Annotated in this window: 38 protein-coding genes, 1 tRNA gene and 1 pseudogene (1 of these 40 cut by a window edge); 18 read left to right on the top strand and 22 right to left on the bottom strand. The window is 71.8% G+C overall.

Going from position 1 to position 41,820, the window contains the following annotated elements; genetic code table 11:
• Positions 1 to 243 (top strand): annotated as a pseudogene (locus BCF44_RS55760) (hypothetical protein); the annotation flags it as partial.
• A gap of 179 nt (positions 244 to 422) precedes the next feature.
• On the opposite strand, the gene BCF44_RS29805 reads toward BCF44_RS55760, so the two are convergent.
• Entirely contained in the window at positions 423 to 1,184 is a 762-nt protein-coding gene (locus tag BCF44_RS29805) for an alpha/beta hydrolase family protein (RefSeq protein ID WP_246015709.1), read from the bottom strand.
• Positions 1,185 to 1,254: 70 nt separating this feature from the next.
• Between BCF44_RS29805 and BCF44_RS29800 the strand changes: the two genes are divergently transcribed.
• Entirely contained in the window at positions 1,255 to 2,208 is a 954-nt protein-coding gene (locus tag BCF44_RS29800) for an NAD-dependent epimerase/dehydratase family protein (protein WP_246015707.1), read from the top strand.
• On the opposite strand, the gene BCF44_RS55755 is transcribed toward BCF44_RS29800, so the two are convergent.
• The gene (locus BCF44_RS55755; protein ID WP_170217819.1) at positions 2,186 to 2,329 is read right to left on the bottom strand and encodes a hypothetical protein; all 144 of its coding nucleotides are present in this window, start codon (positions 2,327 to 2,329) and stop codon (positions 2,186 to 2,188) included. The two genes, BCF44_RS29800 and BCF44_RS55755, sit on opposite strands and share 23 nt — an antisense overlap.
• Positions 2,330 to 2,636: 307 nt before the next feature.
• Between BCF44_RS55755 and BCF44_RS29790 the strand changes: the two genes are divergently transcribed.
• Both BCF44_RS29790 and BCF44_RS29785 read left to right on the top strand, forming a co-directional pair.
• Positions 2,637 to 3,131, top strand: a complete 495-nt coding sequence (locus BCF44_RS29790; protein ID WP_116177695.1) for a SigE family RNA polymerase sigma factor — start codon at positions 2,637 to 2,639, stop codon at positions 3,129 to 3,131.
• A complete protein-coding gene (locus BCF44_RS29785) occupies positions 3,128 to 3,826 on the top strand; it encodes a hypothetical protein (RefSeq protein WP_116177694.1) in 699 nt (232 codons plus the stop codon). Before BCF44_RS29790 ends, BCF44_RS29785 begins: the two co-directional genes overlap by 4 nt.
• Before the next feature lie 3 nt (positions 3,827 to 3,829).
• Here BCF44_RS29785 and lexA read toward each other — a convergent pair whose 3' ends face one another.
• Positions 3,830 to 4,495, bottom strand: coding sequence for a transcriptional repressor LexA (gene lexA / locus BCF44_RS29780; RefSeq protein WP_116177693.1), 666 nt, complete (start codon positions 4,493 to 4,495; stop codon positions 3,830 to 3,832).
• 151 nt (positions 4,496 to 4,646) lie between these two features.
• Here lexA and BCF44_RS29775 point away from each other — a divergent pair, with 151 nt between their 5' ends.
• Positions 4,647 to 5,606, top strand: a complete 960-nt coding sequence (locus tag BCF44_RS29775; protein WP_246015705.1) for an o-succinylbenzoate synthase — start codon at positions 4,647 to 4,649, stop codon at positions 5,604 to 5,606.
• A gap of 106 nt (positions 5,607 to 5,712) precedes the next feature.
• On the opposite strand, the gene BCF44_RS55750 is transcribed toward BCF44_RS29775, so the two are convergent.
• Positions 5,713 to 6,768, bottom strand: coding sequence for an MFS transporter (locus BCF44_RS55750; RefSeq protein ID WP_170217818.1), 1,056 nt, complete (start codon positions 6,766 to 6,768; stop codon positions 5,713 to 5,715).
• A gap of 33 nt (positions 6,769 to 6,801) precedes the next feature.
• Between BCF44_RS55750 and BCF44_RS55745 the strand changes: the two genes are divergently transcribed.
• On the top strand, positions 6,802 to 7,446 hold the full coding sequence (locus tag BCF44_RS55745; protein WP_170217817.1) for an HAD family hydrolase: 645 nt from the start codon (positions 6,802 to 6,804) through the stop codon (positions 7,444 to 7,446).
• A 22-nt stretch (positions 7,447 to 7,468) separates the two neighbouring features.
• On the opposite strand, the gene BCF44_RS29760 is transcribed toward BCF44_RS55745, so the two are convergent.
• On the bottom strand, positions 7,469 to 9,556 hold the full coding sequence (locus BCF44_RS29760) for a PQQ-dependent sugar dehydrogenase (RefSeq protein WP_379800417.1): 2,088 nt from the start codon (positions 9,554 to 9,556) through the stop codon (positions 7,469 to 7,471).
• 232 nt (positions 9,557 to 9,788) lie between these two features.
• Here BCF44_RS29760 and BCF44_RS29755 point away from each other — a divergent pair, with 232 nt between their 5' ends.
• Positions 9,789 to 10,301: a hypothetical protein gene (locus BCF44_RS29755; protein ID WP_147328687.1), complete on the top strand. Its 513-nt coding sequence runs from the start codon at positions 9,789 to 9,791 to the stop codon at positions 10,299 to 10,301.
• Complete coding sequence (locus BCF44_RS29750) at positions 10,298 to 10,834, top strand: hypothetical protein (protein WP_147328686.1); 537 nt, start codon at positions 10,298 to 10,300, stop codon at positions 10,832 to 10,834. Before BCF44_RS29755 ends, BCF44_RS29750 begins: the two co-directional genes overlap by 4 nt.
• Before the next feature lie 2 nt (positions 10,835 to 10,836).
• Here BCF44_RS29750 and BCF44_RS29745 read toward each other — a convergent pair whose 3' ends face one another.
• Positions 10,837 to 12,084 (bottom strand): chymotrypsin family serine protease, encoded by a 1,248-nt coding sequence (locus BCF44_RS29745; protein WP_147328685.1) that lies wholly within the window; start codon positions 12,082 to 12,084, stop codon positions 10,837 to 10,839.
• 227 nt (positions 12,085 to 12,311) lie between these two features.
• Here BCF44_RS29745 and BCF44_RS29740 point away from each other — a divergent pair, with 227 nt between their 5' ends.
• On the top strand, positions 12,312 to 13,913 hold the full coding sequence (locus BCF44_RS29740; RefSeq protein WP_116177686.1) for a GMC family oxidoreductase: 1,602 nt from the start codon (positions 12,312 to 12,314) through the stop codon (positions 13,911 to 13,913).
• On the opposite strand, the gene BCF44_RS29735 is transcribed toward BCF44_RS29740, so the two are convergent.
• From BCF44_RS29735 to BCF44_RS29720, 4 genes are all read right to left on the bottom strand, one after another.
• Positions 13,897 to 14,313, bottom strand: a complete 417-nt coding sequence (locus BCF44_RS29735) for a DUF6069 family protein (protein ID WP_116177685.1) — start codon at positions 14,311 to 14,313, stop codon at positions 13,897 to 13,899. The genes BCF44_RS29740 and BCF44_RS29735 overlap by 17 nt on opposite strands.
• Positions 14,314 to 14,412: 99 nt before the next feature.
• Positions 14,413 to 14,895, bottom strand: coding sequence for a GNAT family N-acetyltransferase (locus BCF44_RS29730; protein ID WP_116177684.1), 483 nt, complete (start codon positions 14,893 to 14,895; stop codon positions 14,413 to 14,415).
• 9 nt (positions 14,896 to 14,904) lie between these two features.
• Positions 14,905 to 15,486 carry a hypothetical protein gene (locus BCF44_RS29725; protein ID WP_116177683.1) on the bottom strand — a complete coding sequence of 194 codons (582 nt, stop codon included), beginning with the start codon at positions 15,484 to 15,486 and terminating at the stop codon, positions 14,905 to 14,907.
• Positions 15,483 to 15,989 (bottom strand): sigma-70 family RNA polymerase sigma factor, encoded by a 507-nt coding sequence (locus tag BCF44_RS29720; protein ID WP_116177682.1) that lies wholly within the window; start codon positions 15,987 to 15,989, stop codon positions 15,483 to 15,485. The genes BCF44_RS29725 and BCF44_RS29720 overlap by 4 nt, the downstream gene beginning before the upstream one ends.
• Positions 15,990 to 16,081: 92 nt before the next feature.
• Between BCF44_RS29720 and BCF44_RS29715 the strand changes: the two genes are divergently transcribed.
• Entirely contained in the window at positions 16,082 to 17,188 is a 1,107-nt protein-coding gene (locus tag BCF44_RS29715; protein WP_116177681.1) for a copper resistance D family protein, read from the top strand.
• On the opposite strand, the gene BCF44_RS29710 is transcribed toward BCF44_RS29715, so the two are convergent.
• Positions 17,160 to 17,954, bottom strand: coding sequence for a class I SAM-dependent methyltransferase (locus tag BCF44_RS29710; protein ID WP_116177680.1), 795 nt, complete (start codon positions 17,952 to 17,954; stop codon positions 17,160 to 17,162). The two genes, BCF44_RS29715 and BCF44_RS29710, sit on opposite strands and share 29 nt — an antisense overlap.
• A 112-nt stretch (positions 17,955 to 18,066) precedes the next feature.
• Here BCF44_RS29710 and BCF44_RS29705 point away from each other — a divergent pair, with 112 nt between their 5' ends.
• Entirely contained in the window at positions 18,067 to 20,568 is a 2,502-nt protein-coding gene (locus BCF44_RS29705; protein WP_116177679.1) for an ATP-binding protein, read from the top strand.
• Complete coding sequence (locus tag BCF44_RS29700; protein ID WP_116177678.1) at positions 20,565 to 22,781, top strand: ATP-binding protein; 2,217 nt, start codon at positions 20,565 to 20,567, stop codon at positions 22,779 to 22,781. The genes BCF44_RS29705 and BCF44_RS29700 overlap by 4 nt, the downstream gene beginning before the upstream one ends.
• Here the strand turns inward: BCF44_RS29700 and BCF44_RS29695 are convergent.
• The 7 genes from BCF44_RS29695 to BCF44_RS29665 form a co-directional block, all read right to left on the bottom strand.
• Entirely contained in the window at positions 22,772 to 24,139 is a 1,368-nt protein-coding gene (locus BCF44_RS29695; protein WP_116177677.1) for an LLM class flavin-dependent oxidoreductase, read from the bottom strand. The two genes, BCF44_RS29700 and BCF44_RS29695, sit on opposite strands and share 10 nt — an antisense overlap.
• On the bottom strand, positions 24,132 to 25,268 hold the full coding sequence (locus tag BCF44_RS29690) for an acyl-CoA dehydrogenase family protein (protein ID WP_116177676.1): 1,137 nt from the start codon (positions 25,266 to 25,268) through the stop codon (positions 24,132 to 24,134). Before BCF44_RS29690 ends, BCF44_RS29695 begins: the two co-directional genes overlap by 8 nt.
• On the bottom strand, positions 25,265 to 26,125 hold the full coding sequence (locus BCF44_RS29685) for an ABC transporter permease (RefSeq protein ID WP_116177675.1): 861 nt from the start codon (positions 26,123 to 26,125) through the stop codon (positions 25,265 to 25,267). The genes BCF44_RS29690 and BCF44_RS29685 overlap by 4 nt, the downstream gene beginning before the upstream one ends.
• The gene (locus BCF44_RS29680; RefSeq protein ID WP_116177674.1) at positions 26,119 to 27,096 is read right to left on the bottom strand and encodes an ABC transporter permease; all 978 of its coding nucleotides are present in this window, start codon (positions 27,094 to 27,096) and stop codon (positions 26,119 to 26,121) included. Before BCF44_RS29680 ends, BCF44_RS29685 begins: the two co-directional genes overlap by 7 nt.
• Positions 27,093 to 28,535 carry an ATP-binding cassette domain-containing protein gene (locus tag BCF44_RS29675; RefSeq protein WP_116177673.1) on the bottom strand — a complete coding sequence of 481 codons (1,443 nt, stop codon included), beginning with the start codon at positions 28,533 to 28,535 and terminating at the stop codon, positions 27,093 to 27,095. Before BCF44_RS29675 ends, BCF44_RS29680 begins: the two co-directional genes overlap by 4 nt.
• Positions 28,532 to 29,515: a BMP family ABC transporter substrate-binding protein gene (locus BCF44_RS29670; protein ID WP_116177672.1), complete on the bottom strand. Its 984-nt coding sequence runs from the start codon at positions 29,513 to 29,515 to the stop codon at positions 28,532 to 28,534. Before BCF44_RS29670 ends, BCF44_RS29675 begins: the two co-directional genes overlap by 4 nt.
• 498 nt (positions 29,516 to 30,013) lie before the next feature.
• Positions 30,014 to 30,086: transfer RNA gene (locus BCF44_RS29665), tRNA-Lys, on the bottom strand.
• 187 nt (positions 30,087 to 30,273) lie between these two features.
• Between BCF44_RS29665 and BCF44_RS29660 the strand changes: the two genes are divergently transcribed.
• The 3 genes from BCF44_RS29660 (at position 30,274) to BCF44_RS29650 (ending at position 34,212) form a co-directional block, all read left to right on the top strand.
• Positions 30,274 to 31,149: a spermidine synthase gene (locus BCF44_RS29660; RefSeq protein WP_379800401.1), complete on the top strand. Its 876-nt coding sequence runs from the start codon at positions 30,274 to 30,276 to the stop codon at positions 31,147 to 31,149.
• Positions 31,150 to 31,271: 122 nt separating this feature from the next.
• Positions 31,272 to 33,386, top strand: a complete 2,115-nt coding sequence (locus tag BCF44_RS29655) for a putative bifunctional diguanylate cyclase/phosphodiesterase (protein WP_116177671.1) — start codon at positions 31,272 to 31,274, stop codon at positions 33,384 to 33,386.
• A 19-nt stretch (positions 33,387 to 33,405) separates the two neighbouring features.
• Entirely contained in the window at positions 33,406 to 34,212 is an 807-nt protein-coding gene (locus BCF44_RS29650; protein ID WP_116177670.1) for an SAM-dependent methyltransferase, read from the top strand.
• Between the two features lie 318 nt (positions 34,213 to 34,530).
• Here the strand turns inward: BCF44_RS29650 and BCF44_RS29645 are convergent, their stop codons facing one another.
• Positions 34,531 to 35,172, bottom strand: a complete 642-nt coding sequence (locus BCF44_RS29645) for a Fe-S oxidoreductase (RefSeq protein WP_116177669.1) — start codon at positions 35,170 to 35,172, stop codon at positions 34,531 to 34,533.
• Positions 35,173 to 35,584: 412 nt separating this feature from the next.
• Here BCF44_RS29645 and BCF44_RS29640 point away from each other — a divergent pair, with 412 nt between their 5' ends.
• The gene (locus BCF44_RS29640; RefSeq protein WP_116177668.1) at positions 35,585 to 36,544 is read left to right on the top strand and encodes a tetratricopeptide repeat protein; all 960 of its coding nucleotides are present in this window, start codon (positions 35,585 to 35,587) and stop codon (positions 36,542 to 36,544) included.
• Here BCF44_RS29640 and BCF44_RS29635 read toward each other — a convergent pair.
• Both BCF44_RS29635 and BCF44_RS29630 read right to left on the bottom strand, forming a co-directional pair.
• Positions 36,541 to 37,302: a LamB/YcsF family protein gene (locus BCF44_RS29635; protein ID WP_116177754.1), complete on the bottom strand. Its 762-nt coding sequence runs from the start codon at positions 37,300 to 37,302 to the stop codon at positions 36,541 to 36,543. The genes BCF44_RS29640 and BCF44_RS29635 overlap by 4 nt on opposite strands.
• Before the next feature lie 10 nt (positions 37,303 to 37,312).
• On the bottom strand, positions 37,313 to 38,116 hold the full coding sequence (locus BCF44_RS29630) for a helix-turn-helix transcriptional regulator (RefSeq protein ID WP_116177667.1): 804 nt from the start codon (positions 38,114 to 38,116) through the stop codon (positions 37,313 to 37,315).
• Positions 38,117 to 38,171: 55 nt separating this feature from the next.
• Between BCF44_RS29630 and BCF44_RS29625 the strand changes: the two genes are divergently transcribed.
• Together BCF44_RS29625 and BCF44_RS29620 are read left to right on the top strand one after the other, a co-directional pair.
• Positions 38,172 to 39,860 (top strand): AMP-binding protein, encoded by a 1,689-nt coding sequence (locus BCF44_RS29625; protein ID WP_211353280.1) that lies wholly within the window; start codon positions 38,172 to 38,174, stop codon positions 39,858 to 39,860.
• 313 nt (positions 39,861 to 40,173) lie between these two features.
• Positions 40,174 to 40,635 (top strand): PadR family transcriptional regulator, encoded by a 462-nt coding sequence (locus BCF44_RS29620; RefSeq protein ID WP_116177665.1) that lies wholly within the window; start codon positions 40,174 to 40,176, stop codon positions 40,633 to 40,635.
• Positions 40,636 to 40,679: 44 nt separating this feature from the next.
• Here BCF44_RS29620 and BCF44_RS29615 read toward each other — a convergent pair whose 3' ends face one another.
• Positions 40,680 to 41,820, bottom strand: partial view of an ABC-F family ATP-binding cassette domain-containing protein gene (locus BCF44_RS29615; RefSeq protein ID WP_116177664.1) — the 3' portion only. It continues 500 nt past the right edge of the window; 1,141 of the gene's 1,641 nt are visible here — the last part of the coding sequence; its start codon lies off the right edge, out of view — the gene reads right to left on this strand; it ends in the stop codon at positions 40,680 to 40,682.

Raw genomic sequence — 41,820 nt, 5'->3', positions numbered from 1 at the left:
CAGACCCTCGCGACCGCCTCGACTGTGGCCCACGGCCTGCCGCAGGCCCAGTCCGACTCGCTGCTGTCGGTGGCCCGCGAGGCGTTCACGCACTCCCTGCACTACTCCGCGATCGCCGGTGGTGTGGTCGCGGTCGGCGCGGCGATCTTCACCATCGCCCTGCTGCGCCGGATCAAGCCCACCCCGCCCGCCCCCAAGGAGAACAACGAGGAGACGAAGGTCCTCGAAGGCGCCGTCGCCTGACCGAGGCAGCACCACCTCGGGGCCGGCTTGTTCGTACCAGGACGAGCCGGCCCCACAGAAACTTCCGTCGCCGGCACCACGCGTCATCGGTTTGCGTGGCAGCAACGACGCGGCGGCGACGGGACAGGATCGGCCCCCACCCGGGACGGCGGGTGGGGGCCGATCCCTTTGTGTGCCGGTCAGAACGCGTAGCGCCGGGCCCAGGCGGCCAGCACCTCGGCGACGAACTCGGCGTCGGTCCTGCGCGTCAGCAGGTGGTCCGCGCCGTCGACGGCGATGAACGACTTGGGGTGCCGGGCGGTGTCGAAGATCCGGCGGGCGTTCTCGACGCCGACCAGCTCGTCCACCGGCGAGTGCATCACCAGCAGCGCGGCCCCGAGCGTGGCGATGCACTCGGCCTGCGGCTGGGCGGCGACGTCGGCGAGGAACCCGGCCCGCACCCGGAACTTGCGGCCGGCCAGCACCACGTCGGCCTCGCCGTCCCGCTCGATGTCGTGCGCGCTGTCACCGAGCAGGTGCACCACGTGCTCCGGATCGGCCGGCGCGCCGATGGTGGCCACCGCCCGCACCTCGGAAATCCGGCGCCTGGCGGCCAGAACCGCCGCCCCGCCAAGGGAATGCCCGATCAGCAGGGTCGGCGCGGCGTGCGTCGTCCGCAGGTGGTCCGCGGCCAGCACCAGGTCCTCGATGTTGGAGGAGAAGTCGGTGTTGCCGAAGTCGCCGCCGGAGCCGCCCAGGCCGGTGAAGTCGAAGCGCAGCACGGCGATGCCGAACCCGGTGAGCGCCTTGCAGATCCGGGACGCCGCCAGCACGTCCTTGCCGCACGTGAAGCAGTGCGCGAACAGCGCGTATGCGCCGGGCGGACCCTCGGGCGGAAGCTCCAGTCGGGCGGCCAGCGGCTCGCCGAGCGACCCGGTGAACTCCGTCTTCTCACTGTGCACGAACCAGTTCCTAGCACACCGCTGATGGCACCAACTCGTGCTGTCCGTTTGGGTGCTGTCGGTGCGACGCGTGCCGGTAGCACAATTCGACGGCATGGAGGTGCTGGTCACAGGGGCGTTCGGCAACATCGGCTCCAGCGCGGTGGCGCAGCTGCGGGCGCAGGGCCATCACGTGCGCTGCTTCGACGTGCCGAGCAAGGGCAATCTCCGCCGGGCGCATGGCGCCACCAGCGTGGTGTGGGCGGACATCCGCGACGCCGACGCCGTTCAGCGGGCCGTGCGCGGCACGGACGTGGTGGTGCATCTGGCGGCCATTCTGCCGCCGTACGTGGCCGAGGACCCGCAGACCGCGCGGGATGTCAACGTCGGCGGCACCGAGAACGTGTTGTCCGCCGTGGACAAGCACGGCTCCCGGATCCTCCTCGCGTCCACTTTGGACGTGTACGGCCACACCCAGCACCTCGACCCGCCGCGCCGCGTGGACGATCCCGTGCGGGCGACCGACGAGTACTCCGGGCACAAGATCCGCTGCGAGGAGTTGGTGCGGCGGTCCGCGCGGCCCTGGGCGATCTACCGGTTCGGCGACGTGCCGCCGAACGAGCCCCGGCGGCCGCACCCGATCATGTTCGCCATCCCGCTGGACAATCGGATCGAGCTCGTGCACCGGGATGACGCCGGGCTGGCGATCGCCAACGGCGTCAAGGCCGACATCTGGGGCCGCACCTGGCTGATCGGCGGCGGCCCGAGCTGCCAGGTCCGCTACCGGGACATGCTGTTCCGGGTGATGGCCTCGGTGGGGCTGGGCGAGCTGCCCGAGTCGGCGTTCAGCACCGAGCCGTACTGCACCGACTGGCTGGACACCGAGGAGAGCCAGCGGGTGCTGCGCTTCCAGCGGCACACCTTCGACGAGATCATGGCCTACGTCGCCGAGGTCTCGCGGCCCGCGCTGCCGGCCCGCCTGGTGCTGCCGCTGCTGCGGCCGCTGGCCCGTCGCCAGATCCTCAAGCTGTCCCCCCACCTCTGAGCGCGTCCACCGGCTCCGTCCGGGCCGCCCACAGCGCCGGGTAGAGCCCGGCCACCGGCGCGCCCGCCGCCAGCGACAGGTCCAGCACCGGCGTCCAGCCGTTCAGCACGGAGATCACCACCACCGCGATGATGCCGCCGCCGGCGCCGATCCGCGCCCACCACCAGCGACACCAGGCCCAGCACCACGAAGAGCCCGTTCACGTCGTGCTCGACGCCGCCGCGCAGGGTCGCCGGATCGGGCGGGGCCAGCACCTGGAGTTGGCTGTGGTCGTTGGGGCAGCCGCGGTCGTGCCGCCGCAGCCGGCCACTGCGCCGAGGGCGACCAGCAGCGCGGCAGCCCTTACCGTGGGGGTCATGTCGGTCTCGACGAGTAGCTCGCGCGAAGGTTGAGGCAACCCTCGCCGGTCCCGGGGCGTCGGACAGGTCATGGCCAGGGGTGACGCCGAGTTCGTGGAGTTCGTGCAGGCCAGCACCGCACGGCTCCAACGCGCGGCGTACCTGCTGACCGGCGACCGCCACCAGGCCGAGGACGACGTGCAGACCGTGCTGGTGCGGATGTACACCGCCTGGTCGCGGATCCGGCGGCAGGACCCCTTCGCCTATGCCCGCAAGGTGCTGGCCAACCTGGTCATCGACCGCTGGCGGCGGCCGTTCCGGGAGGATGCCGCGGAAGAAGTGCCCGAACTGCCGGCGCTCGGCGACCTGGCCGACGGCATCGCCGCCCAGGACTGGCTGATGCGGGCGCTGGCGCAACTCAGCGCTCGGGAACGGACCGTCGTCGTGCTGCGGCACTTCTGGGACCTGTCCGAGGCCGACGTCGCCGCCGAGCTGAAGGTGTCGCTGGGCACCGTGAAGAGCACGGCGTCGCGGGCGCTGGCCAAGATGCGGCTGGCCGAGGGCGTTGTGGAGCGGATGTCATGAACGAGGTGGACCGCCTTCGGGAGGCGATGGCCCAGCCGCCGGGCGAACAGTTCGCCGAGGTCGACGTGCAGCAGATCATGAGGCGGGGCGGGCGGTTGCGACTGCGTCGCCGGCTGCTCACCGCCGCCGGCGCGGTGGCCGTGCTCGCCGCCGTCGCCGGCAGCGTGATCGGTGTCCAGCTGTACCGGGACGGCCAGGCCAGCTCGCCTGTCTCCGTGGCCGCTCCGCCCGTCGCGACCAACGACGCGGTGCCGGCCACGCCCGTGCTCGACACCCAGGTCGTCGATCCGACCGGCAACGCCGTGCTGTACTTCTCCCACGGCCGCAACGCCGCCGGCGTCGCCACGTACCGGCTCGTCCTGGCGCACAAAGACGCCGCCGGCAAGCTCACGCCCGTCCTGGCCACCGACGCCGACCTCACCGGCGGCGGGTTCCACAACATCACCACCGGCCATCCGGGCAGCTTCCTGCCGCTGTTCGGCTACTTCGTCGGGCCGGTGGCGCAGATCAAGGCCATGTACCGCGACCAGCCGGCGCAGGTGATGTGGAAGCAGGTGCCCGAGCTGAACGTGGCGGTCTTCTGGCTGCCGCCCAAGAACGGCCTCGAGGACGTAGACGCCAACAGCTCGGTGCAGCTGGACGCCTTCGACGCGCAGGGCAACGGCCTCTACGAGGACAACGGTCCCACTCGCTGACCGTCACACGCTGCGCAGCACCGTGGCGACGACGCCCAGCACTTCCGCGCGGTCGCCGTCGATCACGTCGTACGCCGGGTTCCGCGGCTCCAGGTACACGTGCCCCTTGCTCTTGCGGTACACCTTCACCGTGGCCTCGCCGTCGATCATCGCGGCCACGATCTGCCCTGTGTGCGCCTCGGGCTGCTTGCGGATGATGACGATGTCGCCGTCGCAGATCGCGGCGTCCACCATCGAGTCGCCGCGCACCCGCAGGCCGAACACCGTGCCGCGGCCGGTCAGTTCCCGTGGCAGCGTGAGGATGTCGTCGACGTGTTCCTCGGCCGTGATGGGAATGCCGGCCGCGATGTCGCCGACCACCGGCACGCTCACCGCGCCGTCGCCGTGCTCGCGGCTCTTCGCGCTGCCGCGCAGGAAGTCCCGCACGTCGATCGGCCGGGACACCGAGGCGCTGCGCCGCAGGTATCCCTTCTCCTCCAGCGCCGCCAGGTGCTTCGAGACCGAGGACGGGGACTTCAGGCCGACCCGGTCGCCGATCTCCCGGGTGCTCGGCGCGTAGCCGTACTCGACCACCCATTCCCGGATCGTGGCCAGGATCGCGAGCTGGCGCTCCGGCAGGGCCTCGGTGTCCATGTCCTGGAACGGGTCGAAGTCGGTGTAGGCGGTCATGACGTGATCATAGGGCCAGCTCGATTTCGAACAGCGGTGTGCCACCGCCTTGTCGTTCGTCCATATGCCGCCGCCGAATCCGCTCGCACGTTCGATTCCCGCCTCGATCGTCCGAACAGGACTGTCCGCGGCTGGGCTAGGGTTGGATCCCGTGCCGGTCTTCGACGACGTGCGGTTCTACGCGATTCCCCTGACGACCCGGTTCCGCGGCATCACCGTGCGGGAGGGCGCGCTGGTGCATGGCCCGAACGGCTGGGGCGAGTTCTGCCCGTTCGACGACTACGACGACGCCGTGTCGGCCCCGTGGCTGGCGACCGCCGTCGAGCAGTGCACTGACGGCTGGCCGGCTCCGGTTCGGGATCGGATTCCCATCAACTGCACCGTGCCCGTCGTGGACCCCGGCCGGGCGCACGAGATCGTCGCGAAGTCCGGCTGCGGCACCGCCAAGGTGAAGGTCGCCGACCATCCCGACTCCCTCGCCGAGGACATCGCCCGCCTGGAGGCCGTCCGCGACGCCCTGGGCCCCGCGGGCGCGATCCGCATCGACGCCAACGCCGTGTGGGATGTCGACACCGCCGTCACCCACATCCGTCAGCTGAACCGCGCCGCCGCCGGTCTGGAGTACGTCGAGCAGCCGTGCCGGACCATCGACGAACTCGCCGCCGTCCGCCGCCGCGTGGACGTCCGCATCGCCGCCGACGAGTCCATTCGCCGCGCCGACGACCCCCTCAAGGTCGCCGTGGCCGGCGCCGCCGACATCGCCGTCATCAAGTGCACCCCCCTCGGCGGCGTCCGCCGCGCCATGCGCGTCGCCGAAGCCGCCGGCCTCCCGGTCGTGGTGTCGTCCGCCCTGGAGACCAGCGTCGGCCTCGCTGCCCAGCTCGCCCTCGCCGGGGCCCTGCCCGAGCTCGACTTCGCCTGTGGCCTGGGCACCCTGTCCCTGCTCACCGGCGACGTCGTCCGCGACTCCTTCCGTGTGGTGGACGGCTTCCTGCCCGTGCCCACCAAGCCGCCAACCCCGGACCCCGAGCTGCTCGACCGTCACGCCATGACCGGCGACCGGCTCAGGTGGTGGCAGGACCGTCTGGCCCGCGTCTCCCGCCTCAGCTGATCACCCCGGGCTGCGGTTGCCGGGTTGCCGCCAGCACCGCCGCCGGCAGCCCCACCAGCGAAGCGCCAATCCCCAGCGCCGCAACGCCGCCCCATCCCCACGCCGCTCACAACTGCGCCCCGAACGCCGATCCCGCAGCGATCCCCAGGAACCGCGTGAAGAAGTACACGGTGTTCAAGCGGTTGTGATACCCCGGCTCCAACCCGAACAGCATGGCCTGGTTCACGACCTGATTCCCCCACACGCCGACGTCCAGCAGCACGGTCCCGACCACGAACCAGCCGACCCATCCCTCCCCGAAACCCAGTGCCACCCAGGCCAGAACCACCAATCCCACCAACGCGAACTGCCCGACCCGCGCCCCGAACCGATCCGCGACCCGTCCGGCCAACGGCGACGTCAGAGCACTGGCGGCGGCAACCAACCCGAACAACCCGACCACCGCCGGCCCCAACCCGAAATCGCGCAGCAGCACGAACGACAACGTGTTCCAGAACGCGCCGAAGGCAACGCCGACGATCACCCCGGCCAAACACACGCCAAGCACCATTCGCCCACCCAGCAGGCCGGGCAACGACCGAAGCACCGCCGAATGCCGAACCGCCGCCACCGCCGGCACGGAAGGCAAAGCGCGAACGAGCACCAGACCGACGACAACCATCATCGCCACCGAGCACCAGTACACCGCCCGCCACCCGAGCACCTGCCCGATCGCACCGGCATAGGCACGCGAAGCGAGCAGCCCCACCAGCAGCCCGCCCTGGAGAATCCCGACCACGCGCCCGCTGCGCTCGCCCCCGGCCAATGCCACCCCGAGGGGCAGCACCACCTGCGGAATGGGCGTCAGCAGCCCGATCAAGAACCCGGCAGCGGCCAGCCAGCCGACGGATGGCGCGAGTGCGGCGGCCACCAGCGCCGACGTCGTGGCGGCCATCATGGTCAGGATCAGCGGCCGGCGGTCGCGGATGTCGCCGAGCGGCACCAGCAGCAGGATGCCGGCGGCGTAGCCGAGCTGGGTCGCGGTGGGCACGATGCCGGCTTCCCCGTCACCGATCCGCAGGTCGGCGGCGACCTGCCCGAGCACGGGCTGGATCAGGTAGATGTTCGACGACGTGACGGCGCAGGTGGCGGCCAACACAGCGGTCAGGCGACGAGTGAGCACGTGACGCGAATATACTGCCCGCGGGGAGGGAACGTGAGCATCGAGCACATCGTGTGGGACTGGAACGGCACGCTGTTCGGCGACGGCGGCGCCCTGATCGAGTCCACCATCGAGGCATTCCGCACCGCGGGCCTGCCAGCCGTGACGAGGGAGCTCTACCAGGAGCGGCACCAGCAGCCGATCCCGGCCTTCTACGACCGGCTCGCCGGCCGACAGCTGTCCGACGACGAGCAAGCCGGCCTCGCCGAACACTTCCGCGCCGCCTACCTGGCAAGACGCGACACCATTCCACTTACGCATGATGCCGAGGACTGCTTGCGGAAATGGCATGGCAGCGGGCGGACGCAGTCGCTGCTGTCCATGTATCCGCACGACGAGCTGAAGCCGTTGGTGGCCAAGGCCGGCATAGCGGACTACTTCACCCAGGTCGACGGCCTGCGCGACGGCGAGCCCGGCCGCAAGGCTCCGCATCTGCGAAACCAGCTCGGGAAACTCGGCCTCGAACCGTCCACCGTGCTCCTGATCGGCGACAGCGTCGACGACGCGAACGCGGCGCGGGAGTGCGGGACGCAGTTCCGGCTCTACCACGCCGGTCGTGACGCCCTGCACGCCCGCGACCACTTCGTCGGCATGCACATCGTGGACAGCCTCAGCGAGGCCGTGGCCCAGGTCATCTGACGGCCGGGGCCACGGCGCCGACTCAGGATCCCAGTGACACGTGGAAGATCTGGTCGTTGCTGTTGTGCGGCGTGCTGTCCTTGTCGCCGTTGTTGGACGTGGTGAGCCAGATCCCGCCGTCCGGCGCCGGTTCGACGGTGCGCAGCCGGCCGTAGGTGCCGTCGAAGAACACCTGCACGTTGGTCAGGCTGCTGCCGCTGATCACCTCGCGGTAGAGCCGGGTGCCGCGCTCGCAGGCCACGTACAGCACGTCACGCACGATCGTGATCCCGCTGCACGAGCCCTGCGCCACCGGATAGGTGTGCTTGGGCGCGATGAACCCCGCCGTGCCGCAGGTGCCGGACGTGCCCTCGCAGGACGGCCAGCCGTAGTTGCCGCCCCTGACGATGAGGTTCGTCTCGTCCATCACGTTGTTGCCGAACTCCTGCTCCCACAGGCGTCCCTGCGAGTCGAACGCCAGCCCCTGCACGTTGCGGTGCCCGTAGCTCCACACCGCGTTGTGGAAGGGATTGTCCGCGGGAATGGTGCCGTCGGGGTTGATCCGCAGCACCTTTCCGTTGAGGCTGCTGGTGTTCTGCGCGTTGGCGCCGTTCTGGGCGTCACCGGTGCCGGCGTAGAGGAACTTGCCGTCGGGGCTGAACCGCAGCCGGCCGCCGTTGTGGAACTTGTTGCGGGCGATGCCGGTCAGCAGGATCTGCTCGGTGCCGGTCTGGAGGCTGTCGGCGGCCGGGTCGTACTTGATGCGCACGATCCGGTTGTCGCTCGGCGAGGTGTGCATGATGTAGAGCCAGTGGTCGGACGAGAAGCTGACCGGGTTGATCTCCAGTCCGGTCAGGCCGCCCTCGCCGTCGGTGCTCTGCACGTTCGGCACGGTGCCGATCACCTTCTTGGCGCCGGTCCTGGGGTCGAGGTGCACGATGTCGTGCACGTCGCGCTCGTTGAACAGGATCGTGCCGTCCGGCAGCGTGACCAGGCCCCACACCACGTCGTCGCTCGCGCCGACCTGGGTGACGGTGCAGACCGGCTGTGTGCAGGAACCGCCGCTGGTGGTCACGTCCAGCACGGGCGAGGGGTCGCTGACGTTCTTGTTCGCGTCGGAGGCCGTGACCTGGAGGTGGTAGGTGGTGTTGGGGGACAACGCGTTCAGCTGCGCGCTGGGCGTCGCGCCGCTGGACGAGCCGATCACCACGGGGGAGCCGTTCACCACGTTGGAGACGGTGTAGCCGGTGACGCCGACGTTGTCGGTGGACGCCGTCCAGGCCAGCGCGATGCTGGTGCTGGTGACGGCGGTGGTGTGCACGTCGGTCGGCGCGGTCGGCGGGGTGTGGTCGTCGGACGGCGGCGTGGTGACCGCCAGCGTGGGGCTGGGCTGCGACACGTTGCCGGCGGCGTCGCGGGCGTTGACGTAGAAGCCGTAGTTGGTGCTGGGGCTCAGGTTGCCGCACGTCCCGCTCAATCCGGTGACCTGCGCGCACAGCTGCCCGTCGTGGTAGACGTCGTAGCCGACGACGCCGGTGTTGTCCGTGGCTGCGGGCCACTGGATGGTCACGCTGGAGGGGGTGTCGCTGACCAGCGTCGGGGCGCCGGGCGCGGTCGGGGGAGTCGTGTCACCGCCGCTGCCGTAGACCTGGAACTCGTCGAGGGAGTAGCCCTTGCTGGCGTCGGTCCGGCAGCGTTTGGTGCCGTAGACCCGGACGTATCGGCCGGTGCCGGACAGCCCGGTGAGGTTCTCCACGCCGCCCTTGCCGGCGGCGGTGGTGTAGATCGCCGTCCAGTTGGTCGTGTCGGGGGATACCTCCACCCGGTATGCGGCGGCGCACGAGGCGTCCCATGTCAGCTGCACCCGGTCGACGGCGTAGGTGGCGCCGAGGTCGACGTAGATCCAGGACGGATCGATGTTCGCCGCGCTGGCCCACCGGGTCGTCGTGTTGCCGTCGACGGCGTTCGCCGGCTGGCAGCAGCCGCCGGACGAGGAGGCGACGACCGGCTTTCCCTGGGACAGCAACGTGTCCACCGCCGGTCTGGCCGCCGTGGCGGTCGCCGCTCCGGTGATGACGGCAAGCGCCGCCACCACGCCGGCGGCCAGTCTGGCTAGGCTCCTTCTGGCCACAGCCCGCACCTTCCACTAGCAGGGGTTCCAACGGCGCGGCGGCGGTTGTGTAAACGTTTACATCCGCGCATGAGCGTACGAGCGCGCGTGGGGGCCGTCAACTGTCGGCAATGCAGCCGCGATCGCTGACCCGAACAGAGCATGGGTGTCGGCCGAACGGCCGGCAGACTGCACCGAAAGTCGGCAGCGATGATCGGAGGGTCAGCAGCCATCACCCCACGGAGACATGCCCATGGACGGATCCTTCGCCCCCGGGCCCGTGCGCGGCTGGTGGTGGCGGAGCAGCCGCGTGCAGCGGCTGGCCGTCGCCGGCGTCGCCGCCGTGCTCGGCCTGGCCCTGCTGATCGGGGCCTTCGCCGGCATGCCGACCGGCGGCCAGCAGAGCGTCGCGGCGACGCCGCTGGTCCCCATTCCGCCCCTGACGACCATCGCCGCGACGACCACGACCACCGTCACGTCGACGACGACGGCGACGACCACCACGACGACGTCCACAGTGGACACGACGACCACCGCTTCGTCGAGCCCGACCACGACGGCCGTCACCACGACGCACCCGCTGCCGCCGATCACCATCGGTCCGCCGATCACCACGATCCCGCCGACGACGACCGACGACATCCAGTACGGCGTGCGGATGGGGATGCCGTGTTCGCCGGAGGGCGCGGTCGGCGTCACGACGCTGGGGATCCCCGTCGTGTGCATGCCCGGGTCCAACGGCAGGCTGAAGTGGAGGCGGCCGTGACCAACGAGGACGTCGACCGCTTCTTCACGCTGTTCGCCAAGCGTCAGAGGGAGAACGAGGAGCCCGTCGACGGGCCGCTGCTGGCGAGCGGGAATCCGCCGCGCGGACTCCAGCCGAGCGGCCTGGTGCGCACTACCGGCTGGCTCCAGTTCGGCTCCCGGCCGGTGAGTTCCGCCTTTCTCGCGGCGCTGGCGGGATTCCCCGTCGCCGCGCTGATCGTCGCGGCGCTGGTGACGACCATGCCCGTGGTCGGCATCCTGATCGCGCTGCTGCCGACCCTGTGCTATGGCGGCTGGCGGCTGCTGACGATCCGCCTGCTGCCCGCGTCGGCCGCGCGGGACATCGGCACCGCCAAGGTCGACGACATCGCCGAGGGCAGTTGGATCCGCGTGCACGGCTCGATCGGGCCCGTCGCGCAGGTGGCCTCGACCAGCACGGACGAGTCCGCACTGGTCGAGGTGACGTTCGTGGGCGGCGTCAGCCGGAGTTGGCCCTCCGGCCACAGCCTGCACCTCGCCGAGGTGCTGGACTGACGTCAGCCGGTGAACCGCCGGATGGTGCCGTTGGTGAGCAGGGCGACCGCCACGTAGCTCTCGGCGTAGCCGGCCCAGACGTTGTTGTTGACGCCGGCGCCGATGTGCATGCCGACCACGTGGGCGAGGTTGGTGCGCCCCTCGTGGTAGTACAGCGGCGCGCCGGAATCGCCGCCCTGGGTCATGGCCTCGTTGGTGTTCTTGCCGTACTTGATCAGTGCCGGGATGCAGCCGAAGCCGGGCACGCAGCCGGTGGCGGTGGTCGAGATGATGCTCGCGCCGCACCGCTCGCCGGTGAAGCCGCCCGCCACGCACGCGCCGTTCAGGCCGGGATGGCCGATAGTCGGCGCGCTGGCCCCGTTGACCTGGATGCTGTTGTACCGGGACGTGTAGATCAGGCCCACATAGTTCTGCTGGGCGCAGCACCACTCGATCTTCGCGATGTCATAGCGGTCCGTCGGCGCGATGGACGTGACCGTGCCGAAGTAGTACTGGCCGGAGGCAACGTTGTAGCCCTGCCTGGTGCAGTGCGCCGCGGTCACGCTGTACGACGAGTGGCCGCCGGCGTTGTTCACCATGGAGAAGCCGCTGGTGCAGTTGCCGATCGTCGCCGTGGTGATGCGGGCGCCACCGTAGTGCGGGGTCTTGTCGGCGAACTGGTCGGCCGACTGGAGCTTGAGCGGCGTCGGCGAGGACTCGATCACCGCCTGCGGCGCGGCGTGCCCCAGCGCTGACTTCAGCTCGGTCGGGGCGTCGGTCGTGACCAGCACCGCGTCACGGTCGGGGTCGTAGTCGAAGGTGAAGGCGTTGGCATGGCCCGCCCCCTGCGCGAACTGGATGATCCGCGTCTCGGTGTCGTCGACGTCAGCCTTGGATTTGGCGCTGTGCTTGACGGTCACCGGCTGTCCGTCGAAGTCCGGCGGCGTGGTCGTGGGTGTCGCCGCCGTGTTCGACAGTGCGACGACGTAGGAGTTGGTCTTGGCACTGAGGTACGTGCCGATCGCGCCGTGGGCATCGCCCCAGGTCTCGACGTTGGCGCCGGGCATGTCGGCGGCGAAGGAGGAGGCGGTCGCGCCGTGTTCCCGCGCGTAGGCCTGCACCTTGGCCTGTTGGTCGAGGCGGGCCGCGGTGTCGGCGATGGTCGTGCCGGCCGGCGCAGCGTCTACCGAGGTGGCCGTGAGCCCGGCTGCGGTGCTGGCCACCACCGCCGCGCACAAGAGGAAGCGTGGTTTGAGTATTCGAATCGACATGGGATTCCTTCGGGGTCTCGGCTTGCGAAGCCGAACTCGACGGTTGCTCGGTCGTTCCGTTCGGGTCAACGGCGCTCGACCGATCACGCCGGTTGTTCGTGCCCGTATCAACCGGTCCGGATCCCGATCCGGTCAGGGGTTGCCATTTCCGGGCGCCGGCCTTCGAGTGATGCTCGTCTTGCCCGATCGGCCGGGCCCCTCGCCGGGCGGCCGCGGTCCCCGGCACCATGGCAGGCATGGAATCGTTCGACTACATCGTCATCGGCGCCGGCAGCGCCGGCTGCGTGCTCGCCAACCGCCTCACCGCCGACGGTGTCAGCCGGGTCCTGGTCCTCGAGGCCGGCGGGTCGGACGACGTCCCCGAGGTGCGCATCCCGGCGGCCCGCGGCAAGCTGCGCGGCGGCGAACTGGACTGGGCCTACACATCGGTGCCGCTGGACCGCACCGGCCGGACCGTGCAGGTGCCGCGGGGCCGGGTGCTCGGCGGTTCCTCGTCGATCAACGCCATGGTCTACATCCGCGGCAGCCGGTTCGACTACGACCGCTGGCGTGCCAAGTACGGCGCCGCCGGCTGGGGATTCGACGATGTGCTGCCGTACTTCGTGAAGTCGGAGAGCAACGGCCGGCTGGCCGGGCCGTGGCACGGCGGCGACGGTCCGCTCCGCGTGGAGGACCCGCGCCACCTGCACCAACTGAGCCTGGACTGGGTGGACTCCGCCGTCGAATGGGGTCTGCCGGCCACCGACGACTTCAATGGCCCGTCGCAGCTCGGCGCCGGTCAGTTCCAGCTCAACTGCCGTGACGGCCGGCGGTGGTCGGTTGCCGATGCCTACCTGCACCCCGTGGCGGATCGCGCGAACCTCTGCGTGCGTACGAACACCACCGTCACGCGGATCCTGATCGAGCGGGGCGCGGCGACCGGCGTGCGGTACCTGCGTGACGGCGTCGAGCACACGGTTCGGGCCGACGGCGAGGTGCTGCTGTGCGCCGGCGCGATCGGGTCGCCGCAGCTGCTGATGCTGTCCGGCATCGGGCCGGCCGACCACCTTGCCCGGCACGGCATCGAGGCGGTCGTCGACTCGCCGAACGTCGGTTCGGGGTTGCAGGACCATCCGACCGTGCCGCTGATGTGGACCACCAAGGGCGTCACCGACATGCGGCACCTGATCGCCACCGACGAGGCCCGCGCGCAGTGGCGGCGGGGGCGCCGTGGGCCGCTTTCCTCCAACCTCGGCGAGACGGGGATGTTCTTCGCCACCAACGGAAGCGCCGAGCCGACCATCGAGGCGACGATGATCGCCACCTCGTCCTGGGACGACAGCCGGGGCCGGTCCGACCGCCCCGCCACCGGCGCGCTGGTCACGCTGCTCGCCCCCGCGTCCCGCGGCAGTGTCCGGCTGCGGTCCGCCGATCCGGCCGACCAGCCGGACATCGACTTCCGGTTCTACGCCCGACAGTCCGATGTGGACGAACTGATCGCCGGTCTGGTGACCGTGCTCGACATCGCCGACCGCAAGCCGCTCACCGCCCACCTCGCCGCGCCGCTGCTGCTCAACACCGTCAACCCCACCCGGGAGCGGCTGCTCGAACACGTGCGGCGGCACACCCAGACCCTGTACCACCCCGTCGGCACCTGCGCGATGGGCTCCGACCACGGCACGGTGGTCGATCCCCGGCTGCGGGTGCGGGGGATCGACCACCTGCGGGTCGTCGACGCGTCCGTGATGCCGGAGATCGTGCGGGGCAACACGAACGCGCCGGTGGTGATGATCGCCGAGCGGGCGGCCGACCTGATCCGGCCGGACCTTGTGGTCACTTCCGGCGCATGAGCGGGATCAGCACCGCGGCGACCGCGCCGTGCACGAGCACCAGGCCGATCTTGGTGCCGGCGGTCGCGTCCTCCAGGAAGATCGGCGGCAGCGACAGCGCCAACACCGCGACCGCCAGACCCGTCCAGATCGCACGGGCCTTCGCGGTGAAGCGTTCCAGCACGGCCAGCGCCGCCCAGCCGAGCACGCCGAAGGCCGTGCCGAAGATGAGCACGATCGGCAGGCTGATGACCACCGCGCCCATCGAGTCGCTGAGCAGGAAGTCCACGCCGACGGCGCTGCCGACCAGTGAGACGACGCCGGCGGCCGCGGCGGCGGCCAGCACCGAGCCGGCGCGGCGCAGGCGGCGCCGGGTGGCGGAGGTCGGGCGGACGGCGGCGGCCGAGGTGGTGATGGTCATGACGAGCTCCGTTTCGACTGGTCGGCCCCTCGGTGTGAGGGTCCGTTGCCAATGCGTCGGACGGCGCTCGGCGATTTCGACGTCGAGTACCAAGATTTTTCAGGACGGGATCGGGCGGGCCCGCCACACCACCGCCAGCGCCGGGTCGCCGCCGGGCTCGACGCCTTGCACGACGAAGCCCTCGCGTTCGTAGAACGCCCCCGCCCGCTCGTTGGCCGCGAAGTGCTCGATGTACAGGCTCGTCGCGTCCGCCGGCAGCCGCTCCGTGAGGGCCGCCAGCAGCCTCGGACCGAGCCCGCGGCCCCGGTGTGCCGGATCGACGTAGAGCTTGTAGACGACGTGATCCGCCCCTCGTCGGCCTCGCTGCCCCACGCCCACCACCGTCCCGGCAGCCTCGGCGACGATCACCAGGCCGTCGGCCACCGCCGCGGCGATCTGGCTTTCGTTCCACCAGTCGCGGACCTGCGCGTCCGCCGCGGCCTCACCGATCAGCGGGGCGTAGTGCGGCCGGATGTGCGTCGCGCCGAACCCGCAGATCGCCGCGACGTCGTCCGCCTGGGCATCCCTCACAACGGTGTCCACCCGGCCAGGCTAGATCCTCGCCACCGGCAGGCCCATGTTCGCGCAGGTCTGGGCGTCGCCGGGGAACACGCCGATGGTGCCGGCCATGGCGTCGACGGCGTCGGCGTCCAGCACGCAGGCGACCAGCGGCGGCGCGGCGTGCTTGCCACTGCCGGCGGGAAACCAGTCGTAGTAGTTGGCCTCCCAAGCCTGGCGGCAGATGTCCATGATGGCGCCCCTGACGTCGCCGCGCCCACCTTCGATGTGCCCGTTGACGCCCACCATGACGTGTTGGTTGGTCTTGTCGAGGGAAGTGGTGATGTTGGGCGTGCGGTAGCAGTAGGCCGCCGTGATGTCCGACGGGGCGGCGGTGCTGATCGGCGTCGTCGGCGCCGGTTGGCCGTGCGCGGCCGGAGGAAGCTGCACCGGGTTCCGGGCCGTCACGAAGATCACGCCGCCGGCGACGACGGCGACCGCGATCGCCGCGGTGGCAAGGGGAATCACCTGGCGACGGCGGCGAAGCGCCCGGCTGCCCTGCCGTTCGGCGGCCTCGACGTCGACCGCCATCGGCGGTTCCTCGTCGCCAAGTGCCTGCTGTAGCAACGACTTCATCGCTGATCACCCTCGATCTGTGCGAAGTCCGTGGCGGACTCGGGAAGGTGCGACCGCAGGGTGCTCAGGCCGCGCAGGGTCTGGGACTTCACGGTGCCCTCGCTGATCCGCAGCGCCGATGCCGTCTGCGCCACCGTGAAATCGCAGTAGAAGCGCAGCGCGAGGACCGCCCGCTGCCTTGGCGGGACCTTGCGCAGCGCCTCCCGTACGTCCACGCGGTCGTCCGGGGCGGCCCGTGCAGGCGTGTCCGGCGGCTCCGCGAACACCTCGGTCCGCCGATAGGCGCGCCGGGACTCGTCGATGGCCACCCGGGCGATCACCTTGCGGGCGTAGGCGTCGAGGCCCGCCGGCTCGATGCGGTGCCAGTGCTTGTACAGGCGCAGCAGGCTCAGTTGGACGATGTCGTCGGCCAGTGTCCAGTCGCCGCAGATCAGGAACGCGACACGCCGCCACTCGCGGGCCCGGTCCCGCACCGCCGGCGTGAACGTCTCACGGTCAGCCACTGGCTCCCCTTCGGTCACGTCCCTCAATACGGGTGTGACCTCGCCCCAGGTTGCTTGCGCCGTGACTTAGCTGAGCCTAACCTAACTGCCTTGTGACCCTGCTTTCGACGGCCGTGCCGGCCATGCCGCCCTGGTGGCGCGTGTCCACCGAGATCGCCTACTTCGCCGCGCTGGCCGCGGTGATCGGCGGCGCGGTGGCGTACCTGACGGTCGTTCGCCCCGTGCTTCGCGCCGAGGTGGACGACCCCGACCGGCAGGCGGTACACGGCCGAACCGTGCGGTTGCTGGCCTGGTGCGGGCCGGTGTTGCTCGTCGCCGGCTACCTCCAGCTGGCGGCTCGGGTCGCTCGCGGCGTCAAGGGCGTCACGTTCGGGCAATCCCTTGCGCCGAGCCGGATCTGGTCCTTCCTCACGCTGCCGATCGCCGTCCAGAACGTCTGCTACGCCCTGGCCGGCGTCGCCCTGCTCACCTTGTTCGTTCGGGACCGGCCGACCCTGGTCACCGCCGTCGCGCTCCCGTTGACCGTGCTCGGCACCGTCGTGCTGGCGCTGCCGACCGGCCAGGGCCAGACCCTCGACACCCAGCTCAACGGCTGGTTCACCCAGGTCCACATCCTCGGCGCCAGCGTCTGGCTCGGCGGCCTGTTCGCACTCGCCGTGATCGGCCGCGGCCGAGGTTTCGGCCAGCGGGCCGGGCTGGTGTGGGCCCGCATGTGGCAGCGGTTCAGCTCCGTCGCCCTGGTCTCGGTCGGCGCGGTCGTCGCCTCCGGCGTGTGGCTGGCCTGGCGGCACGTCGGCACCGTCGGCCAGCTGTTCACCACCACCTACGGTCGGTTCCTGCTGGTGAAGCTGATCATCGTCGCCGCGATGGTCTGCGCCGGCGCCTACAACCAGCTCGCCCTCACCCCGCGCATCGCCCGCGCCCACGCCGCCGGCGACCTCGGCCGCGGCTTTGCCCTGACCCTGCGGCACTTCCCGACCGTCGTCGCCGTCGAGACCGGCCTGGGCCTGGCCGTGCTCACCATCGTGCCGTTCCTGTCCGGCTCCGCCCGCACGCAGGCCGGCGGACCGCCGGCGCCCGCTGTCGACGGCGGCATCCTCGCCCTCGGCGCGCTGCTCGTCGTGACGCTGACGGCCTCGCTGTATGCCAGCTACCGCGTCTCCACCCTGCTCACCCGGCGCGCCGCTCAGGCGTGTTGACGACGAGCACGAGCGAGCCGTCGTAGGTCGGCTGGGTGCGCAGGTGCCCGTATCGGCGGTCCCAGCTGCCGTCGTCCAGCGCCGTACGCAGCGCCTCGGTGTACGCGGCGGCCCGGTCGGGGGCGACGAATGACCAGGCCGAGCAGCTCTTGCGGGCCGCCGGATCGAGCAGCATCTCCGGACGGCCGTAGTACGCCTCGTTGAACCCGTCGGTGCAGTCGAGGGGGATCGGCACCACGCGCACGGTCGTGTGGCCGCCGAGGTGCTCGGCGATCGCGTCCGGCGTGGGGTAGCGGCGGGCCTCCGTGGCGATCACCTCGGGCGCGTACTCGGCCAGCCAGAACCGGTCGAGCAGGGCCGGGTCACACGTGAGGATGACGACCGGGCCGGTGGCAACCCGGCGCATTTCCCGCAGGCCGGCGGCCAGATCGGGCCACTGGTGGACGCTGAACGTGGTCATCGCCGCGTCGAAGGAGGCGTCGGCGAACGGCAGTTCCTCGGCCACCGCGTCCACCGCGGGCGGCAGGTGGCTCGGGCGTTGCGCGCGCATCGACGCCGACGGTTCGACCGCCGTCACGCTGCGATCGGCCGGCTCGTAGGAACCAGCGCCCGCTCCGATGTTCACCACGCTCTGCGCCGTTGCGAGCGCTTCCACGATCGCCGCCGCGATCCGTGCGTCGGGCCGGCGGTAGTCCGCGTAGTGGCCGCCGATCCGCCCGTAGTCGGCGTCCCCCGCGCTGCCGTCGGCCGTCCTGCTCCGTGTCATCTTTCCCCCTTGGTGGCTTCCTTTCGCAAGTTACTCCTCCGAGGTTCGCTCACCGGCTCGGCTAGGCTGGATCGGCCGGCGGGGACCAATTCGCAGCTGGAAGGGGCTGGAGATGCCGACGGGTCCACAGCCGCCGCCGGGCCGTCGCTTCGGGACAGTGGTCGCGGCGAAGCGCAAGGAGCGGCGCTGGACGCTACAGGATCTCGCGGCAGCGGCCGGGGTGTCGCGGTGGACGGTCAGCCGTCTCGAGGCGGGGACGGCGATTCCCTCGGAGGACGTCGCGGCGGCACTCGACGACGCGCTGGAGGCGCAGGGCGGTCTTGTCGCACTGGGGGCCGACGCCCGCGCGGCCCGGCCCTCGGCGGGCGGGCCGGATCAGGCCGCTGCAAACGATTTCGGGGCGGCGGTGACCCGAAAGCGAGCCGAGCGCGGGTGGACCAAACAACGTCTCGCCGACGAGGCGCATGTCGCGCGGAGCACGATCAGCCGGCTGGAAGCGGGACTGAAGGTTCCGTCGGAGGACATCGCCGCGGCACTCGACCGTGCGCTGGGCACGAACGGCGGGCTCGTCTCCCTCGGCAAGCAGGCGCGTGCGGAACCCCATTCGCTGCCGTCCCCGCTGCTGTTCGTCGGGCGCACGGCCGATCTGGCCCGGCTCGACGACCTCGTCGACGGCCTCACCGCGGCCGCGCCGCCGACGGTCGCGCTGATCGCCGGACCGCCCGGAGTGGGCAAGACCGCCCTGGCGCTGCGGTGGGCGAACGACGTCAAGGGCCGGTTCGACACCGTGCTGTGGTCCGACCTGCGCGGGTATTCCGGCGACGACGGCCTGCGCGACGCGGCGGACATCCTCGAGGATCTGTTGCGGGGCTTGGACATTCCGGCCGGCCGGATGCCGACATCGGCGGAAGCCCGGCTCGCGCTGCTCCGCCAGCGGCTGCGCGGCCGCCAGCACCGGGTCCTCATCGTGCTCGACAACGCCCGCAACCTGGCCCAGCTCAAGCCGGTCCTGCCGGGCACGCCCGGCACCATCGTGGTGATCACCAGTCGGCGTCGCATCTACGGGCTGGCCCTCGACGCGCTGCCGATCCACATTCCCCTGGCCCGGATGGACGACGCGGACGGCGCGCGGCTGCTCGCCGCGCTGATCGGCGAGGACCGGGTCCGGGCCGAGCCCGACGCGGTCGAGCGGATGGTGAACCTCTGCGCCGCGCTGCCGCTGGCGTTGCGGATCGCCGGCACTCGGGTCGCCGCCGATCCCGGCACGAGCATCGCCGAGCACGCCGCCGCCCTCGCCGACCGGGGCCGGCTGCACCTGCTCGAAGGCGATGACCGGGCGATCGGCGTCCGCGCGGCGTTCAGCTGGTCGTACAAGGCTTTGCCGCCGGCCGACGCCCGCATGTTCCGGCTGCTCGGCCTGCATCCCGGGCCGAGGTTCAGCGGCGGGTCCGCGGCGGCATCGGCCGGACTGGCGCCGGGCGACGCGGCGGCGCTGCTCGACCACCTCGTCGGGGCGCATCTGGTCCGCGAGATCGACGGCCAGCACTACAGCCTGCACGACCTGCTGCGCGTGTACGCCGCGCAGGAGATCGCGGCGCCGGAATGGGAACAGGAGCGCGCGGCCGCGACCTCCCGGCTCGTGCAGTGGTATCTGCACGGCCTCAACGCCGCCGGGTGGGCCATCACGCCGACCCGCGACCACCACGTCCACCTGGATCCGCCGCCCGCCGACGTCCGCCCGCCGCGCTTCGACTCCGCCACCGGCGCGCTGGCCTGGTGCGAGTCCGAGTGCGAGAACATCGCTCCGATCGTGCAGCTCGCCTACGACCACGGCATGCTGTTCGAGGCGTGGCGGATGACGATGGACGCGTTCGAGTACTTCTTCCACGCGCGGCCGTGGCAGACCTGGCAGGTGAGCACCGAGATCGCGCTGAGGGCGGCGCAGGACGTCGGCGATCCGTCCCGGATCGCCGAGGCGGCGCAGAAACTCGCCGACCTCCACCGCCGCCAGGAGCGCTACGACCCGGCCGACGAACTGGACCGGCTGGCCGTCCGCGTGCTCGAACCCCTCCGTCCGCATCCCCGGCTGGGCTGGTCGCTGGTGGGGTTGGGCGGCAGCGCCCACGCGCTGGCCCGCTACGACGAGGCGGTCGACCTCATCGAGCAGGCCCTGGCCGCCCACCTGGAGAGCGACACCCGGATCGGCGAGCTGCACGCCCGGGTCCAGCTCTGCCGCGCCTACCGTTCCATCGGTGACCACAAGCGGGCGCTCGACGAGGGCATCCGTGCCCTGGAGGCCTTCCGGGCGGACGACGATCTGCACGGCATGGCGTTCGCCCTGGTGCCGCTGGCGCGGGCCCACCGCGCGGCCGGCGACGACGAGCAGGCGATGGCCTGCTGGGAGCAGGCCGCCGTCACCTACCGTGCGGCGGGGGACCGCTGGGGCGAGGCCGACGCCGTCGGCGAGATGGGGCTGCTGCTGGCCGACCGGGACGATGTCGCGGCGGCCCGCGAGCTGCTCGCCGACGCGAGGCGGATGATGGAGCCGCTCGACGACGCCAAGGCCGCGCAGCTCGGCGCGGCGCTGGATCGCCTGGCCAGAGGCAACCCGTGACCGATCCGCGGTGGGACGACAGCACGCCGAGGTGGTATCCGACGGCGGCCGAGCAGTTTGGCGAGCGCCTGGCGGTGCTCCGCAACCACGCCGGCCTGAGCCTGCGGGCGCTCGCCGGCCGGACCGGCATCCCGAAGAGCGTGCTCGGGCGGCTCGAACGTGGCACCACCGGTCCGGGCGTCGACGCCGCCCGGACGTTGGACGACGCGCTGCGGGCCGGCGGCTCGCTGCTCGTCCTCGGACTGGCCGCCCGCGCGGAGCCGTACCCGCACCTGCCGCCGGCGCCGTTCTTCCTGGGCCGCCGGCGCGAGCTGACCCGGCTCACCGCGCTGGCCCGCGGCGAGAGCCCGAACGTGATCTTCATCGCCGGCCCGCCGGGCGTCGGCAAGACGGCGCTCGCGCTGCGGTGGGCCAACGGCGTGCAGGACCTCTTCGACGTGGTGCTGTGGTCGCACCTGCGCGGCCACACGGCCGGCGAGCCCGCGACGATCGCCGACGTCCTCGAGGACCTGCTGCGCGGGCTGGGCAACGAGAGCGACGGCATTCCCTGCGGCGAGCCGGAGCGGGCGTCCGCGCTGCGCGACCAGCTCGGCCGGCGGGCCCAGCGGGTGCTGGTCGTCCTCGACAACGCCGCCGATTCCCACCAGGTCCTGCCGATCCTGCCGGCACTGCCGGGGTGCACGGTGCTGGTGACCAGCCGGATCCAGCTCTCGGCGCTGGTCATCGAGGCCGGCGCCGGCGCGGTGCCGCTGGACATGATGGACTCCGCCGACGCGGCGCACCTGGTCGGCGTCCTGATCGGCGAGGACCGGGCGGACGCCGAGCGGGACGCGGTCGCCCAGCTGGTCGACCTCTGCGGCGCGCTGCCGCTGGCCGTGGTCGTCGCCGCCGAGCGGATCGCGGCGGCCCCGGACCGCACGGTGGCCTCGCACGTCGTCGAAATGGCCGACCTCGGCCGCCGGCTGCGACTTCTCGATCTCGACGACGAGGACGACAGCATCGGCGTGCGCGCGGCGTTCACGTGGTCCTACCAGGCGCTGCCGGCGCCGGCGGCCCGCATGTTCCGGCTGCTGAGCCTGCACCCGGGCACGACGATCAGCGTGTCGTCGGCGGCCACGCTCGCCGGGATCCCGGCGACGGAAGCGGCCTCGCTGCTGGACGTTCTCGCCGTCGCGCACCTGCTTCAGCGGACGCCCGGCGAGTACTACGGATTCCACGACCTGCTCCGTGGCTACGCGATCGACGTGGCCGCCGGCGAACCGGCCGAGGACCGTGCGGCGGCGGTGCGGCGGTTGGTCGACTGGTACCTGCACGCCGCGAATGCCGCGTCCCGGGCGCTGACGCCGGCCCGCGACCACCACATCGAGCTCCCCGGCGGGCCCGGCCCGGCTTTCGGCGGCTTCGACGAGGCCTATGCCTGGTGTTCGCGTGAGGTGTCGAACTTCGTGCCGGTGGCCCGGCTCGCGTTCGATCACGCACTGCACTTCGAGGCCTGGCGGATCATGGTCGAGTTGCACGACTTCTTCGCCCTGGCCCACCCCTGGCACGTCTGGATCGACGGCTACGAGATCGCCGTCCGGGCCGCGCAGGCCGTCGCAGACGAGTCCCGGCTGGCCGAGGCGCGGGTGAAACTGGCCGACGGCTTCCGGCGGCGCGGCGACGTCGCACGGGCCCTGGAGCTCGAAACGCTGGTGGTGGACACCGTCGACGGTCGCAGCCGGGGCTGGGCCCTGCTGGGGCTGGCAACCGATGAGCCACGGGACAGGTGGGCACGCCTGATCCGCGACGCCGTCGACACCTTCGCGGCGGCCGGGTCCTGGTTCGGCGAGGCGACCGCCCGCGTCGCCCTGGGCTTGGCCTGCACCGGCGACGAGGCGTTGGAACACGGTCGGTGGGCCCTGGACACCTTTCTGGCCCACGACGACCGTCACGGCGCGGCCCATGCTCGGTGGGCGCTGGCCCGTTCCTGTCGCCTGGCGGGTGACCTCGAAGCGGCGCTCGCGTATTGCGAACAGTCCATTGCGGACCATCCCGACGCCGATGCGCGGGGAAGGGCCGAGGCGCTCCACGAGCAAGGCCTCGTGCAGCTCGGGCTCGGCCGACACGATGAGGCGATTCGCAGTCTAGGCAGGGCGATCGGGCTCGTCGAGGGTTACGACGAGCGGACGGCGGACCGACTGCGAGCCGGACTCGCCGCGCTGGCTCAGGGCTGAGACGGCACTGCCGCCGCCCGCGCGGGGTGGTCCGGCGGAAGGCGGGAACCCCCGCCCGGGAAGAACTTCTCCCGGAGCGTGCCTTCCCGGTACTCGCGCTGCATGAGGCCGCGCTCGCGCAGGAGCGGGGCCACGTGCTCGACGAATTCGGCGAAGCTGGTGGGGGAGACGACGTATTCCAGGTTGATGCCGTCCACACCGGCCTCCTGCCACTGCTCGACCCGGTCCGCGACCTGCTCGGGCGTGCCGACGAAGCGGCGGTTGCCGTAGCGGCGGATCAGCTGCCCGAGCGTCCATTCCTCGTGCTGGCCGTGATCGAGCAGCTTCCGGATCACCTCGGGCACGTCCCGGCGGCGCAGTTCGGACACCGGCGTTTCCGGGCCGTCGAGCCCGAAATCCCGGTCCAGGAACACGCTCATGCGGGCCAGATTGCCCTCGACCGTCTGCCGCTCCAGCAACTCGGCGTCACGGCGGCGGGCCTCCTCCTCGGTGCTGCCCAACAGGAAGCTCTGCGGCACGAAGATCTTGACGTGGTCCGGGCCCCGGCCGGCCCGCACCGCGGCGCGGCGGACGTCGGCGACGACGGGGGCGGCCTCGGCCGGCGAGGTCGAGCCGATGAACAGCGCCTCCGCGTGCTTGCCGGCGAAGGCGCGGCCCGTCGTCGACATGCCGGCCTGGAACAGCAGCGGCGTGCGCTGCGGCGAGGGCTCGGACAGGTGCGGCCCGTCGAGCGAATAGAATTCTCCTCGGTGCCTGACGGCATGCACCTTGGCGGGGTCGGCGAACTGCCGCCGGTCCCGGTCGCGCAGCACGGCGTCGTCCTCCCAGCTGCACTCCCACAGCTTGTACACGGCGGCGGTGAAGTCCTCCGCGCGGGCGTAGCGCTCGGCGTGGTCGGGGAGACCGCCGAAGCCGAGGTTGCGCCCCGCGCCCGGCAGGAACGACGTCACGATGTTCCACGCCACGCGGCCGCCGGTGAGATGGTCCAGAGTGGACATCTTGCGGGCGAACGGATACGGGTGCTCCTGCAGGATGTTCTGCGTGAAGGTGAAGCCGAGGTGCTCGGTGTGGTACGCCAGCAGCGGGATCAGCACCGACGGGTCGCCGGTGGGGAACTGCATCCCCTCGAACACGGCGGCGTCGCGCGAGCCCCGGTAGGTTTCGTACGGCGCGAGGACATCCGCGAAGAACAGCGTGTCGAACCGGCCGCGCTCCAGCAGCCGGGCCAGGTCGATCCACATCTGCGGGTCGTTGTACGCCAGCTGCCGGCTGTCCGGCTCGGCCCACAGCCCCTGGGCGTGGTGCGAGACCGCGAACATGTGGAACGCGTTGAACAGCATCCGCGGCCGGTCAGCCATCGTGGCCGTCCAGCAGGGCCGCGCCGAGGGTGTCCTTGCATACCTCCAGGGAGTATGCCATCAGGCCGCCGGCCTGCGCGTCCCGGAAGATCCGCTCGATCGGCGAGCTGCGCAGGTAGCCGGCCGACGCGCCGCCGACCCGCACCGCGAGCTGCGCGGCGTCCACGGCGAGCCCGTTGGCCAGCTGCTTGGCCCGGATGGTCGCGGGGACGAACTCCGCCGAGTTCTCGTCGGCGAGCCAACACATGTGCCGCGCGTACATGGTCGCGGCCTCGAGCCGGGCGTGGACGTCCGCGACGTCGAACCGCAGCCACTGCATGCGGGCCAGCGGCTCGCCGGTGGTCGGGATGATCCGCCGCCGCGCGTGGTCGACGAGCGCGGCCAGCGCGGCGTCGGCGATGCCGAGCGACAGGAACGCCAGCCCGGCCCCGATGTGGTTGGGCCGCTTCGGCCGCAACGCCGGGCAGCGCCGGTCCTCGCGCAGCAGGGTGCCGGTGAACTCGATGAGCTGGCTGCGGCTGGCCCGCAGGCCCATGGTGTCCCAGATCGGGATGAACCTCATCGTCGCCGGGTCGGCGGCCAGCCCGAAGAACGTCGGCTTGTCCTCCACGAGGGCGTTGACCAGGAAGTGGTCGGCGATCTCGCAGCCGGAGGCGAAGCGCTTGGCGCCGGTCAGCCGGAAGCCGCCGTCGACGGGTTCGGCGTGCTGCATCGGCATCATGAACAGGTTGCCGCTGGTCGGTTCGGACAGCGCGTTGGCGAACCGGCGGCCGGCGATGAGCTCGTCGGCGTAGAAGCGGGCCGCGTCCGGCGCGGAGATCTCGGCCAGCCCGACGCCGGCGCCGATGTGCATGACCCAGATGCAGGCCGTGGACGGGCAGGCCGCGCTGAGCAGCCGCACGATCTCGCCGTAACTGCGATAGCTCAACGCCTCGCCGCCCAGCTCCTTCGGCAGCAGCGCCGCGTCGAGCCCGCTGCCGTGCAGCGCCTGGAGGTTCGCCAGCGGCAGCTCGGCGCTCTGGTCCAGTGCCCCGGCCGTCTTGGCGAACTCCGCGGCCAGCTCGGTCGCCGTGTCCACCCAGCGCTGCTCGTGGTGCGGCGGCGCGAACGGGTGCCCCCCTGTGCTCATGGCGTCTCCTTCGGACGGACTCGGCGCTGTCCTTCTAGGCATAGCAGGATGAGCGTGACCAGGTAAGGCAGGGCCTGGTACGCCTCGACGGGCAGGCCCAGGTCGTAGGTCTGCGCCAGCAGCGCCAGCGCGTCGAACACCGCGAAGAACAGTGCCCCGCCGACGACCCCGAGTGCGGTGCGCCGGGCGACGATCACCACTGCCAGGGCGATGAACCCGCGGCCGCCGGTCATCAGCGGCACGAAGGTGCCGATCGACGCCAACGCGAGCACCGCACCCGCCAGCCCGGCGAAAGCGCCGGCGACGAGCGCGGCCACGACGCGCTGGCGTCGCACCGGAATGCCGCGTGTGGTGGCGATGTCGGCGTCGTCGCCGCACGCGCGGAGCCGCAGACCGAATCGCGTGCCGCGCAGCATCCACCACGTCGTCGCGGTGAGACCGACGGCCAGCACCGAACCCGCACCCACGCTGCCGCCGAGGACGGGCAGCGTGGGGGCACCCAGCGCCGGCTGCCCCGGCGGGTTGAGCACCTGCGACAGGTACGTGGTCAATCCGGTCCCCAACACGGTCAGCACGATCCCGACCAGCACGGTGTCGACGCCGGCCAGCAGTCCGGCGGCGTGGAGGGCGCCGAAGCAGAGGCCGGCCGTCGTCCCGGCGGCGAGGCCGGCCCACGGACCGGCGGCGGCGGAGCCGAGCACACCGGCCAACGCGCCGGCCAGCATCGTGCCCTCGATGCCCAGGTTGAACCCGGCGCCGGACCGTTCGAGCACGACCTCGCCGAGCCCGGCCAATACCAGCGGCGTCGCCGCGTTCAGCGTGCCGACCAGCGCGAACACGAGGAATTCGGTCACCATGACCGCCCACTGCGACGGGACGCCGTCACTGCCAGCGCGACCGCCCCGAGCAGGACCGCCTGCGTGACCGTGCCGATCGCGGCCGGGATGCCGGTCGCGAACTGGATCCCGTTCGCCCCGGTCGTCAGGGCGGCGAACACCACCGCGGCGACCAGGATCGGCCCCGGCCTCGACCGGCCGAGCACGGCGACGATCAGCCCCGAGAACCCGATGCCGCCGCTGATGCCGAGGTCCAGGCGACCGTCGACGCCGGCCAGCTGCACCCAGCCGGCCAGGCCCGCCGCCGCGCCCGACACGAGCATGGTCGCCAGCATCGCCCGACCGGCCCCGACGCCGAGCCGTTCCGCGAGCCATCGACGGCTGGCGAAGACGTCCAGCAGCAGAGCCGACCGGCTGCGGTGCCACCACACCGCAGCGGCGGCGAGCACCAGGGCGAGGATGATCTGGAAGGGCATCGGCAACAACGCCGCGTCGGGAAGACTCGCGCTCTGCGGGGTCGCCGCACCCACCTTGTCGCGCAACGAGGTTCGCAGGAGGTACGCCAGCAGCTGGGCGGCCAGGTAGTTGCACAGGAGCGTCGTCAGGATCTCCGAGACGCCCCAGCGGACCAACGCCAAACCGGGCAGCAGCGCCCAGATCGCGCCGCCCGCGGCGCCGGCCAGCGCCCCCAACGGCAGCGCCAGCGGCGACGAGCCGGCGGGGGACAGCAGCACGACCGTCGCCGCGATCGCGCCGGCGATCATCTGCCCCTCGCCGCCGACGGAGACGACACTGGCGCGCAGGGCCACCGACACGCCGAGCGCCACCAACACCAGCGGCGTGGCGTAGACCAGCGTCTGCGTGAGGTTGTAGGTCGTACCGAACGCGCCGTGAAACCAGCCCGCGGTGGCGCCGACCAGATCGCCGCCGGTGAGCACCACAACCAGTGCGACCACAGCGAAACCGGCGACGAGGTAAGCCCAGAACCTCACTCGTCTCCGCCCGCGGTCAGGCGCCGCACGAGCGCGTCGTCGAAGTCGGCGGCCGGGAACTCCCCGACGACGCGGCCGCCGGACAGCACGACGACCCGGTCGGCCACCTCGCGGACCTCGCCGGGATCCGCCGACACCAGCAGCACACCTGTGCCGCCGGCGGCGGCACGCGCGATCTCGCTCAGGATTTCCTTGGCGGAACGGACATCCAACCCCTGGGTGGGGCCGTGCAGCACCGCCGCGGCCGGACCGTTGTCGAGTTCCCGCCCCACCAACAGCTTCTGCTGGTTGCCGCCGGACAGCGTCAGCACGGGAAGACCGGGGTCGGGCGGTCGGACGTCGTGACGGGCCAACAGGTCCGTCGCGAATCGCGTCACCGCGCCGCGATCCACCACGCCGCGCCGCGCGAAACGGGGTTCGCGCAACCTCGACACAACCGCCGACCACCGGACGGCGCGGCCCGGCAACAGCCCGTCCAGCCTGGTCTCCGGCACGTACGCCACCGACCCCGTCTCGGTCCGGGTCCCGCCCGCCGGGCGGACGCGGCCGGCGGCCACCTCGGCGAGCGCCCGCTGGCCGTTGCCCGCCACGCCGAGCACCCCGACCACCTCGCCCGCGTGCACGTCGAGGCTGAGGTCGTGGATCGGGTCACCGCAGTCGGCACTCACCGCCGCCAGCCGCAGCACGGGTGCGCCGATGGCGGTTCGCGGTTCCCGGGTCGGGGTGTCCGGCAGGTCGCCCACCATCGTCCGGATCAGCGTCGCGTCGTCGACGTCCGAGCCGGCGCCGCTCCAGGCGACTCGGCCGTGCGCCAGCACCGTCACGGTGTCCGCGACTGCCCGAACCTCGGCCAGGCGGTGGGTGATGAACAGGACCGCCACGCCGGCGGCCGCCAGCGCGCGCAGCCGCGTGAACATGTCCCTGGTCTCGTACGGGCCGAGCGCTGCCGTCGGCTCGTCCAGGAGCAGCACCCGTGCGTCCTGCGCCAGGGCGAGAACCAGCTCGGCGAGCTGTCGCTGGCCGCGGCCGAGATCACGGGTGCGCACGTCGGGATCCACGGCGACGCCGACGGTGGTGGCGGCCTCGCGCAGGCGTCGGCTCGCGGCGCGACGCCGTACCACGCGGTGCGGTTCAGCGAGGGCCAGGTTCTCGGCCAGTGTCAGCTCGCCGACCAGGCTCTCCGTCTGCGGCACCAGCCCGATGCCGTGGCGCAGCGCATCCGTGCGGGAGGCGAACCGGACCGCCCGGCCGTCCAGGCGCACCTCGCCCGGATCGGGGTGGTCGAGCCCGGCCAGGATCCGGATCGCGGTGCTCTTGCCGGCCCCGTTCTCGCCGAGCAGCGCGTGCACCTCGCCGGGGCGGACGGCCAGGTCGACCCGGTCCAGCGCCTGCACGCGGGGAAACCGGCGCGAGGCCGAACACAGTTCCAGGACGGTCACTGCCCGGGTTTCCAGGGGACGATCGTGACCTTGCCGCTCGCCAGGTCCTTGGCCAGCGCGTCCACCCGCTGCGTCAGATCGGCCGGCAGGTCCGGCGCGGCCGCGACCTTGGTGATGTCCGCCGGGACGATCGAGTGGTTCGTGATCGTGGACGTCGTGCCCCGGCCGCCGAACGTGCCTTTGCGCAGCCGGTCGACCCAGTCCCGCAGGATCTGCGTCATGTCGGTGTCGACCCGGCCCACGTTGACGGCCCTCGCGGCGTCACTGCTGTTCGGCGCCATGCCGACGGTGGCGACTCCGGCGTTGCGCGCCGCCGAAGCGACGCCCGGCGACGACGCCTCGGGTTCCGTGGCGATCAGCTTCGCGCCGGCGGCGATCTGCGCCGCGGTCGCCTGCTCCGCCTTCTGCGGATCGTCGAACGAGCCGGTGTAGACGGGTTTCAGCGCTTTCGCGTCCGGATTCGCCGCGTGCAGCCCCTGGTCGAAACCGAACCATTGCGCTTCCACGAAAGGCTGCTGCTCACCGTCGACCACCGCGACCGGCGACAGTTTCGTGGCGCCGGCGATGAAACCCAGCAGATAGCCGAGCTGTTCCGCGTCATACGTCCAGGTCTCGACGTTGGCCGTGGCCCGGGCCAGCACGTCCACGCCGCCCGACGCGATGAACCGCGTCTTCGGGAACTGCGCGCCGACCCGGAAGACGGCGTCGCTGAACCCGACGCCCCAGCCGATGACCAGGTCGTATCCCTCGGCCGCGTACTGCCGCAGGATCGGCTCCGCGTCCGCCGGGTTGGTCACCGATTCCCGAACCTGCGCGTCGATCACGTGTTCGCGCTGGAGTTTCAGGACCGCGTCGGCCCCGATCTCGTTGAACCCGGCGTCGTTCGCCCGGCCGCCCAGCACGATCGCCACCCGCGGCGCCCCGGACGGGGTCGGGTTCGCCGATCCGCACGCCGCCAGCATCACCGCGCACGCCGTCACCGCGAATAGTCGTGTCAGCGACTTTTTCGCACACCTCTGCACTTTCAAGCCCCCAGTTGGCTCGACAACGCTTGGTCGCCGTCCAATCACCCTGCCAGATGCCCGGCTGTCCCAGTGGGATTGGCACGCCGTGCACACGGCGCGGTCGCCGCCGGTCCGCGCCCGCGTTGTTTCCCCAGCACAGGGCCCCTGTCACGGGGTCCTGCGGTCCGGTTCCGGCGGCGCGCGGAGCCGCTGTCCCGGGAGGGTTGGCACGCAAACGCACTAGCCACGGACAGTAGCCGTGCCCGACACTGCGGGTTGTCGCCTTCAGGGGACGAGCTGGTCATGTGACCGCCACAAGAGGGGAGTGGCGGTCACACCGCCGGCCGATGGGGAGAGATCCCGGTCGCCCCGCAGCGTCGCCGGGCGACCGCCGGCCCCGCTACTTGTCCACTGTGGATGGCCCGAAAACGAATAATCCCACCTACACGCGTAGGTGGGATTGATTCTGTGACGTGCGGCGCCAGGGACTCGAACCCCGAACCCGCTGATTAAGAGTCAGCTGCTCTGCCAGTTGAGCTAGCGCCGCTCGTCGAAGGTTTCCCGTGAGGGTTTCCCTCGCTGACGGGAGAAACGTTAGCACAGCGGTCGACGCAATTCCCAATCGGCTGGTCAGGGGCGGTATGCCCAGGTCAGGGGGTGGTTTCGGCGGGACCGGGACGGGGTGAGCCGCGTCACTGGACTAGGGTCGACGGTTCGGTCGGGGAGGAGCGGCAGTGGGGCACGGAAGGTCGCCGAGGGGCCGCCCGAATCGTCGGGAGACGCCGGCGTCGACCCGGGCATCGGTCCGTTTCGGCGAGGCGGAACTGTCACGGGACCCGGATCGCGGCTCGGGGTGGCTGCTGTCGGTGAACGGCGTCGCGCAGTCCTATGTGGACCTCGGCGACCCGACGCACCTGGAGTTCGACTACGTGCGGCGGATCGGCGACGTGGTGGACCTGGCGCACCCGGCGGGCGTGCCGCTGGAGGTGCTTCACATCGGTGGCGGCGCGTGCACGATCCCGAGGTACGTCGCGGCGACGCGCAAGGGTTCGCGGCAGCTGGTGATCGAGGCGGACGGCCCGCTGGTGGAGCTGGTGCGCGAGAACCTCGACCTGAGATCGGTGCCGCAGCTGAAAGTCCGGGTCGGTGACGGCCGCCGGGAGACGGCGACGCGCCGCGACGACACGGCGGACCTGGTGGTGGTCGACGCCTTCGAGAGCGCGCTGATGCCGGGCCCGCTGGCGACCCTGGAGTACTGCCGCGAGGTGCGCAGGGTGCTCCGTCCGCAGGGCACGTACGTGGCGAACCTCGCGGACGGCGGCGGCCTGCGCTTCGCCCGCCGGTTCGCGGCGACACTGGTCGAAATCTTCGAACACGTGCTGGTGATGGCCGAGCCAGGAGTGTTCCGGGGCCGGCGGTTCGGCAATCTCGTGGCGGCCGCCTCGGCGGCGGAGCTGCCCTACGCGGAACTGACCCGCCGCACGGCGGGCTCGGCCTTCCCGGCCCGCTGCGTGCCAGGTCAGGAGTTCGCGGGGAACGCCAGGCCGCTGTCCGACGAGGAGCCGGTCGAGCCGCCGCAGCCGCCGCCGGACGCGCTCGGTCGGACCTGAACCGACCACTTTCACACGTTCGGGGGAGCGTTTCCACCACCCAGACCGAGTAAACACTGCCAGGGTACGTCCGCTCGGACGCTTGTGAGCCGATCCCCGACCAAAGGAGCGACCCGACCGGCGTGAACGATCACCCGCAGCGAGGTCCCGTCGACGACAGCTGGCGGACCGAGCTGGCGCGCACCTGGGCTGCGGAGATCGCGAAGACGGTCTTCATCCCCATGTCGCACGCCAAGATCGTGCGGCTGCTGGCGCGGATGACCGGCACGCTCGCGGACGCCGTCCGCTCCGACCCGCTGACCGTCGCCGGGGTCGCGGAGATCGGCACGGCCCTGATCAACCGGGCGATCTCCGGCAAGGCCACGCTGTCCACCAGCCTGGACGTGCTGGGCCGCGGCCTGCTGGCGATGCCGGACCCACCCGAGGACCTGCCGCACCGCGTGGTGATGGTGCTGAGCGCGCTGGGCGCGGGCTACGCGGAGGCGTTGCGGGAACGCACGTACATCAGCCAGGAGGCGCTGAAACGCTCGCTCATCAAGGCGAAGCGGGACACCGAGCGCAGCCTGGCCGACAGCGACGCCCGGCTGCGGGCGATCTTCTCCTCGTCCGCGGTCGGCATCGCGATCAGCGCCCCCAGCGGCAAGTTCGCCCAGACCAACGCCGCGCTCACCGAGATCCTCGGCTACGGCCAGCCCGAGTTGGCCGGCATGAGCGTGCAGGATCTGGCCCACTCCGACTCCGCCGGCTGGCTGGCCGAGAGCATCGGCGACCTGCTCGCCGGCCGCCGGCCGAACTTCCGCGAACGCTGCCGCCTGGTCCACCAGGACGGCGAGTCGGTCTGGGCGTACCTGGCCATCTCGCTGCTGCGCGACGACCACGACCAGCCGGCCTACCTGGTCACCATGGTCGAGGACGTCACCGAGCTGCACCTGCTCGGCGACCGGCTCGGCCACCAGTCGCTGCACGACATGCTGACGGGCCTGCCCAACCGGCAGTACTTCGTGTCCACTTTGGAGAGCACGCTCGGCCGCTCCGACGCGGGCGGCCGGATCACGCTGTTCCACTTCGGACTCGACCGGTTCACGGTCGTCAACGACGGCCTCGGCCAGCACATCGGCGACCAGCTGCTGCGGGCGGTGGCGCAGCGGCTGGCCGGCGTGTTCGCCGGTGAGACCGCGATGGTCGCCCGGCTGGGCGGCGACGAGTTCGCGGTGCTGTTGGAGGGCAACGCCGACACGCCCGGCGTCGGCGAGTACGCGGCCCGGGTGCTGGACACGCTGGCGGACCCGATGTTCATCGGCGGCGACGGCATCGCGGTCTCCACCTGCATGGGCATCGTGGACCGGATCAGCCCCGGCGCGGACCCGGCGGAGCTGCTGCGGGCCGCGGACATGACGCTGCACCGGGCCAAGCGGCGCGGCGCCGGCCAGTGGGACCTGTTCGACGCGCGCGAGGACGCCGCCGACCGCTCCCGTTTTCGGCTGGCCGCGACCCTGCCGGGCGCGTTGCAGGCGGATCAGCTGGACGTCGTCTACCAACCGCTGCTGCGGTTCTCGGACGAGTCGATGCTCGCGGTGACGGCCCGACTGGCCTGGCGGCCGCCCGGTCAGCCGCCGCAACGGCACGACCAACTGCTGGCGCTGGCCGAGGAAACGGGCGTGGTGCTGCCGGTCGGCCGGTGGGCGATCCACAAGGCGTGTCGGCAGGCGGCGCTGTGGTTTCGTGAGCACGGCGCGGCGACGCCGGCCGTGGCGGTCGACCTGTCGGCCGGGCAGGCCCGCGACCCCGACCTGGTCGGCGTGGTCCGCCGCGAGCTGGACGCCGTCGAGCTGCCGGCCGAGCAGCTGCGGCTGGGCGTCGCGCTCGGCACCCCGGCGCAGAACGACGAGATCATCGACAACATCCTGGTGCTGGCCGAGATGGGTGTCGAATCCTCCCTCGTGGACTTCGGCACCGAGCACGCCGATCTGTTGCTGCGCGGCGAGTTCACGCTGCGCGCCGTCGTGCTCGACAGCCGGCTGGCCGAATCCCTGGCCGACGACCGCACCGCAGAGATCACCGAGCCGGTGGTGCGCAGCCTCGTCGAGTTCGCCCACAGTCTCGGCCTGCCGGTGTCCGTCGCCGGCATCCGGCACGAACAGCACCTGCGCCGGCTGCGAGCCGTCGGCGCGGACGCCGGGCAGGGCGAGCCGCTCGCACCGTCGGTGAGCGCGGACCGGATCGTATTGGGGCACTAGGAGAAAAGGCGGAGGAGCGATGGCAGGCGCAGTGGACTGGGTGCCGACCGAGGTCGACGTCGACGTGCCCAGCTCGGCCCGGATCTACGACTACGTGCTGGGCGGGGCGCACAACTTCGAGCGCGACCGCATGATCGGCAACCAGCTGGCCCAGGTGGTGCCGGTGCGGGAGATGGCCCGGCTGAACCGATCGTTCCTGCGCCGGGCGGTGTTGTTCCTGGCGGACAACGGCATCCGGCAGTTCCTCGACATCGGTTCCGGCATTCCCACCGTCGGCAACGTGCACGAGATCGCCCACGAGACCGACCCGTCCTGCCGGGTCGTCTACGTCGATTACGAGCCGGTCGCCGTCGCCCACAGCCAGCTGCTGCTGCGCGACGACCCGAACGCCGTGATGGTGCAGGCCGACCTGCGCGACCCCGAGCGGATCCTCAACGACCCCGACACCCGCCGGCTGCTCGACTTCGACCAGCCGATCGGCCTGCTCATGGTCGGCGTGCTCCAGTTCGTCCCCGACGCCGACGACCCGACCGGCGTGATCGCCCGCTACCGCGACGCCCTGCCGTCCGGCAGCTACCTGGCGCTGTCGCACTTCACGCCGGACAACATGGAGGAGGGCATGGCCAAGGCGGTGGACGTCTTCTCGCACAGCGCCGAGCCCATCCACCCCCGTTCGCACGCCGAGGTCACCGCCATGTTCGACGGTTTCGACCTGGTCGACCCCGGCGTCGTCTTCACCGCCAACTGGCGCCCCGAGTCCGCCGCCGACCTCGGTGACGACCCCGACCACTCCGGCATCTACGCCGGCGTGGCCCGCAAACCCTGACAAACCCCCCCGCGCCCGAGGAAAACCCCCGCGAGTCGCGCTCTCGGACACACCGAATGTCAGTCTCAGGCAGACCACCGCGAGTCCCGCCCGGCGTCACACCGAAATCCGGTTTCGTGCAGAACTGAGCTCCGAGGCTCGTTTCTGTCTGAAACCGCATTTCGGTGTGTCTGTGCTTGTGCCGCGCGTTCCGCGCGGGGTGAGGTCGCTGAAGATCCGGTCTCTTCCCTTGCCTCAGCTCGATCGATGAACGGACTCGATCGAGCTGAGCCCGCGGTCCTTCAGACCTGCGCGACCTCAAGCGTGACTCGCGGGGGTTCAGAGGTGGCGGGAGGCTTCCAGCATGCGCTGATGCCGGGCTGCGGGGTCCTGGTGGGGGCAGCTGGCGCAGGGGGCGAAGCCGGCGCGGTCGATGAGGCAGCAGGAGACCCGCCGCACCAGCGGTTTGCCCTCGATGGTCACGAAACGAGCCGGCGGCAGTCCGGTTCCCATCCCGCCGACCAGCCACTCCGCCTGCGCCACGCCCTTCGACGCGTCACCGAGTTCCCGCCACGCCCGCAGCAACGTGTTGGCGATGGCGTCGGTGGTGAGGGCCCACAGCGGCGGCAACCGAACGCCGGACACCGACGACAGGGTGCCCAACACGGCGTCCAGCGACGATCGCAGCGCCGCCGGCAACTCCTCGGTGTCGGCGAGCAGCCCCGTCGGATGGACGTTCATCACCCGGCCGTCCTCGCCGATGTGCACCCGCAGCCGCTCCAGCGACGGATCGGCGGCCAGGTCGATCTCGGCCAGCCGCACCAGCAACGAGGTCAGCACGACGCTGCTGGTGCTGTACCACCACAGGGTCCCGGCGACGCGGCCGTCGGAGGTGGACCACCGCCGCCGGTTGTCGGCGACGAACCGCGCCATCTCCACCGGATCGGCCAGCGCGGTGCCGGGCAGTACGCGGTCGGCCACGGCCGAGAACCTCCATCTACAGAACTGGTTCGTCAGGAACGATCGTAGTCGAGCGATTGCCGTGCCCCGCAACGCGAACCGACTCCCGGTAGATACGGATGCGGCCGAACTGGTCCGATCCCGTGCCTGAACGGCCCATAGCAGAAGCCAAGGCGTCCGGACGTCCCGCACAATGGCATCACCCGGCCGGGTGGTCCCGTGGATCGGGCGCGCGGCCGTCCCCGAACTCGTGCCGGTGACCGGTGGTGACACCGGACGGCAGGACGGCGTGGTGACGCAACGCGTCACCGCGGCGTCGTCACGGTCGGCAGCGCCGGCGAACGCTGTCAACGTGACCTGGTCGGGGGATGCTCAGGTTGACATCGGTGCGGTCGGTCGGGAGCATTCGCCCAGGCGAGTCGGGGAGTGAGTAGTGACCCAGCTGCGTCAAGCCGAGGTGGTGCTGTCGGTCGTCGAGTGCGGCCAGGACGGCCCGGTGTCGGCTCTTGGTGCGATCGGTGCGGTGCCGTGGCCGCGGCGCACGTCCCGGCCCCGGGACCCGAAACCGGTGCCGGCCGTGGTGCTCGAGAACGACCAGTTGATCGCGACCGTCCTGATCGGACGGGGCGGTCGGCTGCATTCGTTGTGGCACAAGAAAGAGCACCGACCGGTGCCGTTCTCCTCGCCGGCCTTCCAGCCGGCCAGCGGCGGACCGGTCTTCGCGGCCGCGGTGGGCGGCGACGCGCTGCGGGTGTGGGAATGGGACACCGCGCGCGATCTTCCGTACCAGATCGACTTCACGCTGCCCGACGGCGAGGCGCTGCGGGTGGACACCAAGGTGCGCGACCCGCGCGGGCACGACGAGTGGGACGAGGAGCCGCCCGGCGAGCTGCTCGCCGCCGGTTCCGGCTGGGGCGCGCTGGAGCTGACCCGGCTCGGCGCGCGGCTGCCGGCGACCCCGTTCACCGGGCTCGGCGCTGCGCAGCGGCCGTGGCTGGAGTTGTTGCACGGCAACATGACTGCCACCGACCCCGAGCAGGAGCCGGGGCGCAGCCTGGTGTCCGTGCCGTGGCGGACGATGCTGGCGGCCGCGCCGGAGAACTGGCTGACGGCGTACCACATCGGCGTTGCCCATTGGCAGGCAAGGGAAACCGACGCGGCGATCGCCTCCTGGCGGCGGTCCATCGAGCTGGCCGTGTCGCCGTGGGCGCTGCGGAACCTGGCCGTGGCGGAGTTCCGTTCCGGGCACGTCCGGGAGGCGGCGGAGCTGCTGACCGCCGCCGCCTGGTCCACCCCGGCCGAGCCGGCGCTGTCCGTGGAGGCGGTGGACCTCCTCCTCGCCGCCGGCCAGGCCGACGAGGCCGCGACGCTGCTGCGCCGGGTGCCCTCCTAGACGGCGAACGGCGCCAGCGTCAACCCGGCGGCCAGCAGGCCGGCGCGCACCTCGCGGGCGATCCGCACCGCCCCGGGCGTGTCCCCGTGCACGCAAAGGGATTGCGGCGCAACGGAAATCACGGTCCCGTCCACGGCGACGACCGATCCCTGCACCGCCATTCCCACGCACCGCGCGACGATCTCCGCAACGTCGTGCAGCACCGCCCCGTCCAACCGCCGCGACACCAACTCGCCGGACGGCGTGTACGCCCGGTCGGCGAACGCCTCCCGCACCGGCGTCAGCCCCGCGGATTCGGCCTGGCGCAAGGATTCCGACCCCGGCAGCCCCAGAATCGGCAGCGACGGATCGTAAAGCCGAACCGCCTCCACCACCGCCGCCGCCTGCGCCGCGTGCGACACGATCGCGTTGTACAGGGCCCCGTGCGGCTTGACGTACCGCACCCGCGTGCCGGCGATCCGCGCGAACCCGTCCAGCGCGGCGATCTGGTAGACGACGTCGTTGACCAGCTCGGCCGGGTCCACGTCGATGAACCGCCGGCCGAAGCCGGGCAGGTCCCGGTAGCCGACCTGGGCGCCGATCGCCACTCCGCGCTCGGCGGCCCGCTCGGTCACCCGCCGCAGCACCGTCGGGTCCCCGGCGTGGAAGCCGCAGGCGACGTTCGCGCTGGTCACGACGTCGAGCAGGGCATCGTCGTCGCCGAGCTGCCACGCCCCGAAGCCCTCGCCGAGGTCGCTGTTCAAGTCGATGACGGTCATGCCCACCAACCTAGGGCAGCAACCCGAACCGCCGGGCGGCGACCACGGCGGCCAGCCGCGAATGCACGTCCAGCTTGCGCATGGCGCTGCGCAGATACGCCTTCACGGTCTCAGGCCGCACACCCAACCGCAGCGCCACCTCGGCGTTGGTCTGCCCCAACGCGATGCCCGACAGCACGTCCAGCTCCCGCGCGGACAGCGACGGCACGGCCACGTCGGCCGGCGCCCAGGAGGCGGCCAGCCGCGCGCACACCTCGTGCACCCGTTGCCGCAACGCCTCGTCGGTCACCTCGGCCGCCAGCTGCCGGAGCTCGGCGTGCGCCGCACGCACTTCCTCCCAGCCGCGAGGCACCTTCGCGTCCTCGATACGGCTGCGTTGCGCATCGCGCACCGCGAGCTCCTGCTCCAGGTCCCGGGCGGCGTCCCGCGCGGCCGTGAGCACCCGGTCACCGAGCGGCAGCGCCTGCCGCAGCGCCCCGTACAGCACGGCCCGCACGACCCGGTTGACCACCACCGGAACGGCCACGATGGACCGCAGACCCTCGGCCGTCACGGGCTGGTCGTACTGGTGGCTGATGCCGGCCGCGTGTGAGTAGTCGGTCACGGCGAGCGGCTTGCCCAGGTTCAGGGCCTTGCCGCCGAGCCCGTTGCCGCGCATGACGGTCAGCCCGAGCAGCGCGTTCGTGCCGGTGCCGAGCAGCTCGGACAGCCGCACCCCGCCCGGCTGGACCAGCCCGCCGAAGACGACCGGCAGTCCCGTCCCGTGCCGCAGCGTGGCCAGGGCGCGGCGGACCTCGGGAAGGTCCTCCTGCATCGGTCCCCCTTTCCGGGGGTAGCGGACCGCGCCGTCCGGCACCACCATCGCCTGCGTGACCGATACCGTGTTCCGGGCGGCCCGTGACCTGCTGCTCGCCCATCGAGAAGACTACGCCGCCGCCCGGGAGGGTTTCCGCTGGCCAGAGCTCGGCGAGTTCAACTGGGCGCTGGACTGGTTCGACACGGTCGCCGCCGGCAACGACCGTCCGGCGCTGTGGATCGTGGAGCAGGACGGCAGCGAGCAGAAGATCTCGTACGAGCGGATGTCGCGGCGGTCCAACCAGGTCGCGAACTGGCTGCGCGGGCACGGGGTGCGCCGCGGCGACCGGATCATCCTCATGCTGGGCAACCAGGTCGAGCTGTGGGAGACGATCCTCGCGGCGATGAAGCTGGGCGCGGTCCTGATCCCCGCCAGCACCCTGCTCGGCGCCGCCGACCTCCGGGACCGGGTCGAGCGCGGCCAGGCCAAGCACGTGGTCACCGGCCTGCCAGGCAGCTACGCGGACGTGCCGGGCGACTACACCCGGATCGCCGTCGGCACGCAGGCCGAGGGTTGGCTGGACTACGCGGACTCGTCGACGTCGGAAACGACGTTCGAACCCGACGGCGTCACGCGGGCCGACGACACGCTGCTGCTGTACTTCACCTCCGGCACCACCGCGAAGCCGAAGCTGGTGGAGCACACGCACGCGTCCTACCCGGTCGGGCATCTGTCCACCATGTACTGGATCGGGCTGGAGCCCGGCGACGTGCACCTGAACATCTCCTCGCCGGGCTGGGCGAAACACGCGTGGAGCAACGTGTTCGCGCCGTGGAACGCCGAGGCGACGGTGTTCATCTACAACTACACCCGCTTCGACGCGCCGCGGCTGCTGGCCGAGATGCAGCGCTGCGGGGTGACCAGCTTCTGCGCGCCGCCGACGGTGTGGCGGATGCTCATCCAGGCCGACCTCACGGCGCTGACCGCGCCGCCGCGCAAGGTCGTCGGCGCGGGCGAGCCGCTCAACCCCGAGGTGATCGAGCAGGTCCGCAAGGCCTGGGGCGTCACGGTTCGGGACGGGTTCGGGCAGACCGAGACGACCGTGATGGTCGCCAACACGCCCGGGCAGCCGATCAAGCCGGGCGCCATGGGGCGGCCGGTGCCCGGCTACGAGATCGTGCTCGTCGATCCCACGAGCGGCGAACTCGGCGACGAGGGGGAGATCTGCGTCGATCTGGCCAAACGCCCCTTGGGCCTGATGGTCGGATATCACGGCGACGAGGAGCGAAATGCCGAGGCGATGCGGGACGGCTGGTACCACACCGGCGACGTCGGTTCCCGCGATGCGGACGGCTATCTGACCTACGTCGGCCGCGCCGACGACGTGTTCAAGGCGTCGGACTACCGGATCTCGCCGTTCGAACTGGAGAGCGTGCTGCTGGAGCACGACGCCGTCGCGGAGGCCGCGGTGGTGCCGTCGCCGGACGCGCTGAGGCTGTCCGTGCCGAAGGCGTACATCGTCCTTGCCGCCGGTTGGGCGGCGGATGCGGCCACCGCGGAGGCGATCTTCGCGCACTCCCGCGAGCACTTGGCCCCGTACAAGCGAATCCGCCGGCTGGAGTTCGCCGAGCTGCCCAAGACGATCTCCGGCAAGATCCGCCGGGTGGAGCTGCGCGGCGCCGAGCAGGACAAGCACTCCGGTGCCGAACGTCCACATGGTGAACACCGCGAGGACGACTTCCCAGCACTTCGGAATGGCTGAATTCCCACTCCACAGGAGTCGTTGACGCGTCACGGGGCCCGCTGTTCCGACGGGCCCCGTGACCCTGTCCGTTCCGCGTCCCACCGCGTCGGCACCGTCTCCGGCGCCGGCCCACCCTCCAGGGCAAGATCGCCACCACCAAGAAGGGCGACGGCATCGTGCAAGCCCTTGCTGACGCCCTGAACCAGGTAGGTGATCGCCGACGGCAGCTACCGCAAGGTGCTCGACCGCTGGGGGCTGGCCAACGAGTCCGTCCCACACTCCGAGATCAACCCTCCTGGCCTGCCGAAGTCCTGACCGCTTTAATGCAGGCATGGTGGAGTTGGTCATCCTGGGGCTGCTCGCCGCCGGGCCCGCGCACGGATACGAGCTCCGCCTGCGCATTCCCGAGATCACCGGCCACGGCCGGCCGGTCGCCGACGGCACGCTCTACCCGGCGATCAAACGGCTGACCGCGGCCGGCCTGCTCACCAGGCAGACCCGGCCGGGTCAGGTCGCCGCGCCCAGGCAGGTGCTCACCCTTACGCCGGCCGGGCACGCCGAGCTCGCCCGCCGGCTTTCCGCCGTCGACGTCGCCGACGACCCGTCCTGGCTGACCGCGCTGGCCTTCCTCGGCCGGCTGGCCGATCCGACCGATCTGCTGCGCCGCCGGCTCGCCGCCCTGGAGGCCCGGGCGCTGCCGGCCGCCGCCGATCCGTACCAGCGGTGCCGCCAGGCCGTGCTCGCCGCCGGCCGCGAGGCCGAACTGGCCTGGCTGCGGGCCCGCGTCGCCTAGCCCGTGCGGGTGATCCCGGCCTTTCGCCGGGCAACACCAGCGGGTCAGCCCCGGTCGAACACCTTGCCGTCGACGACCTCGAGCCGCCGGGTGGTGTGCACGGCGTCCAGCATCCGCCGGTCGTGCGTGACCAGCAGCAGCGTGCCCGGGTACTCGGCCAGCGCCGACTCCAGCTGCTCGATCGCCGGCAGGTCCAGGTGGTTGGTCGGCTCGTCCAGCACGAGCAGGTTCACGCCGCGCGCCTGCAGCAGCGCCAGCGCGGCCCGGGTCCGCTCGCCGGGGGAGAGCGTGACCGCCGGCCGCAGCACGTGGTCGGCGCGCAGGCCGAACTTGGCCAGCAGGGTACGGACGTCGGCCGGCGTCATCTCGGGCACGGCCGCGCCGAACGACTCCAGCAGCGTCGTGTCGCCGTAGAACAGCTGCCGGGCCTGGTCGACCTCGCCGACGACCACGCCGTGGCCGAGCGCCGCGTTGCCCTCGTCCAGCTCGACCCGGCCGAGCAGCGCCGCCAGCAGCGTGGACTTGCCGGCGCCGTTCGCGCCGGTGATGGCCACCTTGTCGGCCCAGTCGATCTGGAGGTCCACCGGCCCGAGCGCGAAGCCGCCGCGCCGGACGACCGCGCCGCGCAGCGTCGCCACCACCGCGCCGGAGCGGGGCGCGGCGGCGATCTCCATCCGCAGCTCCCACTCCTTGCGGGGCTCCTCCACGACGTCCAGCCGCTCCAGCATCTTGTCCGTCTGCCGGGCCTTGGCCGCCTGCTTCTCGCTGGACTCGACGCGCTTGGCCTTGGCGTTCTTGTCGTTGTCGGGCTGCTTGCGACGGGCCGCCCGCACGCCCTTGTCCGCCCACGCCCGCTGCATCCGGGCCCGTTCCTCCAGCCCCGCCTTGGTGTCGGCGTACCCCTCGTACGCCTCGCGCGCGTGCCGGCGGGCGGTGGCGCGTTCCTCCAGGTAGGCCTCGTAGCCGCCGCCGTAGGTGTTGACCTGGTGCTGGGCCAGGTCCAGCTCCAGCACCGTGGTGACCGTGCGGGCCAGGAACTCGCGGTCGTGGCTGACCAGCACGGTGCCGGCCCGCAGGCCGCTGACGAACCGCTCCAGCCGGTCGAGGCCGTCGAGGTCCAGGTCGTTGGTGGGCTCGTCGAGCAGGAAGATGTCGTACCGGCTGAGCAGCAGCGACGCCATGCCG

The organism is Kutzneria buriramensis, from assembly GCF_003387475.1.
Classification (GTDB): Bacteria; Actinomycetota; Actinomycetes; order Mycobacteriales; family Pseudonocardiaceae; genus Kutzneria; species Kutzneria buriramensis.
This window is presented reverse-complemented; position numbering and strand designations above follow the sequence as displayed.

What these genes read in the sequence shown, in the direction of transcription:
- BCF44_RS29790 (WP_116177695.1), top strand. Translation starts at nt 2,637, where the DNA reads ATGGCCAGGGGTGACGCCGAGTTCGTGGAGTTCGTGCAGGCCAGCACC.
- BCF44_RS29785 (WP_116177694.1), top strand. Translation starts at nt 3,128, where the DNA reads ATGAACGAGGTGGACCGCCTTCGGGAGGCGATGGCCCAGCCGCCGGGC.
- lexA (WP_116177693.1), bottom strand. Translation starts at nt 4,495, where the DNA reads ATGACCGCCTACACCGACTTCGACCCGTTCCAGGACATGGACACCGAG.
- BCF44_RS29755 (WP_147328687.1), top strand. Translation starts at nt 9,789, where the DNA reads ATGGACGGATCCTTCGCCCCCGGGCCCGTGCGCGGCTGGTGGTGGCGG.
- BCF44_RS29745 (WP_147328685.1), bottom strand. Translation starts at nt 12,084, where the DNA reads ATGTCGATTCGAATACTCAAACCACGCTTCCTCTTGTGCGCGGCGGTG.
- BCF44_RS29740 (WP_116177686.1), top strand. Translation starts at nt 12,312, where the DNA reads ATGGCAGGCATGGAATCGTTCGACTACATCGTCATCGGCGCCGGCAGC.
- BCF44_RS29735 (WP_116177685.1), bottom strand. Translation starts at nt 14,313, where the DNA reads ATGACCATCACCACCTCGGCCGCCGCCGTCCGCCCGACCTCCGCCACC.
- BCF44_RS29725 (WP_116177683.1), bottom strand. Translation starts at nt 15,486, where the DNA reads ATGAAGTCGTTGCTACAGCAGGCACTTGGCGACGAGGAACCGCCGATG.
- BCF44_RS29710 (WP_116177680.1), bottom strand. Translation starts at nt 17,954, where the DNA reads ATGACACGGAGCAGGACGGCCGACGGCAGCGCGGGGGACGCCGACTAC.
- BCF44_RS29705 (WP_116177679.1), top strand. Translation starts at nt 18,067, where the DNA reads ATGCCGACGGGTCCACAGCCGCCGCCGGGCCGTCGCTTCGGGACAGTG.
- BCF44_RS29695 (WP_116177677.1), bottom strand. Translation starts at nt 24,139, where the DNA reads ATGGCTGACCGGCCGCGGATGCTGTTCAACGCGTTCCACATGTTCGCG.
- BCF44_RS29690 (WP_116177676.1), bottom strand. Translation starts at nt 25,268, where the DNA reads ATGAGCACAGGGGGGCACCCGTTCGCGCCGCCGCACCACGAGCAGCGC.
- BCF44_RS29685 (WP_116177675.1), bottom strand. Translation starts at nt 26,125, where the DNA reads ATGGTGACCGAATTCCTCGTGTTCGCGCTGGTCGGCACGCTGAACGCG.
- BCF44_RS29650 (WP_116177670.1), top strand. Translation starts at nt 33,406, where the DNA reads ATGGCAGGCGCAGTGGACTGGGTGCCGACCGAGGTCGACGTCGACGTG.
- BCF44_RS29635 (WP_116177754.1), bottom strand. Translation starts at nt 37,302, where the DNA reads ATGACCGTCATCGACTTGAACAGCGACCTCGGCGAGGGCTTCGGGGCG.
- BCF44_RS29630 (WP_116177667.1), bottom strand. Translation starts at nt 38,116, where the DNA reads ATGCAGGAGGACCTTCCCGAGGTCCGCCGCGCCCTGGCCACGCTGCGG.
- BCF44_RS29620 (WP_116177665.1), top strand. Translation starts at nt 40,174, where the DNA reads ATGGTGGAGTTGGTCATCCTGGGGCTGCTCGCCGCCGGGCCCGCGCAC.